The sequence below is a fragment of the Serratia sp. NA_13 genome, assembly GCF_052691735.1.
Map to the genome: position 1 here is coordinate 114,092 of NZ_JBQZFV010000006.1, position 57,671 is coordinate 171,762.

Sequence of the window (57,671 nt, forward strand, 5' to 3'; positions counted from 1 at the left end):
ACACCCACTGCCATTTCGATTTCCCACCCTTTAGCGATCATGAGCCTGAAAGCCTGGCACTGGCGGAGCAAGCGGGTGTGCGAAGGATTATCGTACCTACGGTGACCGCCGATCGTTTTGTGCGGGTGTTAAAGCTGGCACGCGATTATCCACCGCTGTTTGCCGCCCTGGGGCTACACCCGCTGTATATTGCCAAGCACCATGAACCGGAGCTGGAGCAACTGGCAGAATTCCTGGCCAGCCAACCGCCGAAGCTGGTGGCGGTGGGGGAGATTGGCCTCGATCTGTATATGGCAAACCCGCAGTTCGAACGGCAACAGCGGGTGTTAACCGCGCAATTGAAGCTGGCAAAGCAATATGATTTGCCGGTGATCCTGCATTCGCGCCGCAGTCACGATCAACTGGCGGCAATGCTGCGTCGCACCGAAGTGCCGCGGCGTGGTGTAGTACATGGCTTTGCCGGCAGCCTGTCGCAGGCGCAGGCGTTTATTCGCTTGGGGTATTATATTGGCGTAGGGGGCACCATCAGCTATGAGCGGGCGCAGAAAACCCGCAATGTGATGGCCCAACTGCCACTGACCTCGCTGTTATTGGAAACCGATGCGCCTGATATGCCGCTGGCCGGTTACCAGGGCCAACCCAACCGCCCCGAGCGCGCGGTGGAAGTGTTCCATGCGCTGTGCCAACTGCGCTGTGAATCCCCGGATGAGATTGCCGCCCATCTGCAACACAACACTCACGCCTTATTTACTCTCTGAGCGTTAAAATGCGACTTAAACGTGATGAATGTCACGTTATAAGATTTTCATTTGCTTCCTGTTGTATACATTTGTGACATAAATCGGTGCGGGTATCCTCTCGCTCCGTATAATCGCACCCCGAAATCACTCATAAGCAACCCTCGCGGTACAACCGGACAGGGATGCATTTCTTTTTTTTCGCAACAGGGATATTTTTCATGCAACTCATCATGAGCCTGGTCGGCATGGCGGTGCTGATCGCCATCGCCGTGCTGCTCTCCAGCAACCGCCGCGCGATTAAGTTCCGCACCGTTGGCTGGGCATTCGTTCTTCAGGTCGCCATCGGTGCGCTGGTGCTGTATGTCCCGGTGGGCCGCGCCATTCTTGGCGGTATGTCGGCGGGCGTGGCTAACGTGATTGCCTACGGTAATCAGGGGATCTCATTTATCTTCGGCGGTCTGGTTTCCGACAAGATGTTTGAAGTCTTTGGCGGCGGCGGCTTCGTTTTTGCGCTGCGCGTCCTGCCGGTGATCGTGTTCTTCTCCTCGCTGATTGCGGTGCTTTACTACCTCGGTATCATGCAGCTGGTGATCCGCGTGCTGGGCGGCGGCGTGCAAAAATTGCTGGGTACCTCGCGGACGGAATCACTATCGGCTACCGCCAATATCTTTGTTGGCCAGACCGAAGCTCCGCTGGTGGTGCGCCCGTATATCGCCACCATGACCCAGTCTGAACTGTTTACCGTGATGTGTGGCGGCCTGGCCTCGGTGGCCGGTTCGGTGCTGGCAGGCTATGCCCAGATGGGCGTACCGCTGGAATACTTGATTGCCGCTTCGTTCATGGCCGCACCGGGTGGCCTGCTGTTTGCCAAGTTGATGGTGCCGGAAACCGAAAAAACCCACGACAAGGACGATGCGACGAAGTTGATCGCGGAAGAAGACCGCCCGGCCAACGTGATCGACGCAGCGGCTTCCGGTGCAGCTTCCGGTATGCAGTTGGCGCTGAACGTTGGCGCAATGCTGTTGGCGTTTATCGCGTTGATCGCCCTGTTGAACGGTATTCTCGGCGGTATCGGCGGTTGGTTCGACTATCCGCAATTGTCGCTGGAGCTGATCCTGGGCTGGGTGTTCTCACCGATAGCCTTCCTGATCGGCGTGCCCTGGCATGAAGCGATGACCGCCGGCTCGTTTATCGGCCAGAAAATTATCGTGAATGAATTTGTTGCCTACATGAACTTTGGCGCTTACCTACGTCCGGACGACGTGGTGGCGGCAGAGGGGCTGCAGGTGCTTTCAACCCATACCAAGGCGCTCATCTCCTTTGCCCTGTGCGGCTTCGCCAACCTGTCATCGGTGGCGATCCTGCTCGGTGGTCTGGGCAGCATGGCACCGAATCGCCGTCACGACATCGCACGCTTCGGTCTGAAAGCCGTGGCAGCGGGGACGCTCTCCAACCTGATGAGCGCAACCATCGCCGGGTTCTTCCTGGCGCTGTAAGCCCGGACTGTCCTGCATAGGGCAACAGGCTCTATTGCAGGACAGCGCCTATACTTCTAGCACGGGCACAGGATGTTGTGCCCGTAGCCCGTTGGCAAACACCCGAAAAACGTGGTTTTCGGGTGTTTGGGGTAAATCAGAAGACATAATCCTTTGTTTCTATCGGGCCCCGGATCAGGACTTTTAACCGCAAAGGACTTTGTCAGTAATCTGACGGGCACAGGATGTTGTGCTCGCTGTCTTTGCCCGTTTCTTTAGCGAATTTGTGAACGATATCGCGTTATTTTGTGATGTTCTTCACATATAATTCCTGTCTGTTACAGAGTTATTTCATATAGTGTGACTGTGATGGCGAATTGCCCCAGGCGATCGTGTTCAAATAGCTATTACTGACCCTGCGCGATGCGGAGGGTATGTGCGGTGAGAAGGATCTCAGTTGCCGATGGGGGAACCCGTTCCCCAGCGCTATCTTCAAGGAACCAAGTCCGCTCGCCAACACTCAGGTTCTCAGTTGGAGAGTTTTATGACCGAATTAACCGCAGCAGCGCAACGTGCGCTGACCTTAATGGATTTAACCACGCTGAACGATGATGACACCGATGAGAAAGTCATCGCGCTGTGTCGTCAGGCGAACAGCCCGGCCGGACATACCGCGGCCATCTGCATTTACCCGCGTTTTATCCCGGCGGCGCGCAAGGCCCTGCGTGAGCAGGGGACGCCAGACATCCGCATTGCGACCGTCACCAACTTCCCGCATGGCAACGATGATATCGAGATTGCGCTGGCGGAAACCCGTGCGGCTATCGCTTACGGTGCCGATGAAGTGGACGTGGTGTTCCCTTATCGCGCACTGATCGCCGGTAATGAGCAGGTCGGTTTTGAGCTGGTGAAACAGTGCAAGCAGGCCTGTCTGGCCGCCAACGTGCTACTGAAAGTGATCATCGAAACCGGTGAGCTCAAGCAGGCCAATCTGATCCGCAAGGCTTCGGAAATTGCCATCAATGCCGGCGCGGACTTTATCAAGACCTCAACCGGTAAAGTGCCGGTCAACGCGACGCTGGAAAGCGCCGAGCTGATGATGTCGGTGATCCGCGATCTGGGCGTCGCCAAGACGGTGGGTTTCAAGCCGGCCGGCGGTGTGCGTACGGCGGAAGACGCACTGCATTACCTGCAACTTGCCGATCGTATTCTGGGTGAGGGCTGGGCTGACGCGCGTCATTTCCGCTTCGGGGCTTCCAGCCTGTTAGCCAGCCTGTTGGCGACGCTGGGCTACGGTGCCGAGCCATCTGGCAGCGGTTACTGATCGATTCCGTCGGCAAGGCGTGAAATGGCGCCTGCCCGCACTCTACATTAGCTAAAACAGGGGGATGCCTTGTTCCTGGCGCAAGAAATTATTCGTAAAAAACGTGACGGTCAGCCGTTGAGCGAAGCGGAAATCCGCTTTTTCATCAATGGGATCCGTGACAATGTGGTTTCCGAAGGGCAGATCGCAGCCCTGGCGATGACCATCTACTTCCACGACATGACCATGCCGGAGCGCGTGGCGCTCACCATGGCGATGCGTGATTCCGGCACCGTGCTGGACTGGAAAAGTCTGTCGCTGAACGGCCCGTTGGTCGACAAGCATTCTACCGGCGGTGTGGGCGACGTGACTTCGCTGATGCTCGGCCCAATGGTGGCGGCTTGCGGTGGTTATGTGCCGATGATTTCCGGCCGTGGCCTGGGGCATACCGGCGGTACGCTGGACAAGCTGGAGGCGATCCCGGGCTTTAATATTTTCCCGGACGACAATGCCTTCCGTAAAATCATCCAGGACGTCGGCGTGGCGATTATCGGCCAGACCAGTTCGCTGGCACCGGCGGACAAGCGTTTCTACGCGACCCGTGATATCACCGCCACGGTGGATTCTATCCCGCTGATCACCGCCTCGATTCTGGCGAAAAAGCTGGCCGAAGGGCTGGATGCGTTAGTGATGGATGTGAAGGTCGGTTCCGGCGCCTTTATGCCAACCTACGCATTGTCGGCCGATCTGGCACAGGCGATTGTCGGTGTGGCTAACGGAGCAGGCTGCAAAACTACCGCACTGCTGACTGACATGAACCAGGTACTGGCTTCCAGCGCCGGTAATGCGGTCGAAGTTCGTGAAGCGGTGCGTTTCCTGACCGGTGAATACCGTAACCCACGCCTGCTGGAAGTGACGATGGCACTGTGCGTGGAAATGCTGCTGTCCGGCGGCCTGGCGAAAGATGATGCCGATGCGCGTGCCAAGCTGCAGGCGGTGCTGGACAATGGTAAAGCGGCGGAAGTGTTTGGTCGCATGGTGGCGGCGCAACAGGGCCCGATCGATTTCGTCGAGCGCTACGACAGCTACCTGCCGGCCGCCACCCTGAGTAAACCGGTTTACGCCGAAAAACAGGGTATCATCAGTGCGATGGATACCCGTGCGCTGGGCATGGCGGTGGTATCGCTGGGCGGTGGTCGCCGTCGTGCGACCGATAATATCGACTACAGCGTCGGCCTGACCGGCATGGCGCGTTTGGGCGATAAAGTCGATACCCAGCAGCCGCTGGCGGTGATCCATGCCAACGACGAAGAAAGCTGGCAGCAGGCGGCCGAAGCGGTACGCAGTGCGATGGTGCTGAGCGACAAGGCGCCGGAAGCGACGCCAGTGGTTTACAAGCGCATCACTAAAGAGTGATTCCCTTCGTCTTTCAAGCTGTAGCGTTGTTGGCTGCACGCGCGCACCCCAGTCACTTACTTGAGTAAGCTCCTGGGGATACACGCGCTAGCCGCCTAGCTACAACTCGAAATCCATTGGGTATAAATTTAGAGAATTAAGGGCGATTGCAGTTTTGCAGCCGCAATAGCGTGAGAACACGCAGGAGAGTACAGATGAAACGCACATTTATTATGGTTCTAGACTCATTCGGTATTGGCGCAAGTGAAGATGCGGCGAAATTTGGCGATCAGGGCTCCGATACTTTGGGCCATATTGCCGAGGTTTGCGCGCGCGGTGAAGCCAACGTTGGCCGTCAGGGCCCGTTGACCCTGCCTAACCTGAGCCGTCTGGGCCTGGGCAAAGCGGCGGAAGAGTCCACCGGTACCTTCCCGCAGGGGTTGGATCGCAATGCAGACATCATTGGCGCCTATGCTCACGCCAGCGAACTCTCCTCCGGTAAGGATACGCCGTCAGGCCACTGGGAAATTGCCGGTGTGCCGGTGTTGTTCGACTGGGGCTATTTCAGCGACGAGCACAACAGCTTCCCGCAGGAGCTGCTGGACAAGCTGGTTGAGCGCGCCAATCTGCCGGGTTACCTCGGCAACTGCCACTCTTCCGGCACCGTGATCCTTGACCAGTTGGGCGAAGAGCACATGAAAACCGGCAAGCCGATTTTCTACACCTCTGCCGACTCGGTCTTCCAGATTGCCTGTCACGAAGAGACCTTCGGCCTGGACCGTCTGTATGAGCTGTGTGAAATCGCCCGTGAAGAACTGACCGAAGGCGGTTATAACATTGGCCGCGTGATCGCGCGTCCATTCCTGGGCGACAAGCCGGGCAATTTCCAGCGTACCGGCAACCGTCATGACCTGGCAGTAGAGCCACCGGCGCCAACCGTGCTGAAAAAGCTGGTGGACGAGAAGGGCGGCGAAGTGGTGTCTATCGGTAAAATCGCCGACATTTACGCTAACGTGGGCATCACCAAAAAGGTCAAAGCGACCGGTATCGACGCGCTGTTCGACGCCACCCTGCTTGAAATGGAAAAAGCCGGCGACAACACCATTGTGTTCACCAACTTCGTTGATTTTGACTCCTCTTACGGCCACCGCCGTGACGTTGCAGGCTATGCCGCCGCGCTGGAGCTGTTCGACCGCCGCCTGCCGGAACTGCTGAAACTGGTTAAAGATGAAGACATCATTATCTTCACCGCTGACCACGGCTGTGACCCAACCTGGCCGGGCACCGACCACACCCGCGAACACATTCCGGTGTTGATTTACGGCCCGAAAGTAAAACCAGGCTCGCTGGGTCACCGTGAAACTTTCGCCGACATCGGCCAGACTGTTGCCAGCTATTTTGGCGTGTCGCCGATGGATTATGGCAAATCCATGCTCTAAGCCCCGTATTTCAAGCCGCAGCGTTGTTGCTACGCGCCTAGCTGCAACTCGAAATTCAAGGCTTAGATGTTTGATGTTTTTATTAAATATGATTTCTGAAGGAAGACAATTATGGCTACGCCGCATATTAATGCTGAAATGGGTGATTTCGCTGACGTAGTACTGATGCCGGGCGATCCGCTGCGTGCAAAATACATCGCGGAAACTTTCCTGGAAGGCGCGGTGGAAGTGAACAACGTGCGTGGCATGCTGGGCTTCACCGGGACTTACAAAGGCCGCAAAATTTCCGTAATGGGTCACGGTATGGGTATCCCGTCCTGCTCCATTTATGCGCGCGAACTGATTGCCGAATTCGGCGTGAAGAAGATCATCCGTGTGGGTTCCTGCGGCGCGGTGCGTGACGACGTCAAACTGCGTGACGTGGTGATCGGCATGGGTGCTTGCACCGATTCCAAAGTGAACCGTATGCGTTTCAAGGATCATGACTACGCGGCAATCGCCGACTTTGACATGGTGCGTAACGCAGTAGACGCAGCGGCAGCGCAGGGTATCCCGGCGCGCGTAGGCAACATCTTCTCCGCTGACCTGTTCTACACGCCAGATCCGGATATGTTCCAGGTGATGAAGAAATACGGCATCCTGGGTGTGGAAATGGAAGCGGCCGGTATCTACGGTGTAGCGGCTGAGCTGTACGAAGAGTTTGGCTGTAAGGCACTGACCATTTGTACCGTTTCTGACCACATCCTGCGTCACGAAGCGACTACCGCAGCAGAGCGTCAGACCACCTTTAACGAAATGATCGTTATCGCACTGGAATCTGTACTGCTGGGCGACAAAGAGTAATATCCAGCGGGCGCAGCATTCTGCTGCGCCCCTGTAGCAATCTATTCACCAGCCTGTGGTCATCAGATTTTCTTCTCTTCTTCTTTATTCGCATCCGGCCGTTCGTCATCATCGTCATTTTCTACCGTGTTACCTTCCTCCAATGGCGTATTGGCGGTCAGAAGATACGGTGATTGCTGCCAGCGGCTGCGGCGGTGTTGCAGCAGGGTTCGCGCCAGAATAATACCTATGGCCAGAGCCAGCAGGATCATCAGGCGCAGCAGGTTGGTGGTGTTGTCCACCTGTTTGGATTCGGTCGCCAGTACGTGGGTGTCCAGCGTGATGCGGATAAAGCCGATTGGGCCGTCTTTGCCCTGAATCGACTCGACCAACTGATGATTGAAGTAGCTGCCAGCGCGTTTACCGTCGAGCGACAAACGATCGCGTATACTTATCTGTTCACCGGCGTGGGAAACCAATGTGCCGTTAAGCTGATAGACGCTGGCGTCCAGAATGCGGCTGCCCCCGGTGAGTTGTTTGAGGATGGCGTCAATGCGCTGGTTATCGACGTCGCTGTCGTCGTCCATCAGCGGTGCCAGGCTGGAGGCCACCTGTTTGGTCAGCGTTTGCGCCAGTTCTTCCACCTGTTCGGATCGCGCCAGTTGATGACTCAGGCTAAAATAGGACGCGCCCTGCATCAACAGTACCAGCAAAGCCAGGCAAATCAGGATAATAGCGGTGCGGTGCAGGCGAAATTTCAGTTTAGCGCGAGCCATGCAGGTTCCTTGGGCATTTGGGACACTTTATGTTGCCAGAAGCAATGACGATAGGATAGCTTGATGCGTCGTTTTATCATGCAGTGTTTTTCAGGAGTTAAGGATGTCGAATAGTCTGACCTATTGCGATCTCCCGGCAGAGATCTCTCAATGGCCGGGTCTTCCCCTTTCGCTGAGTGGTGACGAAGTGATGCCGCTGGATTATCGGGCGGGTCATACCGGTTGGCTATTATATGGCAGAGAACTGAACAAAACGCGTATTACCGATTTCCAGCGCAAGCTGGGGGCGGCGATGGTGATTGTTACCGCCTGGTGCGTTGAGGACTATCAGGTGGTGCGTCTGGCAGGCACTCTGACGGCGCGTGCCAAGCTGTTGGCGGCGGAGAGCGGGCTGGATGTGGCCCCTCTCGGCAAAATCCCTCATCTGCGCACCCCTGGACTGCTGGTGATGGATATGGACTCTACGGCGATAGAAATTGAATGCATCGACGAGATCGCCAAACTGGCGGGCGTCGGGGAGCAAGTGTCTGAAGTCACCGAACGCGCGATGCGGGGGGAACTGGACTTCACCGCCAGCCTGCGCCAACGCGTCGGCACGCTGAAAGGCGCCGATGCCAATATCCTCAAGCAGGTGCGCGATGAGCTGCCGCTGATGCCTGGGCTGGTCAACCTGGTGCGCAAGCTGCAGGCGATGGACTGGCACGTGGCGATCGCTTCCGGCGGTTTTACCTATTACGCCGAGTACCTGCGCGATAAACTGAAACTGGTGGCGGTGGCGGCTAACGAGCTGGAAATTCGCGACGGCAAGCTGACCGGTGAAGTGCTCGGACCGATAGTCGACGCGCAGTTTAAAGCCGATACGCTGGTCGCACTGGCAGAAAAACTGGGTATTCCACCACAGCAAACCGTGGCTATCGGTGACGGTGCCAACGATTTAAAAATGATGCAGGTTGCCGGGTTGGGCATTGCCTATCACGCCAAACCGAAAGTCTATGAGAAGGCGCAGGTATCGATTCGCCATGCTGACCTGATTGGCGTGCTGTGTGTACTGACCGGCAGCCTGAAACACGAAGTTCGCTAAACCCGTCATACTTGAAGCTGCCTCCGCGTTAGCTGCGTGCGCTCACCCCAGTCACTTACCTAAGTAAGCTCCTGAGGATTCCCGCACTGGCTGCGTTACTCGGCCAGGCCTCGCCCCGTTGGGGCCAGCGCAAGCGCTGTTCAACAAAACCGTTGGTTTTGTTGTGATGCAACTCCAATTATTTAGGGTATAAAAAATGATTGAGGTAATACGTGGCAAAAGCAGCAAAACGGGCGTTTGTATGTAATGAGTGCGGGGCCGATTATCCGCGCTGGCAGGGGCAGTGCAGCGCTTGCCACGCCTGGAACAGCATTACAGAAGTGCGTCTGGCTGCGGTGTCTTCCTCTTCTCGCAATGAGCGCCTCAGCGGCTACGCCGGTGATGCCGGTATCAGCAAGGTGCAAAAGCTGTCGGACATCAGTCTGGATGAGCTGCCGCGTTTCTCCACCGGTTTCCTCGAGTTTGACCGGGTGCTGGGCGGTGGGGTGGTGCCGGGCAGTGCGATCCTGATCGGCGGTAACCCTGGTGCCGGCAAGAGTACGCTGCTGTTACAGGTATTGTGTAAACTTTCCGAGCAGATGAAAACCCTGTACGTTACCGGTGAAGAATCATTGCAGCAGGTCGCGATGCGCGCTCACCGTCTCGGCTTGCCGACCGGTGGCCTGAATATGCTGTCGGAAACCAGTATCGAGCAGATCTGCCTGATTGCCGAGCAGGAACAGCCGAAACTGATGGTGATCGACTCCATTCAGGTGATGCACATGGCGGATATTCAGTCTTCGCCAGGCAGCGTGGCACAGGTCCGTGAAACCGCCGCTTACCTGACGCGCTTCGCCAAGACGCGCGGTGTGGCAATTGTGATGGTGGGCCATGTCACCAAAGACGGCTCATTGGCCGGGCCGAAAGTGTTGGAACACTGTATCGACTGCTCGGTGCTGCTGGACGGTGACGCCGATTCGCGTTTTCGTACCCTGCGCAGCCACAAAAACCGCTTTGGTGCGGTGAATGAATTAGGCGTTTTCGCCATGACAGAACAGGGCCTGCGTGAGGTCAGCAACCCATCGGCTATTTTTCTCAGCCGTGGCGATGAGGTCACCTCCGGTAGTTCGGTAATGGTGGTCTGGGAAGGCACGCGGCCGTTACTGGTAGAAATTCAGGCGTTGGTAGATCATTCTATGATGTCCAACCCGCGCCGTGTGGCCGTTGGCCTGGAGCAAAACCGGTTAGCGATCTTGCTGGCGGTGCTGCACCGCCACGGCGGGCTGCAGATGTCCGATCAGGATGTGTTTGTTAACGTGGTCGGCGGGGTGAAAGTCAGTGAAACCAGCGCCGATCTGGCGTTGCTGATGTCGCTGGTTTCCAGTCTGCGCGATCGCCCGCTGCCAAACGATTTGGTGGTGTTTGGCGAAGTGGGGCTGGCGGGGGAGATCCGCCCGGTACCGAGTGGCCAGGAACGTATTTCCGAAGCAGCAAAACACGGCTTCAAGCGCGCCATCGTGCCACATGCCAACGTACCCAAGAAACCACCGACCAATATGCAGGTGTTCGGCGTGAAGAAATTGGCGGACGCATTGGACGTGCTGGAACAGTTTTATTAATTGCCACGCGGTGCGCAGATTGTGCTATTTTGTTTAGCATATTAAACGGAGGGGTTATGCGGCAATTCGATTACCTGAAGGCGTCGATTAAGCAGAAGAACTGTACCCTGCAACAGGTGGCGGATGCCAGTGGCATGACCAAAGGCTATCTCAGCCAGTTGTTAAACGACAAAATCAAAAGTCCGAGCGCCCAAAAACTGGAAGCGCTGCACCGCTACCTTGGCCTGGAGTTTCCACGGCGTGAGAAAAAAGTCGGCGTGGTGTTTGGTAAATTTTACCCCTTGCACACCGGCCACATTTACCTGATCCAGCGCGCCTGCAGCCAGGTAGATGAGCTGCACGTGATCCTGTGTCACGACGAACCCCGCGACCGGGAACTGTTCGAGAACAGTTCGATGTCGCAACAACCGACGGTTAGCGATCGTCTGCGCTGGCTGCTGCAAACCTTCAAGTACCAGAAAAACATCCATATTCATTCCTTCGACGAACAGGGCATTGAACCCTATCCGCACGGCTGGAACGTCTGGAGCGACGGGGTGAAGGCTTTTCTGGAACAGAAAGCCATAGTGCCGAGTTTTATCTATTCCAGCGAAGCGCAGGATGCCCCGCGCTACCGTGAACATCTGGGGATTGAAACCGTTCTGATTGATCCCGAACGTTCATTTATGAATATCAGCGGCCGCCAGATCCGTCAGGATCCGTTCCTTTATTGGGATTATATTCCGACTGAAGTGAAGCCGTTCTTTGTTCGTACCGTGGCAATCCTCGGCGGTGAGTCGAGCGGCAAATCGACGCTGGTTAATAAACTGGCAAACATCTTTAACACTACCAGTGCCTGGGAATATGGCCGTGACTATGTGTTCTCGCACCTGGGGGGCGATGAAATGGCGCTGCAGTATTCCGACTACGACAAAATTGCCCTTGGGCAGGCGCAGTACGTCGACTTTGCGGTGAAGTACGCCAACAAAGTGGCCTTTATCGACACCGACTTCGTCACCACTCAGGCCTTCTGCAAAAAGTATGAAGGGCGTGAGCATCCTTTTGTACAGGCGCTGATCGACGAGTACCGGTTTGATCTGGTGATCCTGCTGGAAAACAACACCCCCTGGGTGGCGGATGGCCTGCGCAGCCTGGGTAACCCCAGGGATCGCAAAGTGTTCCAGCATTTGTTGGAAGAGATGCTGCGGGCTAATAACATCGAGTATGTACACGTGGAGTCCAGCGACTATGACGAACGTTTCCTGCGCTGCGTTGAGCTGGTTAAACAACTGCTGGCGGCGGATGCCAGTCGGCTGCTCGGTGTTGCGGCGGTATAAGTCATCGGGGCGCAGCAGGCTGCGCCCCGTCTGTCATCAGTAAACAATCACCAGTTTGCCCTGCATATGCCCGTCGAGCAGTTTTTTATGCGCGGCGGTCAGGGTCTCTACCGTCAACCCCTGCAAGGTTTCGCTCAGGGTGGTGCTCAGTTTCCCTTCATCCAGCAGTTGCGCCACTTGCTTGAGGATCTCACCCTGTTGGGCGATGTCTGGTGTGGTGAACATGCTGCGAGTAAACATCAACTCCCAATGCAAAGCGGCACTTTTCAACTTCAGCGCATTTTGGTCCAACGGCTGTGCATTTTCGACGATGGTGCAGATGTGGCCCATTGGCGCAATCAGATCGGAAATCGCTTTCCAGTGACCGTCGGTGTCGTTCAGGCAAAGAATATAATCCACATTCTCAATGCCCTGCTGTGTCAGATTGGCTTTCAGATCGCGGTAGTCCACCACCAGATCGGCACCGCGCTCCCGGCACCAGGCCGCTGACTCTGGGCGTGAGGCGGTCGCAATCACCTTCACCTGACTGCGCTGCGCGGCAAAGGGGATCGCCAGCGACCCTACGCCACCGGCACCACCGATAATCAACAGGGTTTTGCCGGGTGCGGCGTCCTGAATTTTCAGGTGTTCGAACAGCGCTTCCCAGGCGGTCAGGGCGGTCAATGGCATGGCAGCGGCTTCAGCCCAGTTCAGGCTGCGTGGCTTATGGGCGGTAATACGCGAGTCAATCAACTGATGGGTAGTGTTGCTGCCTGGACGGGTGATATCACCGGCGTACCAGACTTCATCGCCGGGTTTGAAACCGCTGACGCTGCTGCCCACTTCGACCACGATACCGCTGGCATCCCAACCGAGAATACGGGGCTGTTGCAGGCCACTTTTTTGCAGGCCGGCATGGACCTTGGTATCCACCGGGTTGACCGACACCGCTTTGACTTCAACCAATAAATCGTACTGGCCTGGAGTGGGTTTTTCCGGGGTGATTGCAATGAAGTTGGCGGGATTTTTTGGGTCTACGGCAATGGCTTTAATCGGCATGACTGTGCTCCTTTCGAATGTATATCTCAGTGTAGACCTGTTGGCAGTGGATGATAAGATGGACAATAGATAACTAAGTGTTCGTTTGAGGTGAACAATGAGGTTTAAACAACTTCAGGATATGGCGTTGTTTGCGCTGGTAGCCGAATGTGGCAGCTATACCGCCGCCGCCAAACGGGCTGCCTTGCCAAAGTCCAGCGTCAGCCAGCGTATTAGTCAGTTGGAACAGACGTTGGGCCTGCGGCTGTTGAACCGCACCACCCGTCAGCTCAATCTGACCTTTGCCGGCGAACGCTATCTTGAGCATTGTCAGGAGATGCTGTCCGCCGCCGAACGGGCCGATTTGGCACTGCAACGGCTGCGTGACAACCCCAGTGGACGGTTGCGCATCTCGACCCCCGCCGGGTTGGGGGCGACCTTGCTGGCGCGGTTGGCGGCGGATTTCCAGAGGCAATATCCGGATGTCTCGCTGGAGGTGTCGGTATCTGATGCCATGGTGGATATGGTGCTGGAGGGGTTTGATGCCGCGTTGCGAACCGGTAAGCCACAGGATTCTTCACTGATTGGCCGTCGTTTGGGGCATGCGCCACGTTATTTACTGGCGTCACCGGCCTATCTGGCTCAGTCCCCGCAGATTGTCGATCCGCAACAGTTGCAGCAGCACTGCTGTATTGCACACAGCTCCTGGCCGGTCTGGAGCCTGCGCCGGGGTGACGAGTATTTTCGTTGGCAGCTGCCGATGCGGCATGTTACCGATAATCTGCTGTACGCGCGGGAATGTGCGATTGCCGGTGCGGGTATCACCATGCTACCGGCCTTTCTCAGCCGTGAGGTGGTGGCGCAAAAACAACTGGTAGAGGTGTTGCCGGAATGGCAGGCGGAAGGTAATGAGCTGTATTTGGTTTATCCAAGCCGTAAGCTGAATTCAGCGGCGTTAGCCTGTTTTATCGATGTGGTATTGCAACACCCGGTGTTTGTCGATTATGCCCGAGAGCTGGCGTGTGACTAGTCCTGATATAGGTTGACACTTTTCAGCTTTATAACGCCCGGTGAACTTCATCGGCGCAAGCCAATAGCAAGCATAATGATGAAAACTGACACTGACATTATTACTGTCTGAGTGATGCACCAGCGGCGCTGCCGGCCAGCGCCATTTTGAACGCGCCGGCGACATGCCGGGCGGCTGGCTATCACCTGATTGCCTCCTGCTTTCAGCAAGTTGGGATGGCGGTAAAAACGATGATGGCTGTGCGTTATTGTGAGTCGCGGCGCTTGTGTTTGCGCGATAAGGCGGCCAACTGCTTTTTTGTCAGAGTGGCTCCGAACTCGGTATTCATCACTTTCACGACCGCTTCAAAGAACTGGGCTTTGACTTGCGATTCAGCCAGTTGCTGTTCGAGTTCTTTAATTCGCTGTTCGGGGGGCAGGGGTAACGTAGGCATATTGTCTCCGCACAGTCTGGTAGAAGAGGAGGTGCGCCAGTCGAGTTGGCCATATTTACGCAGCCAGTTCATGACGGTATGACTGCCCTGGATACCTTAGCGGTCTTGTGCCTGACGGTAAGTCATCTCGCCTTTTTCGACTTGTTCGACGACGGCCAATTTAAAGGATAGAGAGTAATCGCGTTGTGTGCGTTTAACAGACTGGTTCATCACATTTTCCTCAGTGTGTGAGTAAAATGTGTCAACGCTATTCAGGACGGGTCACCACCTTGAACCTGTGCAGAGCTCAGGCTTCTCACGGATTTTGTGTACTCTCCGGTTCTTCTGCGCTGTCCGTGTTCAAATTGGCTGCAACAATGACGCCTATTGGGATAGGCGCTAATTAATTATTAAATATAGTGAATATTCAAGTTTTTTATTAACAAAACAGGTGGCCTTGGCCACCTGGAGTTAATTATTTTTTTTAGCTAAAGAGGCTGGCGTTTGATTTAATAGAAAGATCAGCATCGATATTCATCTCATTACACCATGATTTATAGGCATCAGGCGCATAGGATACCGCTGCATAAAACCAATTCAGGCTGTTATCATTCATGCCTTTCATGAAGCCAGAGAAATTGTCATTAGGTGACGGGATGTTATATTTCTCCAGCATCTGTTCAAAGGTGCCGCCTGATATTTCTTGCAGTTCATTTTCATTTAAAGTACGCATTTTAAAAATCTCCATTTTTTAATTTAAAATCAAGAAAAATCTTGGTTGGTATTAACCTTACACCCTGTCAAGACAGGGAAAACACTACTTTACCAATAACAAGAAGTCAAGTATGTTAATTGTTGTTTAATTGATTTTTATATAATGATGAATAATCATTAAACCAAATAATAAAATAAAAATCATTTGCTTCGTGAATATAATGGGGTTGATTTATGGGTCTATTTAGAAAAGAGGCTGTTGATTATAAAAATTCAAAATGGAAAGGTAAAGCCTTACTTATTTCAGGGGTAAAGCCAATTTTTTTATTGCTAATTTCTTTGTTTTTTTTAATTATTCTAATATTTTTCCTAAAATTTGGGGATTACACTAGACGGATAAATGTTGCTGGCGAAGTGACAACTCTTCCGCGTAACATAAATATCTTCGCTTCACAACAAGGATTCATTTCTAAAAAATTTGTTAGCCCAGGTGATATTGTCAAAAAAGGTCAGCCTTTATACAAGATAGATGTTAGCCGAGTCACAGAGTCAGGGCGGCTTAGCGTAAACACCCAGGAAGCGATAGAAAAGCAGTTGGAACAAAATAGGAGTATTATAGAAAAACTTCAGAGCAACAAAGAAAAAACGCTAGAAAATCTCACGAAAAAAAAACAGCAGTATGAAAAATCTCAAAAACAATCAAAAGCGCTTGTTGAAGACGCGAGGAAGGGGGTTGAAGATGCCCGTAAGACAATGCAATCCTATCTTGGCTATCAACAACGAGGTCTCATTACCCGGGATCAGCTTAGTAGTCAAAGATACTCTTATTATCAATTACAAAGTAGTTTTCAAAATTTATATAGCCAACAGATTCAAGAAGAATTACAAATCACTAGCCTAACAAATGAATATGCCATTCAAGCAGCTGATTTTGATAATCGTATTTTACAGTATCGCTCACAGAACAGTGATTTACAAAAACAGTTAATGGAGGCCGGTGCCAGTGGTGAGCTAGTTATCATTGCTCCTACCGATGGCCAGATAGAGTCCCTTAGTGTCACATCTGGGCAGATGGTGAATGCTGGTGATAGCTTGGCACAGTTATCACCCAGTGGGAATTCGACCTATTATCTTATTTTATGGTTGCCGAATAATAGTGTTCCCTATATATCCAAAGGGGACTCTGTAAACATTCGTTACGATGCATTTCCTTTTGAAAAATATGGCCAATTCCACGGGGAAGTTTACAGTATTGCTTATGTGCCGGCCTCTTTGCAAGAAATGGCCACGTATGGTAATAATCCTATTTCTCAAGCTAAAAGCACTGAATCTTATTATAAGGTTTTGATCTCCATAGATAAAAATATCTTTAAATTTCAAAATGAAGAATTTCGCATCACTAACGGTATGAATGCACAAGCTACACTGTTTCTTGAAACTCGCCCTTTATACCAATGGATGTTCTCACCGTTTTACAAAATGAAAAACAGTGTTATGGGACCGATTAATGAATGATATGAATTTTGAGACTCTCAGGGAAAGACTAAACTTTAATTTTCTACGTAAAGTACCACAAATTTTGCAAACTGAAGCTACGGAGTGTGGTTTAGCCAGCTTAGCTATGCTATGCCATTACCATGGTCTAAAAATTGACTTATTTAATCTACGTCACCAATTCGGCATTTCATCACATGGTGCAACATTAAATACGATCATTGACATAGCGAGCTCACTTAACATGCGCTCACGCGCTTTATCACTGGATATTGACGAGCTCGGTGAGCTAAAAATGCCCTGCATTCTACATTGGGATATGAACCATTTCGTTGTATTAGTTGCAGTACGCCGCAAACAAGTGATTATCCATGATCCTGCCTTTGGCCGTCGTGTATTGGGTATGCAGGAAGTCTCTCAGCATTTTACAGGTATTGCATTAGAGCTATGGCCAGGCAATGAGTTTACGCCCTTAAAAAAAATCTCTCGCTTGCGGCTTCGGGCACTTTTAGCCAATATTACAGGGTTGAAAGGGACATTAGTTAAAATATTTTCCCTTTCGATTATGGTAGAAGCTATTAACCTATTGATGCCTGTGGGGACTCAGTTGGTTATGGACCATGTTATTGTTGCAGGAGATCATGGGTTACTGGCTTTAATTTGCCTAGGGCTATTATCTTTTATTCTATTTCGCACGGCAGTTTCAATGCTACGTTCATGGACTTCAATCGTTATGGGAGCCCTTATTGATATCCAGTGGAAAGCAGGGGTGTTTAACCATTTGACGAGGCTCCCTCTTGCTTATTTCGAAAAGCGTAAGCTAGGGGATATTCAATCTCGTTTTGGTTCGTTAGACGCTATCCGCACAACCTTTACCGATAGCATAGTCAGTAGCATTATCAACAGTATCATGGCAGTTGGCGTATTGATAATGATGCTACTTTATGGTGGCTGGCTTGTCTGGGTCGTTTTGGGCTTCACTCTGCTTTATGTGATTTTACGGTTAGCAACTTATCAACGTTATCGTCAAGCTTCTGAAGAAAAACTGGTTAAAAATGCCAAGGCCAGTTCCCATTTTATGGAAACACTGTATAGCATCAGTACATTAAAAGCGCTTGGATTAGCGGAGAATCGCTCTCAAACCTGGTTAAACCTAAATGTCGATACAACCAATGCTGACATCCGGCTCACTAAATTAAATATGTTCTTTGGTGGTATTAACTCATTCATTACGAGTGTTGACCAAATATTAATTTTATGGCTAGGTGCCACACTCGTTATTGAAAATCAAATGACGTTAGGCATGTTTGTTGCCTTCAATGCTTATCGTGGTCAGTTCTCCGAGCGGGCCAGCAGCTTGATTGATGTTATTTTGCAACTGCGTATGCTCAGCTTACATAACGAGAGGCTATCAGATATCGTTTTGACGGAGCCAGAACAACATAAAAATAGCCATGTTTTGTTCCCCGAAGGGAAACCCGTAGATTTTGAAGTGCGTGATTTATGTTATCAGTATGATAATCTCTCCAGGCCAATTATTAACCAGTTAAGTTTTCGCATAAAAGCCGGAGAAAGCGTGGCCTTTGTTGGCCCCTCCGGTGTAGGTAAAACAACCTTGATGAAATTGATGGTTGGTCTGCTTTCACCTAACTCAGGAACCATATTTATCGATGGTTTGGATATTCATTCCGTTGGCGTAAATAATTATCGCCAGTGTATCTCCTGTGTTTTACAGGATGACAAGTTACTCGCAGGTTCTATTGCGGAAAACATCTCCAGTTTTTCAGCTAATCCTGATATTGAATGGATAAAAACCTGCGCTCAGTTCGCGAATATAAACCAGGATATTCAATCCATGCCAATGGGCTATGAAACTTTAATTGGTGAACTAGGAGGAAGTTTATCTGGGGGGCAAAAACAACGTTTGTTGATTGCGAGAGCTCTCTACCGCCGTCCCAATATTTTATTTATGGATGAGGCTACGAGCCATTTGGATATAGAGAATGAAAGCAGTATTAATGAGGCTATCGCTACATTAGATATTACGCGTATTATCATTGCACACCGGCCATCAACCATCGCCTCGGCTGATCGGGTGATCCCATTACTGCCCTCTCATTCAACAAGGGTTATTTAATTCGCTCTTCTTTGAGGCCGCTTTTACTGCTAGCGGCGGAGCGAATAACAAAAAGGCGCCGCATGCGGCTAATGCCGATCAGTTAAGGATTACTTGAACGAGCCAGTAGCAGTGTAAGAATCCGTAATCTCTTCAGAGATTACGGATTTTTTTATGCTATTGAGTCAGGCCCTTGATGCCGTTCTTAAATTCACACTTAAAGAGTTCTCTGCTCTTTCTGGCCTGCTTTCACCTGAGCTTATTGATGGGTGCCTGGTTGATACCGGGGTCGTGACGTTCCGTAAGCGCCGTCTCCCCATGGAAATGATGGTCTGGGCCGTGGCCGGTATGTCTTTGTTCCGTTCACTTTCCATGAATCAGCTTGTCTCACATCTCGATATTATGCTGCCAGGCAAGCGTCCTTTTGTCGCTCCCAGCGCCGTGGTACAGGCTCGCCAACGTCTCGGCGAGGATGTGGTCAGACTGGTTTTTGAAAAAACACCCAACTCTGGTTCGAAAAAACACCGCTATCACACTGGAATGGTCTGACGTTGATGGCCGTCGATGGGACGCTATGGAGAACGCCGAATACGCCAGAAAATGATGCTGCTTTCGGGCGTACGGCCAATGAACATACCCAGTCTGAGTGGCCGCAGGCTCATACGCTAACGATACTGGACAACGGCTTCTATGCGCTCGGGCTGCTTCATGATCGGCAGTCTTCAGGAACCGAAAAACACGGGATGATCCCACTACGTCAAGGGCATTATCCAAGAGCGGTAAAAAAGAAGCCGCAACGTTACCCGTTGCGGCGTCCTCAAAAAAAGCTTAACTGACAAGCATTAGCCGCATGCGGCGCTTTCCGGGATTACTTGGCGATTCGCTTGTACTTGATACGGTGTGGCTCAAGTGCTTCGGCGCCCAGCGTCCGCTTCTTGTACTCTTCGTATTCGGTAAAGTTACCTTCGAAGAATTCCACATTACCTTCATCCTGATAATCCAGAATGTGGGTGGCGATGCGGTCAAGGAACCAACGGTCGTGCGAGATGACCATCGCACAGCCTGGGAATTCCAACAGGGCGTTTTCCAGCGCGCGCAGGGTTTCGATATCCAGGTCGTTGGTCGGTTCATCGAGCAGCAATACGTTGCCGCCAACCTGCAACAACTTGGCCAGATGCAGACGGCCACGCTCACCACCGGACAATTCGCCGACGCGTTTACCCTGATCGACACCCTTGAAGTTGAAGCGACCGACGTAGGCACGACTTGGCATTTCGGTGTTGCCGATACGCATGATGTCCTGGCCGCCGGAAACTTCTTCCCAAACGGTTTTGGCGTTATCCATGCTGTCGCGGAACTGATCGACCGAGGCCAGTTTGACGGTGTCAGCCAACACGATGCTGCCGGAATCAGGTTGTTCCTGGCCGGACATCATGCGGAACAGCGTGGATTTACCGGCGCCGTTCGGGCCGATAATGCCAACAATGGCACCTTTCGGTACTGCAAAGGTCAGATTATCAATCAGCACACGGTCGCCGTAAGACTTGCGCAGGTTGCTGACTTCAACCACTTTATCACCCAGGCGTGCGCCAGGTGGGATAAACAGTTCGTTGGTTTCGTTACGCTTTTGGTATTCGGTGCTGTTGAGTTCTTCAAAGCGAGCCAGACGGGCCTTGCCTTTGGACTGACGGCCTTTGGCGCCCTGGCGAACCCACTCCAGCTCTTTCTCGATGGATTTGCGACGTGCGGCTTCGGAAGAGGCTTCCTGCGCCAGGCGGGCGTCTTTCTGCTCCAGCCAAGAAGAGTAGTTGCCTTCCCATGGGATACCTTCGCCACGGTCCAGCTCGAGGATCCAGCCGGCCACGTTGTCGAGGAAGTAACGGTCGTGGGTAATGGCCACTACGGTACCTTCGAAGTCATGCAGGAAGCGTTCCAGCCAGGCCACGGATTCGGCATCCAGGTGGTTGGTCGGTTCGTCCAGCAGCAGCATGTCCGGTTTTTCCAGCAGCAGGCGGCACAGGGCGACACGGCGACGTTCACCACCGGAAAGGTTGGCGATTTTCGCGTCCCACTCCGGCAGGCGCAGCGCATCGGCGGCACGTTCCAGCTGGGTGTTCAGGTTGTGGCCATCGTGGGCCTGAATGATCTCTTCCAGGCGGCCTTGCTCAGCGGCCAGCTTGTCGAAATCGGCACCTTCTTCGGCGTACAGTGCGTACACTTCATCAAGGCGTTTCAGCGCACCAACCACTTCTGCCAGTGCTTCTTCGACCGACTCACGGACGGTATGTTCGAGGTTCAGCTGCGGTTCCTGTGGCAGGTAACCGATCTTAATCCCCTGTTGTGGGCGAGCTTCACCTTCGATATCGGTATCGATGCCGGCCATGATGCGCAACAGGGTGGATTTACCCGAGCCGTTCAGACCCAGAACACCAATTTTGGCGCCGGGGAAGAAGCTCAGCGAGATGTTTTTCAGGATGTGACGCTTCGGCGGAACCACTTTGCCGACGCGATGCATGGTATAGACGTATTGAGCCACGGTGCCTCTGCCTCTCTATATCAGTTTTTATAGGATATCTGGTGGCCCGAGTGTAGCCCGTTTCGAAAGCGGATCCCAGACATCACACAGCGATCGCTAAGTATAACCTTTTGTGCGCCGGTGAAGGCGCATATTGGTTGCTTAAGGGGTGACGACTATCGCGACTCGGCGGTTTTCCGCCCGGCCGCTGGAGGTGCGGTTATCGGCCACCGGATCGCGTTTACCCATGCCGCGGGTTTCGATGTTGGCACGTGGAATGCCTACGCTGGCGAGCAGATCGGCCACGGCATTAGCGCGACGCAGAGAGAGCTGATCGTTATAACTGTCTTCGCCGTAATTATCCGTATGACCATCCAGACGGAACTGAGTGATGCCGACGCTCATCAACGCGCGACCCATTTTTTGCACCGTGTCGGTACTTTCCGGGTTCAACTTGCCGATGTTATTACCAAACAGCACCTTGTCGGACAGGCCAAATTCCCAGCCGTTATCGGTCAGCTTGAACCCTTGCGACTGCAACAGGGCAATTTGCTCAGGCGTCAGGCCCTGAGGTTTGTTCTGGCAGCCGGCGAGGGCCAGCAGGGCGATAAACATCATCGCCAGCAGTGAAAAACGGCTTTTTAGTGTTTGCTGTATCATAATCAAAATCCTTAGTTTTATTTTTTAGCCGGGGCTTTATTTTTGTATTGCCAGCCGCCAGCCTCCGTTATAACGATGCTTTGCTTGGTACATCGCATCGTCAGCTTCGTGCAAGAGCCCCTGAGGCGTAACCGCATGCTCGGGGTAAAGTGCAATACCAATACTCAGAGAGGAAATCACCGTCTCATCGTTCGGTAAAATCACCGGTTGGGTCATGCAGTCGATAATGTTATCGGCAATCTGCATGACATCTTCCGTAGTGTGGACCGGGGCCAACAATACGGCGAACTCATCACCTCCCAAACGCGCGACCAGATCGCTTTCACGCAGCTGCGCGCGAATGCGCCCGGCAATGGCAGTCAGCACCACATCACCTGCGGCGTGGCCGTAACTGTCGTTAACTTCCTTGAAGCGATCACCGTCGATAAATAGCACCGCCAGTTTTTCATTGGGTTTAATGTCCCCCAGCGCACGGCTCAGACGGCCCTCAAAGAAAGCGCGATTCGGCAAGCCGGTCAGGCTGTCGTGGGTAGCCCGGTGAGTCAGTGAGTCATTTTCCTGTTTCAGGTGTGCCTGCCAGGCTTCCAGCTCGTCGAGCAGGCCATTAAAGTCGATGCTCAGCTCATGCAGTTCTGCAATCGGTGCCGACGGCACCCGCAGACCAAAGGCGCGATCGCGACTTACCGCATGCGCCACATTGGCGATGTCATCCAGAGAACGGACAATGCCGACCAGCATGCGGCGGGAAAGCACCAGCGCGCACAGCGTACTCAGTACCAGACAGGCAATCATGCCGATCATACCGCGCAACAGAAAGCGCAGCAGGCTGCCGCCGTGGCCAAGCAACCAAACTTTGCCGACCTCTTTGCCTTCATGAGTAATCGGCAGGATCACCGGCTCCGGCAGCGCCCAGTGGGCCACGGTTTTTTCCATACCGTGCAGCGGGCTATCTTTGGGATGACGCCAGGTGGCGAGCACTTTGTCGCTGTTGTTGAGAATTCTGGCTTCCGACACTTCCTCTTTGGAGGCGATCAATACCAGTGCCTCACGTGCGGCGGTGTGGTCTTCAAACACCACGGCAGCTTCGACGGTATAACTGATTGAGCGTGCAATCAGGTGCAGGTTATGGTTGGCATAAGCGCGCAGCGCAAACAGCGCGACCAGCGTCAGGAAAATCCCGGCAGTGCCGACGGCAATCAGCGCCAGCCCAAGATGCACCCGTTGCAGCACCCGGCCCAGCGTTGGGCGTGACTGACCCGATCGGTTCTTGCGCAACCACTTCATAGCGGTGGCGCCGGTTTGCGTGCCAGTTGCAGCACGTTGGGGTGAACGCGTACGCCGCTGCGTGCCAGTGCATCAAGGTTCACTTTAAAGCTGGCCTCATCCCCTTCGAACTGCAGACAAAATGCGTTGCCGGCAGAACACTCCGCATCGTTCTCGTTGATGCTGAGAATTGAATGACCGCTAATGCGCTGGATAAAATTCTGTTTCTGGTCGGCATTGATATTGCCCAAATAAATTACGTCACAGCCGGTGCTCAGCAAGGGGCTGTTGAAATCGATGCGTTCGGTTTTTATTGACCTGGGCGCGCTAAGCAGGATGGGATCGAACAGTCCGTCGGCATATTGTGTCGGTGCCGTCACGCACAGCCGGATGGGGTTGGCCCCACTTGGCCAGCGGGCATAGCTGATGATGCCGACCACCACAGTGGTGACGGCATGGGTACGATTTTTATGGGAATCGCCAGTCTCGGGGTGGGCCAAACCGGGAAATGCCAACAGGGCGAGCAGAAACAGTGTTAACAGACGGCCACTGTCCAGACGTGCGCTAAGGAAACTCGTGAATGAGCTTTTTGCGCAGGTCACTAACAACGCTGCATTTTTTGCTATCTTCATCTGCTATTCCTGCCCATGTCCGCAATATTTTTGCGGCAACATAACGATGAGAAGCCTGACCCGGTCGAAGGGATAATTGTCTTGCTGAAAACTGTCAATCGCACTGCCTAATGAACACTATCTAACCCATAATTGGCGTGGATTGTATTATAAGATATCTCTGTTGCGCGCTTTACATGCCATTTTATCGGAATTATCTCAACATTTTTTAATAGTATAAAAACGACCACCGAGGTTTGCCAGGAGTTTTCTGCAAAGTTGGCGCGTCAGGCCTGAGTTCTGGCGGTTTGCGCAACGTTTCAGCCCATCGTTTTGATGGCAGAAATGCTGCGACGGCTAATAATTTAAATGGCTTAATTTTATATTGGTAACGGGATTAATAATCGGCGATCGGATCGCCTGTTAATGCTGAGCCCTGGTTGAAATGATTAATTCGGCAAAATTGTCGCCGGCTTTAATGGATTTGTCAGCAAGGGTAAACCTTTTTTACCTGAAGCCCATCGTGACGATAAACTTCTTCTACAGTAGTGAATGGATAAGCGATCCTGCTGTCTATGATAGACGGCTGAGCGGGTTGCTCAGCGCCCCCCTTTTGCTCTGGCGTGCCGGGTAGAGGTTATCCCACGACAGAGCGCTAAATACTCGGAGAGCCGGGTTCATCGTTCCGTTGGCTGCTGACGTAGCGCGGCAACGGGGTGAAGCGGCTCTGGCAACACCATCAGCATTAGAGAGGAAAGAGTCAGTATGGTCAAGGTAGACAAGTGGCGGTTTTTGGCTGTGGGTCTGTGCCTGACGGCATTTTCAAGCGCCGCATTGGCAGATTCCCTGGACGCTCAGCGTCAGCGTTACCTGCAGATCAAGCAGGCGTGGGACAGCAATCAGATGGACGTGGTGGCGCAACTGATGCCGACGCTGCGTGATTACCCGCTTTATCCTTACCTGGAATACCGTGAGCTGACGCAAGATCTCAGTCAGGCCGGGTTCTCCGAAGTAAATGACTTTATCAAGCTGCATCCGACGCTGCCGCCAGCCAAGTCGCTGGCCCCGCGCTTTGTTAATGAGCTGGCGCGACGTGAAGACTGGCGTACCCTGCTGGCCTTCAGCCCGCAGGCGCCGAAACCCATTGCTGCGCGCTGCAATTACTACTATGCCAAATGGGCCACTGGCGATCAGCAGGCGGCCTGGAGCGGCGTCGACGATATCTGGATGAGCGGTAAATCGCTGCCAGCGGCCTGTGACAAACTGTTCAGCGTCTGGCGGGGGGCCGGTAAACAAACGCCGTCGGCTATTCTGCAGCGCATGAAGCTGGCCTTGAAAGAGGGCAACAGTGGCCTGGTAAACAGTCTCTATCGCCAATTGCCGTCAGATTATCAGACTATGGGTGACGCCCTGGTACGCCTGCAAAACGATCCTACGACGGTTGAGTCCTTTGCCCGCAGCGTGGGGCCGACCGACTTTACCCGCGCAGCGACCGGTATTGCCTTCGAACGTCTGGCGCGTCAGGATGCGGAAAACGCCCAGGCGATGATTCCTACCCTCGTCCGGCTGCAGAAAATGAGCGACAGCGAGCGGCTGGGGCTGGAGGAAGCGGTGGCATGGCGCCTGATGGGCAGCGATGCGACCTTTGAACAGACACAGTGGCGTGACAAGGTGATCCTGCGTAGTCAGTCACCGGCACTGCTAGAGCGCCGCGTGCGTATGGCGCTGGGTGCCGGCGATCGCCTGGGGGTCGCAACCTGGCTGGCCCGTTTACCAACGGAGTCGCGTAATAAGGATGAATGGCGTTACTGGCGTGCGAGCATGTTACTGGACGAAGGCAAACGCAGCGAAGGGGAAGAGATCCTGCGTCGGCTGATGACCGAACGTGGCTTCTACCCGATGGTGGCGGCACAGAAACTGAATACGCCTTACCCGGTGATGGTGGCGGTAGCGGCAAAACCCCGTGCTTCGTTGGTGGACGGGCCGGAAATTGCCCGGGTGCGCGAGTTGATGTACTGGAATATGGATAACCTGGCGCGCAGCGAGTGGACTTCCTTCGTGGCCAGTCGCAGCCGCCCGGAACAGGAAGCGCTGGCGCGTTATGCCTTCGAGCAGAAATGGGCCGATCTCAGCGTGCAGGCGACTATCGTAGGCAAGATGTGGGATCACCTTGAAGAACGTTTCCCGGTGGCCTGGCCGCAAGAGTTCCGTGCCGCGACCGATGACAAGGGGATAACGCCGAGTTATGCCATGGCGATTGCTCGTCAGGAGAGCGCCTGGAACCCGAAAGCTCAGTCACCTGTAGGGGCCAGCGGCCTGATGCAGGTGATGCCACGTACCGCGCAGCATACCGTGCAGATGTACAATATTCCCGGTTACTCAAGCCCCAGCCAACTGCTTGATCCGCGCGTTAATATTATTATCGGCACCAGCTACCTGGAGCATGTTTACCAGCAATTCGGCCGCAACCGGATCCTGTCATCGGCGGCTTACAATGCCGGTCCATCTCGGGTGAATACCTGGTTGGGCAATAGTGAAGGGCGAGTTGACGCCGTGGCGTTTGTCGAAAGCATCCCGTTCTCGGAAACCCGTTCTTACGTGAAGAACGTGTTGGCTTACGACGCATTTTATCGCTATCTCATGCATCGGCCGGCTAAAGTGCTGACCGACGCCGAGTGGCAGAGGCGTTATTGATTTTGACGTCGCTATGGTATGCTGCTGTACTAGTTAAATAGTATGGTGGCTTGCCATGACGCAATTATCGCTTAACGACCCGGCTCTTTCAGAACAAGGTAATGAGGATTGGCTGCGCTTTGTTGCGCTGCTGCAGAATTCGTTTGCACAGGATCTGCATCAACCACTGATGCAGCTGCTGTTGACGCCGGACGAACGTACGGCTTTAGGCACCAGGGTACGGATTATTCAGGAATTGATGCGCGGTGAGATGAGCCAACGTGAGCTGAAGAATGAACTGGGGGCGGGGATTGCCACCATCACTCGCGGTTCAAACAGCCTGAAGGCAGCGACCCCGGCATTAAAGCAGTGGCTGGAACAGCAGTTGCTGGGCGAAGCACCGTAGCGCCGCGCCGGCAGGACTTATTTTTGCTGCGCGTTGTTGTGGTCCTGGTAGATCGGGTTGTGGAAAGGGACCAGTGCCAGCAGCAGAGCCTGATGGTAAACGCTGGTGCGGCTCAATCGCCCGTTGGTAAAGATGCCAATAGCGCCACCCTGGCGTTTCACTTCGGCATTGCCGGTGATGATGGCCATTTCACTGCCCAATTCGCGGCCGGCGCGAATTCCCTGTAAAATCGTCTCCGGCAGCATCAGGCTGGCTGAGCGCGATTCGCCGCGGGTCTGCGGGTTTTCCACGGTCATCCAGGCGAAAGTCATATTCTCTTCGATTCCTGCTTCCACGCCGACCCAAAAGTCGGCCTCCGGGCGTACCTGCCGTGCTTCCATAACACGCTGGCGTGCACCGGTGCGGGTTTCGTGATTACCTATGGGTTGCAGTGAAACGCCACTGGCGACGTCGACCGATTCAATGCGGCATTGGTCCTGGCCAAAAGTGTCCTCAAAGGCCAGTTGAATAGCCTTGATCTTTGCCGGGTTGGTAGTTGCAGCGACAACATGATACATAACGGGTTTGGCATCCTTAAGCTAAGAGCCTATTCACTACGTCAGACGCTTGCGCAAGCGGCATCTGACGACGATAAACTCAGGTTTCACGCAGTATAACGGAAAAGCAAAATGTTACAGGTATACCTCGTTCGCCATGGCGAAACGGAATGGAATGCGGCTCGCCGCATCCAGGGGCAGTCGGACAGCCCGTTAACCGCTAACGGTGAACATCAGGCTCGCCTGGTTGCCCAGCGCGTCAGCAAACAAGGCATCACGCACGTGATTACCAGCGATCTGGGGCGTACCCGCCGCACTGCGCAAATCATCGCAGAGGCTTGCGGTTGCGAGGTGATAAACGATCCACGTTTGCGTGAGTTGCATATGGGGGTGCTGGAAGAACGCTTAATCGACAGCTTGACGCCACAGGAAGAACAGTGGCGTAAACAGATGGTCGATGGGACTGCCGATGGCCGTATCCCTCAAGGTGAGTCAATGAGCGAGTTGGGCGACCGGATGCGCGAGGCACTGGAAAGTTGCCTGATGTTACCCGAGGGCAGCAAACCGCTGATTGTCAGCCATGGTATTGCTCTGGGCTGTCTGATCAGTACCGTGCTCGGGCTACCGGCTTATGCCGAGCGCCGCCTGCGTTTACGCAACTGTTCACTGTCGCGAGTCGATCATCAGCAGAGCCCATGGCTGGCTTCTGGCTGGATCGTCGAAACGGCGGGCGATGTCACACATCTGGACACGCCCGCGCTGGATGAACTGCAGCGTTAACGGCGGATCGGGATCAAATAGTCGCAGTTGATCTCGGTCGACGGTTGGGGTGGCCGGCGGTCACCCTTGGGATAAAAGCGCTCAATATCGTGCCCTTTACGGCGCGTGAGTTTGAGTGCCGGCAGGCAGGTGCCATACACGGTCAGAATAAAGTCTTGCAGGCCAGAGGCCGGGCCTTCATAGCTGAACATCGCATACTCGCCACCTTGCAACACCAGCGGCTGTCCGGCCTGAATTTTCGCTGGTACGTGATGCGGTTCCAGCGCCGTGGTATACAGCACTTCCTGCTCGTCATCCTTTTCCTGACTCGGACGTGAATGGTGCAGCCCGTACAATACCGGTGGCAGCGATTCCACTTCGCCCAAATACTGGCTCCAGAACTGTGACCGCAATTCGGTACGGCAGTGGGAGATTTGCTCCAGCGTACAGGAATAGCTTTGCGTCAGGCCAATCAGATGCTGTTCCGGCATCGTGACAAACTCGGGTTGCGGCAGAGTAAATGCACCCAGGCGGATTGGCGGACAAATGCCAAATGAGTTCCAGTCTTCCGCACGGCGATACAGTGCTGGTGTTTGCGCAAACTGTTTTTTAAATGCGCGGGTAAATGTTTGCTGCGAGTCGAAGCGATACTGTAAGGCTATATCCAGAATAGGTCGGCTGGTTAAACGCAGCGCCACCGCAGCCTTGGATAATCTCCTTGCCCGGATATAAGCGCCGATGGCGTTACCGGTAATATCTTTAAACATCCGTTGTAAATGCCATTTAGAGTAACCTGCTTTGGCCGCCACATTGTCCAGTGACAAAGGTTGGTCCAAATGGCTTTCCAGCCAGCTAAGCAGATCACGAATAATACCGGCTTGATCCATAGATCTTCCTCGTAGAGCTTTAGGGTAGGAACCCGAACTGTTTATTTATTACGCTGGTGCTTGCGCTATCAGACCAGTCCATGAGCCATTTTGTGTAGCACTCTTTGCCTCTTGCCGCTGTTGGGCAAGGGTTGGATAGGGGCACACCTTAAACGGGCGCAAAGATATAACGACGCCGCATAATAGCAATTTTTTTCCTCCGAGACTCTCAAAGATTTTTGTCACGCTCTGTGCTAAAAAGACGGGTGCGGACCAGAAAGATCCTTTTTCTGTGACCTAAAACATAAACAATATTGATTGCCGGTACCCATTTTTAGGATTTAGCCTATTGGAGTTAAGTAAATGAAAAAAGGATGGTTGTTTTTGTTTTTTTTAGTTTGCGCAACGGTAAATAGTGCGCAGGCAGAACAAGTTGGGTCGGTTGATACGGTATTTAAACTCTTTGGTCCGGACCATAAAATTGTGGTGGAAGCGTTCGACGATCCGGATGTTAAAAATGTAACTTGTTATATCAGCCGGGCAAAAACCGGTGGCATTAAAGGCGGGCTGGGATTAGCGGAAGATACTGCGGATGCTGCCATTTCCTGCCAGCAGGTTGGGCCGATTGAGCTGAACGATAAAATCAAAAATGGTAAGGCAGAAGGGACGGTAGTGTTCCAGAAGCGAACGTCGCTGGTGTTCAAGAAACTGCAGGTGGTGCGTTTCTACGATGCTACACGCAATGCATTGATTTATCTTAGCTATTCAGACCGTGTGGTGGATGGTTCACCGAAGAATGCGCTGAGCGCCGTGCCGATCATCCCCTGGGGTGAGGCAAAATAAGATTTGGGGTTCTGCGGAACCCCAAATATTTTAACACGGGAGGAGGCTTACTCTTCCAGATCGCCGCAGAAACGGTAACCTTCACCGTGAATAGTCGCGATGATTTCCGGCGTGTCCGGCGTTGATTCGAAGTGCTTGCGGATGCGACGAATGGTCACGTCCACGGTGCGGTCATGCGGCTTCAGCTCACGGCCGGTCATCTTCTTCAGCAGTTCGCCACGGGATTGGATCTTGCCCGGGTTTTCGCAGAAGTGCAGCATGGCGCGGAATTCACTTCGAGGCAGTTTGTATTGCTCGCCCGCAGGGCTGATCAGTGAGCGGCTGTTGATGTCCAGCTCCCAACCGTTGAACTTATAGCTTTCAACCAGGCGACGTTCTTCGCCGACGCTGCCCAGGTTCATGGTGCGTGACAGCAGATTACGTGCGCGAATGGTCAATTCACGCGGGTTGAATGGCTTGGTGATGTAATCATCGGCGCCGATTTCCAAACCGAGGATCTTGTCAACTTCGTTATCACGGCCGGTCAGGAACATCAGCGCAACGCTGGCCTGTTCGCGCAATTCACGCGCCAGCAGCAGGCCATTTTTGCCTGGCAGATTGATGTCCATGATAACCAGATTGATATCATTTTCAGACAGGATGTTGTGCATCTCTGCACCATCATTGGCTTCATGAACAACGTAGCCTTCCGCCTCGAAAATGCTCTTCAGGGTGTTACGAGTGACTAACTCGTCTTCGACAATCAGAATGTGCGGGGTCTGCATATATGCTACCTAAAATTGCCAACAAAATAGAAAATAGGAAGTACAGAAGTCTTTGTTTTCATAGCGGAGGGCAGAGATTAGCGCTCACGTTCCCTTCTACCCAATGACTAAAGTACGTAAACTCGTTCTTGATGCACTTTCCATTCCATGTCAACAAGATCGCTAGCTTGGTTGGGGCGCTGTTCCTTACAACCCCAAAGGTGCCAAAACGGTGCATATCCTAACCGTATTAACAGCAATATAACAGTGCGCACCGAATTCATCACCCAACAAAACTAAGGTTTGTTGACATATATCAAATTCAATTGTAGCACGTTAACAGTTTTGTGAAAAACACTTACAGAAATGCCAGCTTAAGTCACAGAAGCCTAAATTCTGTGTTCGATTCAGCATTGAAGCGCCTAATGAGGTAGAATTATTGGCTTATTGAAAAAAGCCTTCTTTCAACGCTTTGATTAATAAGCACAGTAAAAAATAAGTAGCAATAATATGTATTACGAGCAATTTATCAGGGCAATAACCCATTTAGCCCTGTCTACCCTCTGTTTCGGGATTATTGTTGCGCAGATGTAAATATAATCAGACTATCCCAAACAGTCAAAAATACGCGATCTCTCATTTAGTGGAGTATTGATGCAGCTTCATATTGTTTTAGTGGCTCCGGCGCGGCCGGAAAACGTCGGCGCTGCGGCGCGGGCAATGAAAACCATGGGCTTCACTTCGTTGCGCATTGTCGACAGCGAAGCGCACCTGCAGCCGGCGGCTCGCTGGGTGGCTCATGGGGCGGGGGATATCCTCGATGGCGTGCAGACTTTCGCCACTCTCGAGCAGGCGCTGGCGGACGTGGATTTCACCGTTGCTACCACTGCCCGTAGCCGCGCGCGTTTCCATTATTACTGTACGCCGCAGCAACTGTTGGGTCAGTTGAGTGAGCGTAGTCAGTGGGTGGGGCAGGCAGCCTTGGTGTTTGGCCGTGAAGATTCCGGCCTGACCAATGAAGAGCTGGAGTTGGCCGATTTGCTGACCGGTGTGCCTATGCAGGCAGATTACCCTTCGTTGAATCTCGGTCAGGCGGTGATGGTGTATTGCTATCAATTGTCGGAATTGATGAAAGTTGGCGCACCGCAGGAGCCAGTGGCTAATGAGGGCCAGCTTAAAGCACTACGTCAGCGTGCTGAGGGTTTGCTGGGGGCGTTGGGGGTGGGTGACGATCAAAAATTGCGCGATTGGCTGCACCAACGGCTTGGTACTTTGCCGCAGCGCGATACGGCAATGTTGCATACTTTACTGCATGACATCGAAAAAAAACTGACAAAGTGATACCCGCAAATATGGCTAACCTGGCAGTTTGATCCACTGCAAAAATGCCGTATTTCTGTCTTTTTATCCTGTCATTTGGCTTTTCGACTGTCGCATTGCTCAGTTGCACTACTGGGCAATAAACAAGCAAAAACAAGAAATAATTTGACTTGGGATAGCGATTGCTTTAACCAATAGAGGGGACAGAGTATTTAATGAGACAGACAGAAAAAATGCGAAATATCAGCCTGAACACAACAATTATTACCACCACCGATACCACAGGTAACGGGGCGGGCTGACGCGCACAGGAAACAAAAGAAAAAAGCCCGCACCTAACCAGTGCGGGCTTTTTTTTCGGCTTAAATTCGGGAGAGACAAGAAATGCGAGTGCTGAAATTTGGCGGAACCTCGGTAGCGAATGCAGAACGTTTTCTGCGCGTCGCCGACATCATGGAAAGTAACGCACGTCAGGGACAGGTGGCCACGGTCTTGTCCGCTCCGGCTAAAATCACCAACCACCTGGTGGCGATGATTGATAAAACGGTAGCGGGGCAGGACATTCTGCCAAATATGAGCGATGCAGAACGCATCTTTGCCGACCTGCTGAGCGGCCTGGCACAGGCGTTGCCTGGCTTTGAATACGATCGTCTCAAGACGCTGGTGGACCAGGAGTTTTCTCAACTCAAACAGGTACTGCATGGTGTTGCACTGCTGGGGCAATGCCCGGACAGCGTGAATGCGGCTATCATCTGCCGCGGAGAGAAGCTCTCCATCGCCATTATGGAAGGGGTGTTTCGCGCCAAAGGCTTCCCGGTTACGGTGATAAACCCAGTGGAGAAACTGCTGGCGCAGGGGCATTACCTGGAGTCCACGGTAGACATTGCCGAATCCACATTGCGCATCGCCGCCGCAGCTATCCCGGCGGATCACATTGTGCTGATGGCTGGATTCACCGCTGGTAACGACAAAGGGGAACTGGTGGTGCTGGGCCGAAACGGCTCCGACTACTCTGCTGCGGTACTGGCTGCCTGCTTGCGCGCCGAATGTTGTGAGATTTGGACCGACGTCGACGGCGTTTATACCTGCGATCCTCGCACCGTGCCTGACGCCAGGTTGCTGAAATCGATGTCGTATCAGGAAGCTATGGAGCTTTCCTATTTCGGCGCCAGCGTGCTTCATCCCCGTACTATCGCGCCCATTGCCCAGTTCCAAATCCCTTGTCTGATCAAAAATACCGCCAACCCGCAGGCCCCTGGCACGCTGATTGGCGGTGAAAATCTGGATACCGATACGCCGGTAAAGGGCATCACCAATCTCAATAATATGGCGATGATCAACGTTTCTGGCCCAGGGATGAAGGGCATGATCGGCATGGCGGCGCGCGTGTTTGCCGTGATGTCCCGTGCCGGTATCTCGGTGGTGTTGATCACCCAGTCCTCTTCCGAATACAGCATCAGCTTCTGCGTACCGCAGAGTGAACTGCAGCGTGCTCGTCGCGCGTTGGAAGACGAATTCTATCTTGAATTGAAAGATGGCCTGCTGGAGCCGCTGGACGTAATGGAGCAGTTAGCGATTATCTCGGTCGTCGGCGATGGTATGCGCACACTGCGCGGTATTTCGGCCAGCTTCTTCTCCGCCCTGGCGCGCGCCAACATCAACATTGTCGCTATTGCCCAGGGGTCCTCCGAACGTTCCATCTCGGTGGTGGTCAGCAACGATTCCGCCACCACCGGGGTTCGCGTCTGTCACCAGATGTTGTTTAACACCGATCAGGTGATTGAAGTGTTTGTTATCGGCGTCGGCGGCGTCGGCGGTGCGTTGATCGAACAGATCTACCGTCAGCAGCCATGGCTGAAGCAAAAGCATATCGACCTGCGGGTGTGCGGCATTGCCAATTCACGCGCTATGCTGACCAACATACACGGCATCGCGCTGGATAGCTGGCGCGATGAATTGGCCGGTGCGCAGGAGCCATTCAACCTTGGCCGTCTGATCCGCCTGGTGAAGGAGTACCACCTGCTCAATCCGGTGATTGTCGATTGCACCTCCAGTCAGGCGGTGGCCGATCAATACGCCGATTTCCTGGCCGATGGTTTCCACGTGGTGACGCCGAACAAAAAGGCCAACACTTCGTCGATGAACTACTACCAACAACTGCGCACCGCCGCGGCTGGTTCGCGTCGCAAGTTCCTGTACGACACCAACGTCGGTGCGGGGTTGCCGGTGATCGAAAACCTGCAAAACCTGCTGAACGCCGGTGACGAGTTGACGCGCTTCTCTGGCATTTTGTCCGGTTCGCTGTCGTTTATTTTCGGCAAGCTCGATGAGGGCATGTCGCTGTCGGCAGCGACCCTGGAGGCCAAAGCCAAGGGCTATACCGAGCCGGATCCACGTGATGACCTTTCCGGTATGGACGTGGCGCGCAAGCTGTTGATCCTGGCGCGTGAGGCGGGTTACAAACTGGAATTGGCCGATATCGAGGTTGAGTCGGTGCTGCCACCTTCCTTTGACGCTTCCGGTGACGTGGAAACCTTTATGGCGCGCCTGCCGGAGCTGGATAAAGAGTACGCCCGCAACGTGGCCAATGCCAGCGAGCAGGGTAAGGTGTTGCGCTATGTAGGTGTGATCGAAAATGGCCGCTGTCAGGTGCGTATAGATGCGGTAGACGGCAACGATCCGTTGTATAAAGTGAAGAACGGCGAGAACGCCTTGGCTTTCTACAGCCGCTACTATCAGCCATTGCCGCTGGTTCTGCGCGGCTACGGTGCCGGTAACGATGTGACCGCCGCAGGGGTATTTGCCGACCTGTTGCGCACACTGTCATGGAAGTTGGGAGTTTAATATGGTTAAGGTGTATGCGCCGGCCTCAATTGGTAACGTCAGCGTCGGTTTTGACGTTCTGGGTGCAGCAGTGTCGCCGATCGACGGGACCTTGCTGGGCGACTGCGTCAGTGTAGAGGCCGCCGAAACGTTCAGTTTGCAAAATGCCGGTCGCTTCGTCAGCAAGCTGCCGGACGATCCGAAAGAGAACATCGTTTATCAATGTTGGGAGCGCTTCTGCCAGGAAATCGGTCAGCAGATCCCGGTGGCGATGCGACTCGAGAAAAATATGCCGATCGGTTCTGGTCTGGGATCCAGCGCCTGTTCGGTAGTCGCCGGGTTGATGGCGATGAATGAGTTCTGCAACCGGCCGTTGGATAAAATGACGCTGCTGGGCCTGATGGGCGAATTGGAAGGTCGTATCTCCGGCAGCGTGCATTACGATAACGTGGCGCCTTGCTACCTCGGCGGCCTGCAGTTGATGCTGGAAGAAGAAGGCTTCATTAGCCAGGAAGTGCCATGCTTTAAAGACTGGCTGTGGGTGATGGCCTATCCGGGCATCAAGGTATCCACCGCCGAAGCGCGTGCGATCCTGCCCGCGCAGTATCGTCGTCAGGACTGTATCAGCCACGGTCGCTATCTGGCGGGCTTTATCCATGCCTGCCATACCCAACAACCGCGCTTGGCCGCCAAGCTGATGCAGGACGTGATTGCCGAGCCGTACCGCACCCGCCTGTTGCCGGGTTTTGCCGACGCACGCAAAGCCGCTCAGGATATCGGTGCCCTGGCTTGCGGTATTTCCGGTTCCGGCCCGACGCTGTTCGCCGTTTGTGATGACGGCGCAACGGCGCAACGTATGGCCGACTGGCTGACTAATCACTATCTGCAAAACGACGAAGGTTTTGTTCATATTTGCCGCCTGGATACCGCAGGCGCACGACTACTGGGATAACGCATGAAACTGTACAACCTTAAGGATCATAACGAGCAGGTCAGCTTCACACAGGCGATCAAACAGGGCCTGGGCAAACAGCAAGGACTGTTTTTCCCGCTGGATCTGCCGGAGTTTGAACTGACCGAAATCGACCATCTGCTGGAACAGGATTTTGCCACGCGCAGCAGCCGTATCCTGTCGGCATTTATTGGCGATGAAGTTTCTGAAGAGGCATTGCATAAGCGTGTGGCGGCGGCCTTTGAGTTTCCGGCACCGGTAGCGCAAGTGGAAGATGACATCGCCTGCCTGGAGCTGTTCCACGGCCCAACGCTGGCGTTTAAAGACTTCGGTGGCCGCTTTATGGCGCAGATGCTGGCGGAAGTGGCGGGCGATCAGCCGGTCACTATCCTGACCGCGACCTCTGGTGATACCGGTGCGGCGGTGGCCCATGCATTCTACGGTCTGAAGAATGTGCGCGTGGTGATCCTGTACCCACAGGGCAAAATCAGCCCGCTTCAGGAAAAACTGTTCTGCACCCTGGGTGGCAACATCCATACCGTGGCGATCGACGGCGATTTTGACGCCTGCCAGGCGTTAGTGAAGCAGGCATTTGACGATCAGGAATTGAAAGAAGCCCTGCACCTGAACTCGGCCAATTCGATTAACATCAGCCGCCTGCTAGCGCAGATTTGTTATTACTTCGAAGCAGTAGCGCAATTGCCGCAGGAAGCTCGTAACCAGTTGGTGATTTCAGTGCCCAGCGGCAACTTCGGCGATCTGACCGCCGGGCTGCTGGCCAAGTCACTGGGCCTGCCGGTGAAGCGTTTTATCGCCGCGACCAATGCCAACGACACCGTACCGCGCTTCCTGACTAACGGTCAGTGGCAGCCTCATGCCACGGTGGCTACGCTGTCCAATGCGATGGATGTCAGCCAGCCGAACAACTGGCCACGGGTCGAAGAGCTGTTCCGTCGCAAGATCTGGCAGTTGAAAGAGCTGGGCCATGCCACGGTCAGCGACGAAACCACCAAAGACACCATGCGTGAGCTGGCGAAGTTGGGTTATCTCTCAGAGCCGCACGCGGCGATTGCGTATCGTGCGTTGCGTGACCAGTTGCAGGAAGGGGAGTTTGGTCTGTTCCTCGGTACCGCGCATCCGGCCAAATTCAAAGAGAGCGTCGAGGAAATTCTCGGTCAGGAATTGCCACTGCCAAAGGCGCTGGCGCAGCGTGCTGATTTGCCGCTGTTGTCGCACAACCTGCCGGCCGGCTTTGGTGAACTGCGCAAGTTCCTGATGGCCTTGCCAGCCTGATCCTCATGGCCATATAAAGCGAAAAGCCGTCCTTGAGACGGCTTTAGGTTGCTGACAAAGCAGGAAAAAGCGTGGTTTTTCCTGCTTTGTGGTGATCGGCCGAAAATCAATAAATTGATTTTCCTGATTTTTATTTATCGACCTCTACTCGCTCTGGGCAGGAATGAGGTTTGTCATCAGTCTGAAGCCGTCCTTGAGACGGCTTTTTTATGGGCGAGCGATTACTGCTCGGGGCGCTTGAACACCAGCTCGTTGCCTTGGGAGTTGGCTTCGTCAAATGCGTAGCCCTCCAGATTGAAATCAAGCAGTTGTTCGCGCTGCGTCAGGCGATTCTTGATGATAAAGCGGCTCATCAGTCCGCGCGCTTTCTTGGCGTAGAAGCTGATCACTTTGTATTTGCCGTTTTTCTCGTCGAGGAACACCGGTTTAATCAGCTCGGCGTGCAGTTTGGCTGGTTTCACCGATTTGAAGTATTCGTCGGAAGCCAGGTTGACCACCACATCGTCACCTTGTTGCTCCAGCGCTTCATTGAGTTTTTTGGTGATTTGCTCGCCCCAGAAACTGTACAAATCCTTGCCCTTGGCATTGTTCAGTTTGATGCCCATTTCCAGACGGTAAGGCATCATCAGATCAAGCGGGCGCAGCACGCCGTACAGCCCGGACAGCATACGCAGATGCTGTTGGGCGAAATCAAAGTCATCTTCGCTGAAATCCTGCGCATGCAGGCCGGTATAAACGTCGCCTTTAAACGCCAGCAGGGCCTGGCGGGCATTGTCCGGGGTGAATTTCGGTTGCCAGTCGCCAAAGCGAGCGGCGTTCAGGCCGGCCAGTTTATCGCTGATGCCCATCAGCTTGGAGATTTGTACCGGCGTCAGATCGCGGCAGATTTTGATCAGTTGCTTCGATTTATCCAGCAGTTCCGGCTGGGTGAAGCGTTCGGTTGCCAGTGGGCTTTCGTAATCAAGAGTTTTTGCAGGTGAAATAATAACGAGCATGGCCAGATCCTGTTTTTCCAAGAACCGCTACTGTAGCAAAAAGCGCGGGAAAAAGGGTCAATGGGTCTGATAGGCAGGGCGCGTGTCTGACGCGCCCGCAAAAATTAATTTTTGTCCCACACGCCCGGTTCTAGCTGGGATTTCAACTCGGGGAAGCGGTTGGCGTCAAAAGTGGGCAATTTTCCCAACGTTCGCTGACGGTGGTAATCGTTAGCCAATTTGAGTGCCACGCGTGACAGCAGCAGGATCGCCGTCAGGTTGGTGACGGCCATCAAAGCCATAGAGGTATCGGCCATTTTCCATACCACCGGCAATTCGGCCAGCGCCCCAAACATCACCATACCCAGAGCGGCGCAACGGAAAATCAGCAGACTGGCCGGGTGGTTGCGCTCCAGGAACACCAGATTGCTTTCGGCATAGGCGTAGTTGGCTATAATCGAGGTAAAGGCGAAGAAGAAAATGGCGATGGCGACAAAGGGCGAGCCCCAACTGCCGACGGAGGAGGACAGCGCACGCTGGGTCATGTCGATACCGCTGATGTTGTCTATCGGTTGATCCAATACACCCGAAGATAGAATGATGGCAGCGGTTGCGCTGCAAATCACGATAGTGTCGACAAACACCCCGAGCATCTGTACGTAGCCCTGCGAGGCCGGATGCGGTGGGTAAGGTGAGGCGGAGGCCGCCGCATTGGGCGCAGAACCCATACCGGCTTCGTTGGAGAACAGGCCGCGCTGAACTCCCTGAGTCATCGCCTGCGAAATACCGTAGCCGACGGCACCGGCCGCCGCTTCCTGCAACCCGAAGGCGCTTTTAACCACCAGCGAGAGGATCGCCGGCATATGCTCAATATTATGGCCAATCACCCACAGGGCCAGCAGTAAATAAGCGGCTGCCATCACTGGTACCACCAGTTCGGCAACGCGAGCCACAGAACGAATGCCGCCGAAAATCACGATGCCGCTCAGGACCACCAGGCCGATACCGACATACAGCGGTTTCACGTGGAAGGCGACGGCGGAAGCCTGGGCGATGGAGTTGGCCTGTACGGCGTTGAACACCAGGCCGAAGGCGATGATCAGGAAGATTGAGAACAGTACGCCCATCCAGCGCATGCCCAGCCCTTTCTCCATATAATAGGCCGGGCCGCCGCGGTAGTTACCCTGGCCATCCTTGGTTTTGTAGAGCTGTGCCAGGCTGCTTTCGACAAAGGAGGTTGCCATGCCGATAAAGGCCACTACCCACATCCAGAAGATGGCACCGGGGCCACCGGCGGTGAGGGCAATCGCCACGCCGGTCAGGTTGCCGGTACCGACGCGAGCGGCGAGGGTGGTGCACAAGGCTTGAAAGGAGGAGATACCGGTACTGTCGCTCTTGTTGCTGTTTTTCAGCAGCGAGAACATGTGGCCGAAATGGCGAACCTGGATAAAACGCGTGCGCAGGGTGAAATAAATGCCGGTACCGAGCAGCAAATAAATCAGTACCGAACCCCACAAAATATTATTTATAAAGTTTATCAGGTCCGTCACGGATCCCTCCTTGTTGAAATTTGTTGCGCACCGCGACATATCCACCGCGGGTGAAAATATATTGGCTTAATTTTTACAAGAGCTTAGCTGAAATCAGCCCGGTTCCGAGCAATTGAGATTTTTCTCAGATTTCGAAACCTATTGCATTGATTTTTGCGAATTTAACATGATTTATTCAAGCGATAGCACGTTATTGCCTTTTCATCAGCTCGGGAATGACGAAAGATAGCAGCGTAAACGGTTGCTCGCACAAGGATAAAACCAGCACCGCCGGGGCCTGATTTTCCAGCCTTGCACCGGGCCTTGCGCATGTTATTATCAGGGCAAGGCATGGTTGAACGATGCCAAAAGTTCATGCACACACGATGAGATAATGCCAACATGACCGATAAATTAACTTCCCTGCGCCAACTGACTACCGTGGTTGCAGATACGGGCGATATCGCGGCTATGAAGCTGTATCAACCGCAAGATGCTACGACCAACCCTTCGCTGATCCTCAATGCAGCCCAAATTCCTGAATACCGCAAACTGATTGACGAAGCCATTGCCTGGGCACGCGAGCAGAGCAGCGATCGCGAACAGCAGATCGCCGATGCTGCCGACAAGCTGGCCGTTAACATTGGTCTGGAAATCCTGAAGCTGGTTCCAGGCCGCATCTCCACTGAAGTGGACGCTCGCCTGTCCTACGACACCGTCGCCAGCGTTGCCAAGGCCAAGCGTCTGATCAAACTGTACAACGATGCCGGCATCAGTAACGATCGCATCCTGATCAAACTGGCTTCTACCTGGCAGGGTATCCGCGCTGCGGAACAGCTGGAAAAAGAAGGCATCAACTGTAACCTGACGCTGCTGTTCTCCTTTGCCCAGGCTCGTGCCTGCGCCGAAGCCGGCGTTTTCCTGATTTCTCCGTTTGTTGGCCGTATCCTCGACTGGTACAAAGCCAATGGCGACAAGAAAGAGTTCGCGCCAAACGAAGATCCGGGTGTGATTTCCGTTACCGAGATCTACCAGTATTACAAACAGCACGGTTACAAAACCGTGGTGATGGGCGCCAGCTTCCGTAACGTCGGCGAAATCATCGAGCTGGCCGGTTGTGACCGCCTGACCATCGCCCCCGCACTGCTGAAAGAGCTGGCAGAGAGCGAAGGCACGCTTGAGCGTAAACTGGCTTACACCGGCGAAGTGCAAGCACGTCCTGCCGCTTTGACCGAGCCTGAGTTCTACTGGCAGCACAACCAGGATCCAATGGCAGTTGAGAAACTGACCGACGGTATCCGCAAGTTTGCCGTAGACCAGGGCAAGCTGGAAAAAATGATCGCCGATCTGCTGTAATTCCGGCAATCAGCGCAGAAAAAGGTGGCTTAGGCCGCCTTTTTTTATGCTTGCAGATCCCGCAGGCAGGCAGACACTTTATACTCCTAAAATTGAAAACAGGGCGGGAAGATAACCCGTCCGAACCCCATCAGGCTGTAGAGGTTACGCATGGACATATTACGTATTGGTTTGGTTTCTGTTTCTGACCGCGCTTCCGGCGGCGTTTATCAGGACAAGGGGATCCCGGCGCTGGAGGAATGGCTGACTGGTGCGCTGACCACTCCGTTTAAGCTGGAAACCCGCCTGATCCCTGATGAGCAGACGTTGATAGAACAAACCCTGTGTGAGCTGGTGGATGAAATGGGCTGCCATCTGGTGCTGACCACCGGGGGGACCGGCCCCGCGCGCCGCGACGTGACACCTGACGCTACGCTGGCCATTGCCGATCGCGTGATGCCCGGTTTCGGCGAGCAAATGCGTCAAATCAGCCTACACTATGTGCCAACGGCCATTCTTTCACGTCAGGTGGGGGCGATCCGCAAGCAGGCATTGATCATCAACCTGCCGGGGCAACCCAAGTCGATCAAGGAAACGCTGGAAGGGGTTAAGGACGAGCAGGGCAAGGTGGCGGTGCATGGCATCTTCGCCAGCGTGCCGTACTGCATTCAGTTGCTTGAGGGACCCTATGTGGAAACCGAGGCAGCAGTGGTAGCAGCATTTCGCCCGAAGAATGCGCGTCGCGAGATAAACCTCTAAATTTCAGCCTTTTGTGAGATAAGCGCTAGCCGATCTGGTGGGAAAATAATTTGCCGTTATAGTAAGGATTCGTTTACAAAAAGCCGATGGCTTTTATTTTTACAGTCTCCTCCGACGGTACCCTATGCCTCACGATAATAATCGCCGGTTAAACCGGCAAGACTACAAAACTCTGACGTTAGCTGCCCTGGGCGGTGCGCTGGAGTTCTATGATTTCATCATTTTTGTCTTCTTTGCGGCGGTGATGGGCGAGCTGTTCTTCCCGGCGGATATGCCGGAATGGTTACGCCAGGTGCAAACCTTCGGCATTTTTGCCGCCGGTTATCTGGCCCGCCCGCTGGGCGGCATCGTGATGGCGCACTTCGGCGATCTGGTCGGCCGAAAAAAAATGTTCAGCCTGAGTATCTTGCTGATGGCGTTGCCGACGCTGGCGATGGGCCTGTTACCGACCTATGCCAGCATAGGCATTGCCGCACCGCTGTTGCTGTTGCTGATGCGTGTGCTGCAAGGGGCGGCGATCGGCGGCGAGGTGCCGGGAGCCTGGGTGTTTGTGGCTGAACACGTGCCGCGCCGGCGCATCGGTTTTGCCTGCGGCACGCTGACTGCCGGCCTGACCGTCGGTATCCTGTTGGGCTCGCTGGTGGCGACGGTGATCAATACCACGCTCAGTCAACAGACAATTATTGAAGGTGGCTGGCGCATCCCGTTCCTGCTAGGCGGTATTTTCGGCCTGGTGGCGATGTACCTGCGCCGCTGGCTGCAGGAAACACCCATCTTCATCGAGATGCAGGCGCGTAAGGCCCTGGCAGAAGAGCTGCCGTTGAAATCGGTAGTGCTCAATCATCGCAAGGAAGTGGTGGTGTCGATGCTGCTGACCTGGCTTTTGTCCGCTGGCATTGTGGTGGTGATCCTGATGACCCCAACCTATCTGCAAAAACAGTTTGGCATCGCCCCGGCGTTATCGTTGCAGGCCAATAGCATCGCCACCATCATGCTGATTGCCGGTTGCATCATTGCCGGCTTGTCGGCGGATCGCTTTGGCGCCAGCAAAACCTTTATCGTCGGCAGCCTGCTGCTGGCAGGCTGCAGTTGGTTATTTTATCGGACTGTGGGTGAGCACCCGGAAATGTTGTTCGCCTGCTATGCGCTGGTAGGCTTCAGCGTAGGCGTAGTGGGCGCGGTACCTTACGTGATGGTGCGGGCTTTTCCGGCGGAAGTGCGATTTACCGGGATTTCGTTCTCATATAATGTCGCATACGCCATTTTTGGTGGTTTAACCCCAATATTTGTGACGTTGATCATGAAGTTAACCCCGTTAGCGCCCGCTTACTATGTGTTGGCGCTGTCGGGCATCGGGCTGCTGCTGGGAATTTACCTGCATCGCGATCTGAACAGCGAAACCAAAACACAGCGCGCCGGTTCCTACAGCTAAAAAAAAGCCCTGCAATCAACCGCAGGGCTTTTTGTTTCAGGCCAATGGCGCTTATGCCACTGCCCGAATAGATTCCACATTGTTGATATTTGGCTCGCCAATCGGCAGCACAGTGCGGCCATACTGCTCGTTGAGCACTTCTGCCATGGCCAGATAGATGGCGCTGGCACCGCAGATAATGCCTTCGTAGCCGGCAAAATTCAGCAGCGCATGGTTGCCGGTGATGTTACCGATGGCCAGCAGGGCGAACAGCAGCGTCAGGCTTCCGAACACGAACTGCAGCACGCGGTTGGCGCGCAGAGTGCCGAAGAACATGAACAGCGTGAAGACGCCCCACAGTGCCAGGTAGATCCCCAGCACGCCGGCGTCGGTCGGTTCGGCCAGACCCAGACGCGGCAGCAACAGCAACCCGACCAGGCTCAGCCAGAAGCTGCCGTAAGAGATAAAGGCCGTCATGCCGAAGGTGTTGCCTTTCTTGTATTCCAGCAGGCCGGCCATAATCTGGGCCAGTCCACCGAAGAAAATCCCCATGCTTATAATGGCGGAGTTCAATGGGAAAAAGCCCGCGTTGTGCAGGTTCAGCAAGACGGTGGTCATCCCGAAGCCCATCAGGCCGAGAGGGCCGGGATTCGCCAACTTGTTGGTGTGCATAAGTCCTCTGCAATAACAGAAAATTAACGAAAATAGTGAAGTAAATTCATATATGGTCTGAATGGACGAAAAGTTGATAACTTCCATCAGAGCGCGCGGCATAATAATGATCCCCAGAACAGGAAACAATGATCTGAGTGACGATAAAAAAGAAATTTTTTTTGTCCTGCCCCTTGATGCTCGCTTGTATGACCCCATCTTATTTGCAACCGCAGTTGCTGACCGCGGCTAAGACTAAAATGTTGGGCAGTTGAAAAACAAAATATTGCCCACATATAGGTTAGCAACCTGACCGAATATGAATTTATTAGTGGAGACGTTTAGATGGGCAAAATTATTGGTATCGACCTGGGTACTACCAACTCTTGTGTAGCAATTATGGATGGTGGTAAAGCGCGCGTGCTGGAGAACAGCGAAGGCGACCGTACTACACCTTCGATCATCGCATATACCCAGGATGGTGAAATTCTGGTTGGCCAGCCTGCTAAGCGTCAGGCTGTTACTAACCCACAAAACACCCTGTTTGCGATTAAGCGCCTGATTGGCCGTCGCTTCCAGGATGAAGAAGCGCAGCGTGATAAAGACATCATGCCGTACAAAATTGTGGCTGCTGATAACGGCGACGCATGGGTTGAAGTGAAAGACCAGCGTGTAGCACCTCCGCAGATCTCTGCTGAAGTGTTGAAGAAAATGAAGAAAACGGCTGAAGATTATCTGGGCGAACCAGTAACTGAAGCGGTTATCACCGTACCTGCATACTTCAACGATGCTCAGCGTCAGGCGACCAAAGACGCTGGCCGTATCGCAGGTCTGGAAGTTAAACGTATCATCAACGAACCGACCGCTGCGGCCCTGGCTTACGGCCTGGACAAAGAAGTCGGCAACCGTACCATCGCGGTTTATGACCTGGGTGGCGGTACTTTTGATATCTCAATCATCGAAATCGACGAAGTTGACGGCGAAAAAACCTTCGAAGTTCTGGCAACCAACGGTGATACTCACCTGGGTGGTGAAGACTTCGACAGCCGTCTGATCAACTACCTGGTGGAAGAGTTCAAGAAAGAACAAGGTTTCGATCTGCGCAACGATCCGTTGGCGATGCAGCGTCTGAAAGAAGCCGCTGAGAAAGCGAAGATTGAACTGTCTTCAGCTCAGCAGACCGACGTTAACCTGCCGTACATCACTGCAGATGCGAGCGGTCCAAAACACATGAATATCAAAGTGACCCGTGCAAAACTCGAGTCGCTGGTTGAAGATCTGGTTGCGCGTTCTATCGAGCCGCTGAAAGTGGCACTGAAAGACGCAGGCCTGTCGGTTTCCGACATTCAGGATGTGATCCTGGTTGGTGGCCAGACCCGTATGCCAATGGTTCAGAAGAAAGTTGCTGACTTCTTCGGTAAAGAACCACGTAAAGACGTTAACCCGGACGAAGCCGTTGCGGTGGGTGCTGCGGTACAGGGCGGCGTGTTGGCCGGTGATGTGAAGGACGTTCTGCTGCTGGACGTTACCCCGCTGTCGCTGGGTATCGAAACCATGGGCAGCGTGATGACTCCGCTGATCACCAAAAACACCACCATCCCGACCAAGCATAGCCAGGTGTTCTCCACCGCTGAAGACAACCAGTCTGCGGTAACCATCCACGTGCTGCAGGGTGAGCGTAAACGCGCTAACGATAACAAGTCACTGGGCCAGTTCAATCTGGACGGTATCCAGGCGGCTCCACGCGGCATGGCGCAAATCGAAGTGACCTTCGACATCGACGCCGACGGTATTTTGCACGTGTCTGCCAAAGACAAGAATACAGGCCGTGAGCAGAAAATCACCATCAAGGCTTCTTCCGGTCTGAACGAAGAAGAAATCCAGAAAATGGTGCGCGATGCTGAAGTGAACGCCGAAGCTGACCGTAAGTTCGAAGAGCTGGTGCAGACCCGTAACCAGGCCGACCACCTGATCCACGGTACCCGTAAGCAGTTGGAAGAAGCGGGCGACAAACTGCCTGCGGAAGACAAAACGGCTATCGAAGCGGCGCTGAAAGATCTGGAAGTGGCGGTCAAAGGCGAAGATAAAGCCGAGATCGAAGCGAAGACCCAGGCTCTGGTGCAGGTTTCCGGCAAGCTGCTGGAAATGGCTCAGGCGCAGCAGGCTCAGCAAGGTACTGATGCCGGTGCTGACAACGCGGCGCAGAAAGACGACGACGTGGTTGACGCTGAGTTCGAAGAAGTTAAAGACAAAAAATAATCGCCCTTAAGCGGGCACGGAACGGCCGAGAGGCCGTTACCGGAAACCAGCACGGGCGTCGAGGCAACTCTACGCCCGTGCACGCATGTTAAGGGTTACAGAAATAATGGCCAAGAAAGACTATTACGAGATTCTCGGCGTCTCCAAGACGGCGGAAGAACGTGAGATCAAAAAGGCGTATAAACGCCTGGCGATGAAGTACCATCCTGATCGCAACCAGGATCAGGACGCCGAAGCCAGATTTAAAGAGGTCAAGGAAGCGTACGAAGTTCTGACCGACGATCAAAAGCGTGCGGCCTACGATCAATACGGCCATGCGGCGTTTGAACAAGGCGGCATGGGCGGCGGCGGTGGGTTTGGCGGCGGCGGTGCCGACTTCAGCGATATCTTTGGCGACGTATTTGGCGACATCTTCGGTGGTGGCCGTCGTCAACGCGCCAGCCGCGGTTCCGATCTGCGCTACAACATGGAGCTGTCCCTCGAGGAAGCGGTTCGTGGCGTGACCAAAGAGATCCGCATCCCGACGCTGGAAGAGTGTGGTGTTTGCCACGGCAGTGGCGCCAAGCCAGGCAGCTCGCCGGTGACCTGTCCAACCTGTCACGGTCAGGGCCAGGTGCAGATGCGCCAGGGCTTCTTTACCGTGCAGCAGGCCTGTCCGCACTGTCATGGCCGCGGTCAGATCATCAAAGACCCTTGCAACAGCTGCCACGGCCACGGCCGGGTAGAGAAAGCCAAAACGCTGTCGGTGAAAATCCCGGCTGGCGTTGATACCGGTGACCGCATCCGCCTGGCGGGTGAGGGGGAAGCGGGTGAACACGGTGCGCCGGCAGGCGATCTGTACGTTCAGGTTCAGGTGAAAGCGCATCCTATCTTCGAGCGCGAAGGTAATAACCTGTACTGTGAAGTGCCGATTAACTTTGCGATGGCGGCATTGGGCGGCGAGATTGAAGTCCCGACGCTGGATGGCCGTGTGAAGCTGAAAGTACCGGCAGAGACTCAGACCGGAAAGCTGTTCCGCATGCGCAGCAAGGGTGTTAAATCGGTTCGTGGTGGCAGCCAGGGCGACCTGCTGTGCCGTGTGGTAGTAGAAACCCCGGTTAACCTGAACGACAAACAGAAGCAATTGCTGAAGGAACTGGAGGAGAGCCTGGGTGGCCCTTCCGGTGACAAAAACAGCCCACGTTCGAAGAGCTTCTTCGACGGGGTGAAAAAGTTTTTTGACGACCTGACGCGCTAAGCTGCTGTTTCCGTTAGCTTACTGCATAACCCCGGCGTCAAAGTCGGGGTTTTTTTATGGCTGAATGTCCGCCAATACCCTTGGTTAAAGTGTGACATAAAGCCCTTATAGATCGCCTTTTTCGATGATTTAAGCATTTATAAACGTATTTTATCGAAGTGATTCGCCATCTATACTCATTCCATTACTTTGTCAGTGGGGCCGTCTGTGCCTTGCTTTGCTATGGAGAGACGTATTGTGACTAACATCATTCGTCAATTTTTACGTCAGGAAGCCGCGGGCGGTATTATCCTGATCGTAGCCGCGATTATCGCGTTGGTCATGGCCAATACCCCAGCCCAGGGGATTTATCACTCCTTCCTCAATTTGCCTGTGATGGTGAAAGTGTCCTCACTGGAGATTGCCAAGCCATTGCTGTTGTGGATTAACGACGGCCTGATGGCGATCTTTTTCCTGGTGGTCGGGTTGGAGGTCAAGCGTGAGCTGATGCAGGGTTCTTTGGCCGGGCGCGACAAGGCGGTGTTCCCGGCGATTGCTGCATTGGGCGGCATGCTGGCACCGGCATTGATTTACCTGATGTTCAACGGCGCGGACGAGGTGACTCGTCAGGGATGGGCGATCCCGGCGGCAACCGATATTGCCTTTGCCCTCGGGGTGATGGCGCTGTTGGGTAACCGTGTGCCTACCAGCCTGAAGGTGTTTCTGTTGGCGTTGGCGATCATCGATGACCTGGGTGTCATCGTCATTATCGCGCTGTTCTATACCCACGAAGTCTCGATGGCAGCATTGGGCGTGGCGGCAGCCTCTATTGCCGTGCTGGCGTTTATGAACTGGCGCGGCGTGGGCAAAACCTCACTTTATATGATTGTCGGCCTGGTATTGTGGGTGGCTATCCTCAAGTCCGGGGTACATGCGACGCTGGCCGGGGTAATTATCGGCTTTATGATCCCGCTTAATGTGAAGAAAGGGCCGTCGCCGTCCGAGACGCTGGAGCATGAGCTGCATCCGTGGGTGGCGTTCCTGATACTGCCGCTGTTTGCCTTTGCCAACGCAGGGGTTTCATTACAAGGCGTGTCGCTGAGCGGGCTGACCTCTCTGTTGCCAGTGGGCATTGCAGCAGGCCTGTTTATCGGTAAGCCGTTGGGCATCTTCACCTTTAGCCTGTTGGCAGTAAAGCTGGGCATCGCCAGGCTGCCTGAAGGAATTGGTTTCAAACAGGTGTTTGCTGTTTCCGTGCTCTGTGGTATTGGTTTCACCATGTCGATATTTATCGCTTCGCTGGCCTTTGGCGATGCGGATGTTGTTCTGAGCACCTATTCGCGTCTGGGGATCCTGATTGGATCAACCACGGCGGCGGTGGTCGGGTATGGTCTGTTGCGCATGTCGTTACCGCGAGTCAGATAACCCTTTTAGGGGATCCCCTGTTCGTGGGGACTCACTACAATAGCTGGTCGGAGTTGTGCAGGGTAAAATATGCACAACTTCGGCCGTTCTGTTTGGGACGAATGCAGCAACAGGTTGTCTGAAACAGGGAAAGGACATTAGTCGCTCGTCACGGCCGCGGGTTTGCCATGACGAAATGTTAAGGAGAGCACCTCGTGAGGATGTCGCATATCAACTTTAATCACCTTTATTACTTCTGGCAGGTCTGCAAGGAAGGTTCGGTGGTCGGTGCTGCCGAAGCCTTGTTTCTGACACCGCAGACCATCACAGGCCAGATCAAAGCGCTGGAGGAACGTTTGGACGGCAAGCTGTTCAAGCGTCAGGGGCGTGGGCTGGTGCCATCCGAATTGGGGCAACTGGTTTTTCGTTATGCCGACAAGATGTTTATGCTCAGCCAGGAAATGCTGGATATCGTTAACTATCGCAAGGAATCCAACCTGTTGTTCGACGTCGGGGTAGCGGATGCGCTGTCCAAACGTTTGGTGAGCCAGGTGTTGGAGACGGCGGTAGTGGTGGATAATGAGCAAATTCACCTGCGCTGCTTTGAGTCGACGCACGAGATGCTGTTGGAGCAGCTCAGCCAGCATAAGCTCGATATGATCCTGTCAGACTGCCCGGTAGATTCCAGCCAGCAGGAAGGGCTGTTTTCGCTCAAACTGGGTGAATGCGGCATCAGCTTCTTCTGTCGCCAACCGGCACCGGACCTGCCGTTCCCCGCCTGCCTGGAACAGCGCAAACTGCTGATCCCGGGTCGACGTTCGATGTTGGGCCGTAAGCTGTTGAACTGGTTTAATACTCAGGGCATTCAGGTGGAGATCTTGGGCGAGTTTGATGATGCGGCCCTGATGAAAACTTTTGGCATGTACCACAATGCGATCTTCGTTGCGCCGACGCTGTATGCGCAGGATACCTATAATGATGATGACGTGGTGGAGATTGGACGTATTGATAGCGTGCAGGAAGAGTACTACATCATCTTTGCCGAGCGCATGATCCAGCATCCGGCGGTACAGCGGGTATGCAACAAGGACTTCTCTGCATTGTTCGCTTACTAGACCGGGTATTGCAGACGTAAAAAAACCGGCCTGAGCCGGTTTTTTTATCAAGCTGACAACGTAATGCTTATTGCATTGCGTTGATACGCGCAGTCAGGTTTGACTTATGGCGTGCAGCTTTGTTTTTGTGGATCAGGCCTTTAGCTGCCTTGCGGTCCACGATTGGTTGCATTACGAGGAATGCATTTTTTGCAGCTTCTTTGTCGCCAGTTGCGATAGCAACTTCTACTTTCTTGATGTAGGTACGCATCATTGAGCGGCCGCTAGCGTTATGCTTACGACGCTTCTCAGACTGTACGGCGCGCTTCTTAGCTGATTTGATATTAGCCAAGGTCCAACTCCCAAATATATTCTATTGAGGACAATTCGAAGGCCGAGGAATATCCCCTTTTAGACTTCGTTTGTCAACGGATTTGTGCAAATAAGCGCCGTTTGTACTGGCGGCACTTGCTACGTTGTGATGGGGCAGGATTTTACCAGCTTCGGTCATGGGAATACAGTGTTTCGCGAGAAAATTCAGCAATGAGTTGGTGCATTGGTCGCAAGCTATTGGTCGTGGTCGATAATCAGCTTTGAGTCGCCGGATAAACTGCGGCCAGAGCGTTTCACCTGCATATTATCTCCGGTATGGTATGTCTATTACATAAAGGCACCAATCGCGGGTTAACCTTAACCGCTGTACAAGGTATAATCCGGCGATTTCCACTGTTTTGAGCCAGCTATGGAGCTAATTCGCGGCATTCACAATATCCGGGCACGTCACCATGGTTGCGTGCTCACCATCGGCAACTTTGACGGCGTACACCGCGGTCACCAGGCGTTGCTGGAGCAGCTGAAACAAGAGGGGCAACGCCTCGGGCTGCCAGTGATGGTCATGATCTTTGAGCCGCAACCGCTGGAAATGTTTGCAGCGGACAAGGCACCGGCCCGTCTTACGCGTTTGCGTGACAAGGCCAAATACTTGGCGCAGGCGGGCGTTGACTACCTGTTGTGCGTCAAGTTCGACCCGCGTTTCGCTGCCAATACGGCACAGGCATTCGTTGCCGAACTGCTGGTGGAGAAACTGGGTGTGAAATTCCTGATGGTCGGGGATGATTTTCGCTTTGGCGCGACCCGCCAGGGCGATTTTCCGCTATTGCAAAAAGCCGGGAAAGAATACGGTTTTGAAGTGATTAGCACGCCGACCTTCCGCGAGGGCGATCAACGCATCAGCAGCACGGCGATCCGCAATGCGCTGCGCGATGACGACCTGGCATTGGCTGAAACGCTGCTGGGCCATCCGTACAGTATTTCTGGTCGGGTGGTACACGGCGATGAACTGGGCCGTACCATTGGCTTCCCTACCGCCAACCTGCCGCTGAAACGCCTGGTTGCCCCGGTGAAGGGAGTCTATGCGGTAGAAGTTTATGGCCTGGGATCCCAGCCGCTCCCCGGCGTGGCCAATATTGGTACACGCCCAACCGTTGCCGGCGTGCGACAGCAGCTGGAAGTCCATCTACTGGATGTCACAATGGATCTTTACGGGCACCATATAGACGTGGTGCTCCGCGCGAAATTGCGCAATGAACAGCGTTTTGCTTCGCTCGATGCGCTGAAGCAGCAAATCGCCAATGATGTGGTGACGGCCCGAAAATTCTTCGGGTTAAAAACACTGGTTTAATCGTTTACCCTAAACAATTCGAGTTGTATCGCGGCGGCAACCGCGCGAACCCCGATGAGCTTGCATAGGCAAGTGATTCGGGTAAGAAAGGGCGGCCAACGAAGATGCAGCTTGAAGTGTGACGGGTAAATAGCCGAAAACGGAAACGAGAATCTCATGAGTGACTACAAGAATACCCTGAACTTGCCGGAAACAGGGTTCCCGATGCGCGGCGATCTGGCCAAGCGTGAACCTGGCATGCTGCAACGTTGGTATGAACAGGATCTGTACGGGATGATTCGTACTGCCAAAAAGGGCAAGAAATCCTTCATTCTGCATGACGGCCCTCCGTATGCGAACGGCAGCATTCACATTGGTCACTCGGTTAACAAGATTCTCAAAGACATTATTATCAAGTCGAAAGGGATGTCCGGTTTCGACTCGCCTTACATTCCGGGTTGGGACTGCCACGGCCTGCCGATCGAACTGAAGGTTGAGCAACTGTACGGTAAGCCGGGTGAAAAACTCACCGCGGCAGAATTCCGTATCAAGTGCCGTGAGTATGCCGCTGAGCAGGTTGAAGGCCAAAAGAAAGACTTCATCCGCCTGGGCGTGCTGGGTGACTGGGATCGCCCGTACCTGACCATGGACTTCAAAACCGAAGCCAACATCATCCGTGCGCTGGGCAAAATCATCAGCAACGGCCACCTGCTGAAAGGCGCCAAGCCGGTGCATTGGTGTACCGATTGCCGTTCTTCCCTGGCGGAAGCGGAAGTGGAGTATTACGACAAAACTTCGCCGTCTATCGATGTGGCTTTCCACGCGGTAGACGCGGCTGCCGTGGCGGCCAAGTTTGATATCAACAGCTTCGACGGCCCGGTTTCTCTGGTTATCTGGACTACCACTCCGTGGACGCTGCCGGCTAACCGCGCCATCTCACTGCACCCGGAATTTGCCTACCAACTGGTACAGGTAGAAGGCCAGTGCCTGATCCTAGCGGCTGAACTGGTGGAAAGCGTAATGAAACGCGCCGGTATTACCCATTGGGAAGTGCTGGGCAGTTGCAAAGGTGTCGATCTGGAGCTGATGCGTTTCGAACACCCGTTCATGGGCTTTGACGTGCCAGCGATCATGGGTGAACACGTAACGCTGGATGCCGGTACCGGTGCGGTACACACCGCCGGTGGCCATGGCCCGGATGACTTTGTCATCAGCCAGAAATACGGTCTGGAAATCGCCAATCCGGTAGGGCCGAACGGCTGCTATCTGACCGGCACCTATCCACTGCTGGATGGCAAGTTTGTGTTCAAGGCCAACGATTTGATCGTTGATCTGCTGCGTGAGAAAGGCGCATTGCTGCATGTGGAAAAACTGGTTCACAGTTACCCGTGCTGCTGGCGCCACAAAACGCCGATCATCTTCCGTGCGACCCCTCAATGGTTCATCAGCATGGATCAGAAAGGCCTGCGCAAGCAGTCGCTGGAAGAGATCAAAGGCGTGCAATGGATCCCGGAATGGGGCCAGGCGCGTATCGAAACCATGGTTGCCAACCGCCCGGACTGGTGTATTTCGCGTCAGCGTACCTGGGGCGTGCCGATGTCACTGTTTGTGCATAAGGACACCGAGCAACTGCACCCACGCAGTGTTGAGCTGATGGAAGAAGTGGCCAAGCGCGTTGAGCAGGATGGTATTCAGGCTTGGTGGGATCTGGACGCGGCCGACATTCTCGGTGCGGATGCTGCCGATTACGTTAAAGTGCCAGACACGCTGGACGTCTGGTTCGACTCTGGTTCGACCCACTCTTCCGTGGTCGACGTTCGTCCCGAGTTCAATGGCCACGGCGCCGATATGTATCTGGAAGGCTCCGACCAACACCGCGGCTGGTTTATGTCATCATTGATGATCTCCACTGCGATGAAGGGTAAAGCGCCGTATAAAGAAGTTCTGACCCACGGCTTCACCGTGGACGGTCAGGGTCGCAAAATGTCCAAGTCGATCGGCAATACCATCAGCCCACAAGACGTGATGAACAAGCTGGGGGGCGACATTCTGCGCCTGTGGGTCGCTTCTACTGACTACACCGGTGAAATTGCTGTGTCGGACGAGATCCTGAAACGCTCTGCCGATTCTTATCGCCGCATCCGTAACACCGCGCGTTTCCTGCTGGCCAATCTGAACGGGTTTGAGCCGAGCACCGATTGCGTGGCACCGGAAGAGATGGTCGTCCTGGATCGCTGGGCAGTGGGTCGTGCACTGGCGGCGCAGCAGGATATCGAACAGGCTTACGCCAATTACGATTTCCATGAAGTGGTACAGCGTCTGATGCAGTTCTGTTCGGTGGAGATGGGCTCCTTCTATCTGGATATCATCAAAGACCGTCAGTACACCGCGAAGAGCGACAGCGTTGCCCGTCGTAGCTGCCAAACTGCCTTGTTCCATATCGCAGAAGCGCTGGTTCGCTGGATGGCACCGATTATGTCATTCACTGCCGATGAAATCTGGGCCTTCCTGCCGGGCAAACGCGCGCAGTACGTATTCACTGAAGAGTGGTACGACGGCCTGTTCGGTCTGGCCGAAGGCGAAGGCATGAACGATAGCTTCTGGGCCGAGCTGCTTAAAGTTCGCGGCGAAGTGAACAAAGTGCTGGAACAGGCTCGTGCTGACAAACGCCTCGGCGGTTCTCTGGAAGCCGCGGTGACGCTGTATGCTGATAGCGAACTGGCTGAACGCCTCAACAGCTTGCAGGATGAGCTGCGCTTTGTGCTGCTGACCTCCGGCGCGCGCGTTGCGCCTCTGGCCGATGCGCCGGCAGATGCACAAGCTGCAGAGCTGGTGAAAGGCCTGAAAATTACCTTCAGCACTGCTGAAGGTGAGAAGTGCCCGCGTTGCTGGCATTACACTACCGATATCGGCCTGGTGGCGGAACACGCAGATCTCTGCGGCCGCTGTGTTGTCAACGTAGCCGGCGACGGCGAAAAGCGTAAGTTTGCCTAATGAGTAAACCTATTTGTTCGACCGGCTTGCGCTGGCTGTGGCTGGTAGTGGTAGTGCTGGTGCTGGATTTTGCCAGCAAGCAGTGGATCCTCGGTAACTTCGCGCTGGGTCAGTCCCAGCCGCTGATCCCGTCGTTCAATCTGTTTTATGCGCGCAACTACGGCGCCGCGTTCAGCTTCCTCGCCGATCACGGCGGCTGGCAGCGCTGGTTCTTCGCCGGTATTGCCGTCGCCATCGTAGCGGTGCTGCTGGTGATGATGTACCGCAGTTCGGCGCAGCAAAAGCTGAACAATATTGCTTATGCATTTATCATCGGTGGAGCGCTCGGCAATCTGTTCGACCGCTTGTGGCACGGCTTCGTGGTCGATTTTATCGACTTCTATGTGGGCGACTGGCATTACCCGACCTTCAACCTGGCGGATAGCTTTATCTGCGTGGGTGCGGCGATGATCGTGCTGGAAGGCTTCTTGTCGCCGGCGAACAAAAGTGCAAAGAGCAAAGGTGAGTAATATGACGGCTCAGGTTAAGGGCGACAGCGAAGTATTGGTTCACTTCACGCTGAAACTGGAAGACGGAACGACGGCAGAATCCACTCGTGGCAACGGTAAACCGGCGCTGTTTCGTCTGGGCGACGGCAGCCTGTCCGAGCCGCTGGAAGCGCAGTTACTCGGTCTGAAGGCGGGCGACAAGTGTGCCTTTACCCTGCAACCGGAAGCGGCGTTCGGCGAAGAGAACCCGGACCTGGTCCAGTTCTTCTCACGCCGTGATTTCACGGAAACCGGCGTACCGGATGCGGGCACCATCATGTTGTTTACCGCTGTCGACGGCAGCGAAATGCCAGGCGTGGTGCGTGAGGTGGCGGAAGATTCGATTACCGTTGATTTCAACCATCCGCTAGCGGGCCATCCGGTCACCTTCGATATTGAAGTGCTGGAGATCGACCCGCAGCAGGAGGAGACGCATGCAAATATTGCTGGCTAACCCACGCGGCTTTTGCGCCGGGGTTGATCGTGCGATCAGTATCGTTGAACGCGCGTTGGAAATTTACGGTGCGCCTATCTATGTGCGTCACGAAGTGGTGCATAACCGCTACGTGGTGGACAGCCTGCGTGAGCGTGGGGCGGTGTTTATTGAAGAAATCACTGAAGTGCCGGACGGGTCGATTCTGATCTTCTCGGCGCACGGGGTTTCCCAGGCGGTAAGGGCAGAGGCCAAGGCGCGTGATTTAACCATGCTGTTTGACGCCACCTGCCCGTTGGTGACCAAGGTGCATATGGAAGTGGCGCGAGCCAGCCGCCGTGGCACCGAGGCTATCCTGATCGGTCACGCCGGTCACCCGGAAGTAGAAGGTACCATGGGCCAGTACAGCAACCCGAAGGGCGGCATGTACCTGGTGGAGTCACCGGACGACGTGTGGAAGCTGCAGGTGAAGGATGAAAGCAACCTGTGCTTTATGACGCAAACCACGCTGTCGGTGGACGACACTTCTGATGTGATTGATGCCCTGCGCCAGCGTTTCCCCAGCATTATCGGGCCGCGCAAGGACGACATCTGCTACGCCACCACCAACCGTCAGGAAGCGGTACGCAACCTGGCCGGGGATGCGGACGTGGTACTGGTGGTGGGGTCGAAAAACTCCTCCAACTCCAACCGTCTGGCAGAATTGGCGCAGCGTGTTGGCAAGCCGGCATACCTGATCGATTCCGCCGCTGACATTCAGGAAGTCTGGCTGAAGGACGCTCATAATATTGGTGTTACCGCAGGGGCTTCGGCACCTGATGTTCTGGTTCAGGATGTGATCAACCGCCTGAAAGCGCTGGGGGGGGGCAACGTGCAGGAGGTCAGTGGTCGTGAAGAGAACATCGTGTTTGAAGTGCCGAAAGAGCTGCGGGTTGATATCAAACAGGTCGATTAATCAGCATCGGGCATAAATAAGATAACGGGGAGCTTCGGCTCTCCGTTTTGCTTTTAGGTAACGGTTCCCGGCAATGAAATTATTAAAATGAGTTTTATGCGTGACAGGTTCAAATTTACTGTTTATTAAATCCAGATTTGTTCTGATAATTTGAATTGATGGTAGAGGGAATGATTATATGGGCAGTGATAAAGTTATTAAGGTTAATATCATTAGGCTGCAATCTAAATAAACTCTGGTGCTGGTCAGCAACGGGCTGAAAGGTTAAATAACTAAATTAATTTGTGTTGCAGATATTTCTTATTTTATTAAGTTCTTAATTGGTCTTCGGCGTTTTTCTCTTTTCTCTGTAAATGGGTTTTCATATGTTCAAGTAAACGACGAACCTTTAATGGTTGGCTGTCCCTGCGCGGCATAATTGCATAGCAACTAATATCCGGTAGCCGCCACTCTGGCAGTACCTCAATCAGCTCACCTCGGTTCAATTCCTTTTCAACATTGACGAAGAAATTACGGATGATGCCTTTACCTGCCAGTGCCAATTCTTTCATCGCCATGCCGTTATTGGTAAATAAACGTCCGGTCATACGCAACCGATGCTCGTCGCCATCAGGGTGGAGCAGACGAACAAATTGTGGGTTCCCCAAAGGGGTAAAAGTGACCCATTGATGGTGGGTCAACGCCTGTGGAGTTTCTGGCACGCCGTGGTTGGCAAGATAGGCTGGCGAGGCGCATAGTACTTCGCGAAAGCGCGCCAGGCGAGTAGAGACATAGCTAGAGTCAGCCATCACGCCGCCGCGGATCGCCAGATCAATACGCTGGTTTATCAGGTCGATCTTTTCATCATGAATTTCCAGCCTCAGCGTGATGCGCGGGTGCTCGTCGAGGAAACTTTGCAATGCCGGCACCAGATAATGAGTGGCAAACTCCGTAGAGGTGGCGACGCGCAGTTCCCCGGCCAGTTCACCGCGAAGCGCGGCAATACGTTGTTGCCCGCGTTCTGCCGCATGGATCATCAACACACAATCCTCATAAAAACACAGCCCGGCCTCGGTCAGGCTCAGTGAACGGGTCGAACGCAGAAGTAATTGAATGCCCAACTCGTTTTCCAGCAGACGGATATGTTGGCTAACGGCAGAGGTCGTAATGCCCAATTCTTTGGCTGCCGTGCTGAATGCACCGCAATCGACAACTTTAGAAAAAATAGCCATGCGTTTTAGAATATTACTCATAGTTTGTTAAGTTCAACTTAACCAAGATTGTTAATTATAAGGGCTAATAATATAGCATTATCTCTTCTATATTGCCTGAAGCAGATAAATCGTAAGGTAAGTCCGACTTCCCGTTCGGCCTCTCTTTTTTGATAAGTCTTATTGCGTTTGCAAATAAGTTGCTTGCGCCACATCTGAACAGGAGTTAATTGTGGATAGTGCTCGTATTGAACAAATATCGTTAAAAATCCTTCATGAACTATTGCAA

The 57,671-nt window shown here is 53.7% G+C and carries 49 protein-coding genes, 2 pseudogenes and 1 other annotated feature (2 of these 52 running past the window's edge); of the genes and pseudogenes, 35 read left to right on the top strand and 16 right to left on the bottom strand.

Going from position 1 to position 57,671, the window contains the following annotated elements:
* The 6 genes from ACUTSU_RS11485 to deoD form a co-directional block, all read left to right on the top strand.
* On the top strand, positions 1–758 hold the 3' portion of the coding sequence (locus ACUTSU_RS11485; RefSeq protein ID WP_445651298.1) for a TatD family hydrolase. Its footprint begins 19 nt before the window's first position; the window shows 758 of its 777 coding nt (coding positions 20–777); its start codon lies off the left edge, out of view; the stop codon is at positions 756–758.
* Between the two features lie 200 nt (positions 759–958).
* Entirely contained in the window at positions 959–2,236 is a 1,278-nt protein-coding gene (locus ACUTSU_RS11490) for a NupC/NupG family nucleoside CNT transporter (protein WP_445651299.1), read from the top strand.
* Between the two features lie 523 nt (positions 2,237–2,759).
* Entirely contained in the window at positions 2,760–3,539 is a 780-nt protein-coding gene (gene deoC / locus ACUTSU_RS11495) for a deoxyribose-phosphate aldolase (protein WP_445654191.1), read from the top strand.
* Positions 3,540–3,608: 69 nt separating this feature from the next.
* Positions 3,609–4,934, top strand: a complete 1,326-nt coding sequence (gene deoA / locus ACUTSU_RS11500) for a thymidine phosphorylase (RefSeq protein ID WP_445651301.1) — start codon at positions 3,609–3,611, stop codon at positions 4,932–4,934.
* A 194-nt stretch (positions 4,935–5,128) separates the two neighbouring features.
* Complete coding sequence (gene deoB, locus ACUTSU_RS11505; protein WP_445651302.1) at positions 5,129–6,352, top strand: phosphopentomutase; 1,224 nt, start codon at positions 5,129–5,131, stop codon at positions 6,350–6,352.
* A 111-nt stretch (positions 6,353–6,463) separates the two neighbouring features.
* Positions 6,464–7,195 (top strand): purine-nucleoside phosphorylase, encoded by a 732-nt coding sequence (gene deoD, locus ACUTSU_RS11510; RefSeq protein ID WP_012005116.1) that lies wholly within the window; start codon positions 6,464–6,466, stop codon positions 7,193–7,195.
* A 62-nt stretch (positions 7,196–7,257) separates the two neighbouring features.
* Here deoD and ACUTSU_RS11515 read toward each other — a convergent pair whose 3' ends face one another.
* Entirely contained in the window at positions 7,258–7,950 is a 693-nt protein-coding gene (locus ACUTSU_RS11515; RefSeq protein WP_445651303.1) for a YtjB family periplasmic protein, read from the bottom strand.
* Positions 7,951–8,053: 103 nt separating this feature from the next.
* Here ACUTSU_RS11515 and serB point away from each other — a divergent pair, with 103 nt between their 5' ends.
* From serB to nadR, 3 genes are all read left to right on the top strand, one after another.
* On the top strand, positions 8,054–9,031 hold the full coding sequence (serB, locus tag ACUTSU_RS11520) for a phosphoserine phosphatase (protein WP_012005119.1): 978 nt from the start codon (positions 8,054–8,056) through the stop codon (positions 9,029–9,031).
* A gap of 212 nt (positions 9,032–9,243) precedes the next feature.
* A complete protein-coding gene (gene radA, locus ACUTSU_RS11525) occupies positions 9,244–10,629 on the top strand; it encodes a DNA repair protein RadA (RefSeq protein ID WP_445654192.1) in 1,386 nt (461 codons plus the stop codon).
* Between the two features lie 56 nt (positions 10,630–10,685).
* Positions 10,686–11,945, top strand: a complete 1,260-nt coding sequence (gene nadR / locus ACUTSU_RS11530) for a multifunctional transcriptional regulator/nicotinamide-nucleotide adenylyltransferase/ribosylnicotinamide kinase NadR (protein ID WP_174354206.1) — start codon at positions 10,686–10,688, stop codon at positions 11,943–11,945.
* A 36-nt stretch (positions 11,946–11,981) separates the two neighbouring features.
* Here nadR and ACUTSU_RS11535 read toward each other — a convergent pair whose 3' ends face one another.
* Positions 11,982–12,983 (bottom strand): zinc-binding alcohol dehydrogenase family protein, encoded by a 1,002-nt coding sequence (locus ACUTSU_RS11535; RefSeq protein ID WP_445651304.1) that lies wholly within the window; start codon positions 12,981–12,983, stop codon positions 11,982–11,984.
* 97 nt (positions 12,984–13,080) lie between these two features.
* Between ACUTSU_RS11535 and ACUTSU_RS11540 the strand changes: the two genes are divergently transcribed.
* Entirely contained in the window at positions 13,081–13,992 is a 912-nt protein-coding gene (locus ACUTSU_RS11540; protein ID WP_445651305.1) for a LysR family transcriptional regulator, read from the top strand.
* A gap of 268 nt (positions 13,993–14,260) precedes the next feature.
* On the opposite strand, the pseudogene ACUTSU_RS11545 reads toward ACUTSU_RS11540, so the two are convergent.
* A pseudogene (locus ACUTSU_RS11545) lies at positions 14,261–14,635 on the bottom strand (IS3 family transposase); the annotation flags it as partial.
* A 253-nt stretch (positions 14,636–14,888) separates the two neighbouring features.
* Entirely contained in the window at positions 14,889–15,137 is a 249-nt protein-coding gene (locus ACUTSU_RS11550) for a bacteriocin (RefSeq protein ID WP_445651306.1), read from the bottom strand.
* A gap of 215 nt (positions 15,138–15,352) precedes the next feature.
* On the opposite strand from ACUTSU_RS11550, the gene ACUTSU_RS11555 reads away from it, so the two are divergent.
* The 3 genes and pseudogenes from ACUTSU_RS11555 to ACUTSU_RS11565 all read left to right on the top strand — a co-directional run.
* Positions 15,353–16,633 carry an HlyD family secretion protein gene (locus ACUTSU_RS11555; protein ID WP_445651307.1) on the top strand — a complete coding sequence of 427 codons (1,281 nt, stop codon included), beginning with the start codon at positions 15,353–15,355 and terminating at the stop codon, positions 16,631–16,633.
* The gene (locus ACUTSU_RS11560; RefSeq protein WP_445654193.1) at positions 16,626–18,749 is read left to right on the top strand and encodes a peptidase domain-containing ABC transporter; all 2,124 of its coding nucleotides are present in this window, start codon (positions 16,626–16,628) and stop codon (positions 18,747–18,749) included. The genes ACUTSU_RS11555 and ACUTSU_RS11560 overlap by 8 nt, the downstream gene beginning before the upstream one ends.
* Positions 18,750–18,902: 153 nt before the next feature.
* Positions 18,903–19,492: pseudogene (locus tag ACUTSU_RS11565) on the top strand (transposase domain-containing protein); the annotation flags it as partial.
* A gap of 104 nt (positions 19,493–19,596) precedes the next feature.
* Here the strand turns inward: ACUTSU_RS11565 and ettA are convergent.
* The 4 genes from ettA to ACUTSU_RS11585 form a co-directional block, all read right to left on the bottom strand.
* On the bottom strand, positions 19,597–21,264 hold the full coding sequence (ettA, locus tag ACUTSU_RS11570; RefSeq protein ID WP_445654194.1) for an energy-dependent translational throttle protein EttA: 1,668 nt from the start codon (positions 21,262–21,264) through the stop codon (positions 19,597–19,599).
* Between the two features lie 141 nt (positions 21,265–21,405).
* Positions 21,406–21,903: an OmpA family protein gene (locus tag ACUTSU_RS11575; RefSeq protein WP_445651310.1), complete on the bottom strand. Its 498-nt coding sequence runs from the start codon at positions 21,901–21,903 to the stop codon at positions 21,406–21,408.
* A gap of 36 nt (positions 21,904–21,939) precedes the next feature.
* Positions 21,940–23,187, bottom strand: a complete 1,248-nt coding sequence (locus ACUTSU_RS11580; protein WP_445651311.1) for a diguanylate cyclase domain-containing protein — start codon at positions 23,185–23,187, stop codon at positions 21,940–21,942.
* The gene (locus tag ACUTSU_RS11585) at positions 23,184–23,798 is read right to left on the bottom strand and encodes a YfiR family protein (protein ID WP_445651312.1); all 615 of its coding nucleotides are present in this window, start codon (positions 23,796–23,798) and stop codon (positions 23,184–23,186) included. Before ACUTSU_RS11585 ends, ACUTSU_RS11580 begins: the two co-directional genes overlap by 4 nt.
* A 744-nt stretch (positions 23,799–24,542) precedes the next feature.
* Between ACUTSU_RS11585 and sltY the strand changes: the two genes are divergently transcribed.
* Complete coding sequence (sltY, locus tag ACUTSU_RS11590; protein ID WP_445651313.1) at positions 24,543–26,471, top strand: murein transglycosylase; 1,929 nt, start codon at positions 24,543–24,545, stop codon at positions 26,469–26,471.
* Between the two features lie 55 nt (positions 26,472–26,526).
* The gene (gene trpR, locus ACUTSU_RS11595; protein WP_153858096.1) at positions 26,527–26,856 is read left to right on the top strand and encodes a trp operon repressor; all 330 of its coding nucleotides are present in this window, start codon (positions 26,527–26,529) and stop codon (positions 26,854–26,856) included.
* A 17-nt stretch (positions 26,857–26,873) separates the two neighbouring features.
* Here trpR and yjjX read toward each other — a convergent pair whose 3' ends face one another.
* Positions 26,874–27,413, bottom strand: coding sequence for an inosine/xanthosine triphosphatase (gene yjjX, locus ACUTSU_RS11600; RefSeq protein ID WP_445651314.1), 540 nt, complete (start codon positions 27,411–27,413; stop codon positions 26,874–26,876).
* A 111-nt stretch (positions 27,414–27,524) separates the two neighbouring features.
* Between yjjX and gpmB the strand changes: the two genes are divergently transcribed.
* On the top strand, positions 27,525–28,172 hold the full coding sequence (gene gpmB, locus ACUTSU_RS11605) for a 2,3-diphosphoglycerate-dependent phosphoglycerate mutase GpmB (protein WP_012005131.1): 648 nt from the start codon (positions 27,525–27,527) through the stop codon (positions 28,170–28,172).
* On the opposite strand, the gene robA is transcribed toward gpmB, so the two are convergent.
* Positions 28,169–29,038 carry an MDR efflux pump AcrAB transcriptional activator RobA gene (gene robA, locus ACUTSU_RS11610; RefSeq protein ID WP_445651315.1) on the bottom strand — a complete coding sequence of 290 codons (870 nt, stop codon included), beginning with the start codon at positions 29,036–29,038 and terminating at the stop codon, positions 28,169–28,171. The two genes, gpmB and robA, sit on opposite strands and share 4 nt — an antisense overlap.
* Before the next feature lie 342 nt (positions 29,039–29,380).
* On the opposite strand from robA, the gene creA reads away from it, so the two are divergent.
* A complete protein-coding gene (gene creA / locus ACUTSU_RS11615) occupies positions 29,381–29,860 on the top strand; it encodes a protein CreA (RefSeq protein ID WP_445651316.1) in 480 nt (159 codons plus the stop codon).
* 47 nt (positions 29,861–29,907) lie between these two features.
* Here creA and arcA read toward each other — a convergent pair whose 3' ends face one another.
* On the bottom strand, positions 29,908–30,624 hold the full coding sequence (gene arcA / locus ACUTSU_RS11620; protein WP_004949989.1) for a two-component system response regulator ArcA: 717 nt from the start codon (positions 30,622–30,624) through the stop codon (positions 29,908–29,910).
* A gap of 633 nt (positions 30,625–31,257) precedes the next feature.
* On the opposite strand from arcA, the gene ACUTSU_RS11625 reads away from it, so the two are divergent.
* The 5 genes from ACUTSU_RS11625 (at position 31,258) to thrC (ending at position 36,991) form a co-directional block, all read left to right on the top strand.
* Entirely contained in the window at positions 31,258–31,944 is a 687-nt protein-coding gene (locus tag ACUTSU_RS11625) for a tRNA/rRNA methyltransferase (protein ID WP_445654195.1), read from the top strand.
* A 212-nt stretch (positions 31,945–32,156) separates the two neighbouring features.
* A complete protein-coding gene (gene thrL / locus ACUTSU_RS11630; protein ID WP_071998276.1) occupies positions 32,157–32,225 on the top strand; it encodes a thr operon leader peptide in 69 nt (22 codons plus the stop codon).
* Positions 32,164–32,282: a sequence feature (Thr leader region), on the top strand. (Overlaps the previous gene by 62 nt.)
* 25 nt (positions 32,283–32,307) lie before the next feature.
* Entirely contained in the window at positions 32,308–34,767 is a 2,460-nt protein-coding gene (thrA, locus tag ACUTSU_RS11635) for a bifunctional aspartate kinase/homoserine dehydrogenase I (protein ID WP_445651318.1), read from the top strand.
* 1 nt (position 34,768) lies between these two features.
* Positions 34,769–35,698, top strand: a complete 930-nt coding sequence (thrB, locus tag ACUTSU_RS11640; RefSeq protein ID WP_012005136.1) for a homoserine kinase — start codon at positions 34,769–34,771, stop codon at positions 35,696–35,698.
* A 3-nt stretch (positions 35,699–35,701) separates the two neighbouring features.
* Positions 35,702–36,991: a threonine synthase gene (gene thrC, locus ACUTSU_RS11645; RefSeq protein WP_445651320.1), complete on the top strand. Its 1,290-nt coding sequence runs from the start codon at positions 35,702–35,704 to the stop codon at positions 36,989–36,991.
* A 221-nt stretch (positions 36,992–37,212) separates the two neighbouring features.
* On the opposite strand, the gene yaaA is transcribed toward thrC, so the two are convergent.
* Both yaaA and ACUTSU_RS11655 read right to left on the bottom strand, forming a co-directional pair.
* A complete protein-coding gene (gene yaaA / locus ACUTSU_RS11650) occupies positions 37,213–37,986 on the bottom strand; it encodes a peroxide stress protein YaaA (protein ID WP_445654196.1) in 774 nt (257 codons plus the stop codon).
* 104 nt (positions 37,987–38,090) lie between these two features.
* The gene (locus tag ACUTSU_RS11655; RefSeq protein WP_445654197.1) at positions 38,091–39,515 is read right to left on the bottom strand and encodes an alanine/glycine:cation symporter family protein; all 1,425 of its coding nucleotides are present in this window, start codon (positions 39,513–39,515) and stop codon (positions 38,091–38,093) included.
* Positions 39,516–39,896: 381 nt separating this feature from the next.
* Between ACUTSU_RS11655 and tal the strand changes: the two genes are divergently transcribed.
* The 3 genes from tal (at position 39,897) to ACUTSU_RS11670 (ending at position 43,020) form a co-directional block, all read left to right on the top strand.
* Positions 39,897–40,850, top strand: coding sequence for a transaldolase (tal, locus tag ACUTSU_RS11660; RefSeq protein ID WP_445651323.1), 954 nt, complete (start codon positions 39,897–39,899; stop codon positions 40,848–40,850).
* Positions 40,851–41,000: 150 nt separating this feature from the next.
* The gene (gene mog / locus ACUTSU_RS11665) at positions 41,001–41,588 is read left to right on the top strand and encodes a molybdopterin adenylyltransferase (RefSeq protein WP_445651324.1); all 588 of its coding nucleotides are present in this window, start codon (positions 41,001–41,003) and stop codon (positions 41,586–41,588) included.
* Between the two features lie 124 nt (positions 41,589–41,712).
* Complete coding sequence (locus ACUTSU_RS11670) at positions 41,713–43,020, top strand: MFS transporter (RefSeq protein ID WP_445651325.1); 1,308 nt, start codon at positions 41,713–41,715, stop codon at positions 43,018–43,020.
* Positions 43,021–43,071: 51 nt separating this feature from the next.
* Here the strand turns inward: ACUTSU_RS11670 and satP are convergent, their stop codons facing one another.
* On the bottom strand, positions 43,072–43,671 hold the full coding sequence (gene satP / locus ACUTSU_RS11675; RefSeq protein ID WP_445651326.1) for an acetate uptake transporter: 600 nt from the start codon (positions 43,669–43,671) through the stop codon (positions 43,072–43,074).
* A 324-nt stretch (positions 43,672–43,995) separates the two neighbouring features.
* On the opposite strand from satP, the gene dnaK reads away from it, so the two are divergent.
* The 4 genes from dnaK (at position 43,996) to nhaR (ending at position 49,644) form a co-directional block, all read left to right on the top strand.
* Positions 43,996–45,909, top strand: coding sequence for a molecular chaperone DnaK (gene dnaK / locus ACUTSU_RS11680; RefSeq protein WP_445654198.1), 1,914 nt, complete (start codon positions 43,996–43,998; stop codon positions 45,907–45,909).
* 106 nt (positions 45,910–46,015) lie between these two features.
* Positions 46,016–47,146: a molecular chaperone DnaJ gene (gene dnaJ / locus ACUTSU_RS11685; RefSeq protein WP_445651328.1), complete on the top strand. Its 1,131-nt coding sequence runs from the start codon at positions 46,016–46,018 to the stop codon at positions 47,144–47,146.
* 237 nt (positions 47,147–47,383) lie between these two features.
* A complete protein-coding gene (gene nhaA / locus ACUTSU_RS11690; protein WP_445651329.1) occupies positions 47,384–48,550 on the top strand; it encodes a Na+/H+ antiporter NhaA in 1,167 nt (388 codons plus the stop codon).
* Positions 48,551–48,744: 194 nt separating this feature from the next.
* Complete coding sequence (nhaR, locus tag ACUTSU_RS11695; protein ID WP_004950031.1) at positions 48,745–49,644, top strand: transcriptional activator NhaR; 900 nt, start codon at positions 48,745–48,747, stop codon at positions 49,642–49,644.
* A 67-nt stretch (positions 49,645–49,711) separates the two neighbouring features.
* Here nhaR and rpsT read toward each other — a convergent pair whose 3' ends face one another.
* Entirely contained in the window at positions 49,712–49,975 is a 264-nt protein-coding gene (gene rpsT, locus ACUTSU_RS11700; protein ID WP_037420676.1) for a 30S ribosomal protein S20, read from the bottom strand.
* 390 nt (positions 49,976–50,365) lie between these two features.
* Between rpsT and ribF the strand changes: the two genes are divergently transcribed.
* From ribF to ispH, 5 genes are all read left to right on the top strand, one after another.
* Complete coding sequence (ribF, locus tag ACUTSU_RS11705) at positions 50,366–51,304, top strand: bifunctional riboflavin kinase/FAD synthetase (RefSeq protein ID WP_445654199.1); 939 nt, start codon at positions 50,366–50,368, stop codon at positions 51,302–51,304.
* Between the two features lie 156 nt (positions 51,305–51,460).
* Positions 51,461–54,277: an isoleucine--tRNA ligase gene (gene ileS / locus ACUTSU_RS11710; protein WP_445651331.1), complete on the top strand. Its 2,817-nt coding sequence runs from the start codon at positions 51,461–51,463 to the stop codon at positions 54,275–54,277.
* Positions 54,277–54,786: a signal peptidase II gene (gene lspA / locus ACUTSU_RS11715; protein WP_445651332.1), complete on the top strand. Its 510-nt coding sequence runs from the start codon at positions 54,277–54,279 to the stop codon at positions 54,784–54,786. Before ileS ends, lspA begins: the two co-directional genes overlap by 1 nt.
* A gap of 1 nt (position 54,787) precedes the next feature.
* A complete protein-coding gene (gene fkpB / locus ACUTSU_RS11720) occupies positions 54,788–55,258 on the top strand; it encodes an FKBP-type peptidyl-prolyl cis-trans isomerase (RefSeq protein ID WP_012005151.1) in 471 nt (156 codons plus the stop codon).
* Positions 55,239–56,192, top strand: coding sequence for a 4-hydroxy-3-methylbut-2-enyl diphosphate reductase (ispH, locus tag ACUTSU_RS11725; RefSeq protein ID WP_445651334.1), 954 nt, complete (start codon positions 55,239–55,241; stop codon positions 56,190–56,192). Before fkpB ends, ispH begins: the two co-directional genes overlap by 20 nt.
* Before the next feature lie 308 nt (positions 56,193–56,500).
* Here the strand turns inward: ispH and ACUTSU_RS11730 are convergent, their stop codons facing one another.
* Positions 56,501–57,424 (bottom strand): LysR family transcriptional regulator, encoded by a 924-nt coding sequence (locus ACUTSU_RS11730; protein WP_445651335.1) that lies wholly within the window; start codon positions 57,422–57,424, stop codon positions 56,501–56,503.
* 190 nt (positions 57,425–57,614) lie between these two features.
* Here ACUTSU_RS11730 and pvcA point away from each other — a divergent pair, with 190 nt between their 5' ends.
* Positions 57,615–57,671, top strand: partial view of an L-tyrosine isonitrile synthase gene (pvcA, locus tag ACUTSU_RS11735; protein ID WP_445654200.1) — the start only. The gene runs 894 nt beyond the window's last position; only the first 57 of its 951 coding nucleotides appear in the window; its start codon is at positions 57,615–57,617; its stop codon lies off the right edge, out of view.

Bases quoted from the DNA above. Each gene is read 5' to 3' on its own strand.
- ACUTSU_RS11490 (WP_445651299.1), top strand. From the start codon at position 959: ATGCAACTCATCATGAGCCTGGTCGGCATGGCGGTGCTGATCGCCATC.
- deoC (WP_445654191.1), top strand. From the start codon at position 2,760: ATGACCGAATTAACCGCAGCAGCGCAACGTGCGCTGACCTTAATGGAT.
- deoB (WP_445651302.1), top strand. From the start codon at position 5,129: ATGAAACGCACATTTATTATGGTTCTAGACTCATTCGGTATTGGCGCA.
- deoD (WP_012005116.1), top strand. From the start codon at position 6,464: ATGGCTACGCCGCATATTAATGCTGAAATGGGTGATTTCGCTGACGTA.
- ACUTSU_RS11515 (WP_445651303.1), bottom strand. From the start codon at position 7,950: ATGGCTCGCGCTAAACTGAAATTTCGCCTGCACCGCACCGCTATTATC.
- serB (WP_012005119.1), top strand. From the start codon at position 8,054: ATGTCGAATAGTCTGACCTATTGCGATCTCCCGGCAGAGATCTCTCAA.
- nadR (WP_174354206.1), top strand. From the start codon at position 10,686: ATGCGGCAATTCGATTACCTGAAGGCGTCGATTAAGCAGAAGAACTGT.
- ACUTSU_RS11535 (WP_445651304.1), bottom strand. From the start codon at position 12,983: ATGCCGATTAAAGCCATTGCCGTAGACCCAAAAAATCCCGCCAACTTC.
- ACUTSU_RS11540 (WP_445651305.1), top strand. From the start codon at position 13,081: ATGAGGTTTAAACAACTTCAGGATATGGCGTTGTTTGCGCTGGTAGCC.
- ACUTSU_RS11550 (WP_445651306.1), bottom strand. From the start codon at position 15,137: ATGCGTACTTTAAATGAAAATGAACTGCAAGAAATATCAGGCGGCACC.
- ACUTSU_RS11555 (WP_445651307.1), top strand. From the start codon at position 15,353: ATGGGTCTATTTAGAAAAGAGGCTGTTGATTATAAAAATTCAAAATGG.
- ACUTSU_RS11560 (WP_445654193.1), top strand. From the start codon at position 16,626: ATGAATGATATGAATTTTGAGACTCTCAGGGAAAGACTAAACTTTAAT.
- ACUTSU_RS11575 (WP_445651310.1), bottom strand. From the start codon at position 21,903: ATGATACAGCAAACACTAAAAAGCCGTTTTTCACTGCTGGCGATGATG.
- ACUTSU_RS11580 (WP_445651311.1), bottom strand. From the start codon at position 23,187: ATGAAGTGGTTGCGCAAGAACCGATCGGGTCAGTCACGCCCAACGCTG.
- ACUTSU_RS11585 (WP_445651312.1), bottom strand. From the start codon at position 23,798: ATGAAGATAGCAAAAAATGCAGCGTTGTTAGTGACCTGCGCAAAAAGC.
- sltY (WP_445651313.1), top strand. From the start codon at position 24,543: ATGGTCAAGGTAGACAAGTGGCGGTTTTTGGCTGTGGGTCTGTGCCTG.
- trpR (WP_153858096.1), top strand. From the start codon at position 26,527: ATGACGCAATTATCGCTTAACGACCCGGCTCTTTCAGAACAAGGTAAT.
- yjjX (WP_445651314.1), bottom strand. From the start codon at position 27,413: ATGTATCATGTTGTCGCTGCAACTACCAACCCGGCAAAGATCAAGGCT.
- gpmB (WP_012005131.1), top strand. From the start codon at position 27,525: ATGTTACAGGTATACCTCGTTCGCCATGGCGAAACGGAATGGAATGCG.
- robA (WP_445651315.1), bottom strand. From the start codon at position 29,038: ATGGATCAAGCCGGTATTATTCGTGATCTGCTTAGCTGGCTGGAAAGC.
- creA (WP_445651316.1), top strand. From the start codon at position 29,381: ATGAAAAAAGGATGGTTGTTTTTGTTTTTTTTAGTTTGCGCAACGGTA.
- arcA (WP_004949989.1), bottom strand. From the start codon at position 30,624: ATGCAGACCCCGCACATTCTGATTGTCGAAGACGAGTTAGTCACTCGT.
- ACUTSU_RS11625 (WP_445654195.1), top strand. From the start codon at position 31,258: ATGCAGCTTCATATTGTTTTAGTGGCTCCGGCGCGGCCGGAAAACGTC.
- thrA (WP_445651318.1), top strand. From the start codon at position 32,308: ATGCGAGTGCTGAAATTTGGCGGAACCTCGGTAGCGAATGCAGAACGT.
- thrB (WP_012005136.1), top strand. From the start codon at position 34,769: ATGGTTAAGGTGTATGCGCCGGCCTCAATTGGTAACGTCAGCGTCGGT.
- thrC (WP_445651320.1), top strand. From the start codon at position 35,702: ATGAAACTGTACAACCTTAAGGATCATAACGAGCAGGTCAGCTTCACA.
- yaaA (WP_445654196.1), bottom strand. From the start codon at position 37,986: ATGCTCGTTATTATTTCACCTGCAAAAACTCTTGATTACGAAAGCCCA.
- tal (WP_445651323.1), top strand. From the start codon at position 39,897: ATGACCGATAAATTAACTTCCCTGCGCCAACTGACTACCGTGGTTGCA.
- mog (WP_445651324.1), top strand. From the start codon at position 41,001: ATGGACATATTACGTATTGGTTTGGTTTCTGTTTCTGACCGCGCTTCC.
- ACUTSU_RS11670 (WP_445651325.1), top strand. From the start codon at position 41,713: ATGCCTCACGATAATAATCGCCGGTTAAACCGGCAAGACTACAAAACT.
- satP (WP_445651326.1), bottom strand. From the start codon at position 43,671: ATGCACACCAACAAGTTGGCGAATCCCGGCCCTCTCGGCCTGATGGGC.
- dnaK (WP_445654198.1), top strand. From the start codon at position 43,996: ATGGGCAAAATTATTGGTATCGACCTGGGTACTACCAACTCTTGTGTA.
- dnaJ (WP_445651328.1), top strand. From the start codon at position 46,016: ATGGCCAAGAAAGACTATTACGAGATTCTCGGCGTCTCCAAGACGGCG.
- ribF (WP_445654199.1), top strand. From the start codon at position 50,366: ATGGAGCTAATTCGCGGCATTCACAATATCCGGGCACGTCACCATGGT.
- ileS (WP_445651331.1), top strand. From the start codon at position 51,461: ATGAGTGACTACAAGAATACCCTGAACTTGCCGGAAACAGGGTTCCCG.
- lspA (WP_445651332.1), top strand. From the start codon at position 54,277: ATGAGTAAACCTATTTGTTCGACCGGCTTGCGCTGGCTGTGGCTGGTA.
- fkpB (WP_012005151.1), top strand. From the start codon at position 54,788: ATGACGGCTCAGGTTAAGGGCGACAGCGAAGTATTGGTTCACTTCACG.
- ispH (WP_445651334.1), top strand. From the start codon at position 55,239: ATGCAAATATTGCTGGCTAACCCACGCGGCTTTTGCGCCGGGGTTGAT.
- ACUTSU_RS11730 (WP_445651335.1), bottom strand. From the start codon at position 57,424: ATGAGTAATATTCTAAAACGCATGGCTATTTTTTCTAAAGTTGTCGAT.